General features: G+C 69.1%; 63 protein-coding genes (2 of these 63 only partly in view). 32 read left to right on the top strand and 31 right to left on the bottom strand.

All coding sequences use genetic code 11. The annotated features are described in order from the left end of the window. From ACIBEA_RS14365 to ACIBEA_RS14385, 5 genes are all read left to right on the top strand, one after another. A protein-coding gene (locus ACIBEA_RS14365) for a Helicase associated domain protein (RefSeq protein WP_399260561.1) crosses the window boundary here: on the top strand, positions 1 to 418 show its end. It extends 2,318 nt beyond the left edge of the window; 418 of the gene's 2,736 nt are visible here — the last part of the coding sequence; the start codon falls outside the window, past its left edge; its stop codon occupies positions 416 to 418. A gap of 174 nt (positions 419 to 592) precedes the next feature. Continuing rightward, positions 593 to 1,171 carry a hypothetical protein gene (locus ACIBEA_RS14370; RefSeq protein WP_399260563.1) on the top strand — a complete coding sequence of 193 codons (579 nt, stop codon included), beginning with the start codon at positions 593 to 595 and terminating at the stop codon, positions 1,169 to 1,171. A gap of 573 nt (positions 1,172 to 1,744) precedes the next feature. Next, positions 1,745 to 2,263 carry a hypothetical protein gene (locus tag ACIBEA_RS14375; RefSeq protein WP_399260564.1) on the top strand — a complete coding sequence of 173 codons (519 nt, stop codon included), beginning with the start codon at positions 1,745 to 1,747 and terminating at the stop codon, positions 2,261 to 2,263. A gap of 147 nt (positions 2,264 to 2,410) precedes the next feature. Next, positions 2,411 to 3,646: an MAB_1171c family putative transporter gene (locus ACIBEA_RS14380; protein WP_399260566.1), complete on the top strand. Its 1,236-nt coding sequence runs from the start codon at positions 2,411 to 2,413 to the stop codon at positions 3,644 to 3,646. Positions 3,647 to 3,931: 285 nt separating this feature from the next. Next, entirely contained in the window at positions 3,932 to 4,561 is a 630-nt protein-coding gene (locus ACIBEA_RS14385) for an HAD-IA family hydrolase (RefSeq protein WP_397733583.1), read from the top strand. 466 nt (positions 4,562 to 5,027) lie between these two features. Here the strand turns inward: ACIBEA_RS14385 and ACIBEA_RS14390 are convergent, their stop codons facing one another. After that, positions 5,028 to 5,924: a helix-turn-helix domain-containing protein gene (locus ACIBEA_RS14390; RefSeq protein ID WP_399260568.1), complete on the bottom strand. Its 897-nt coding sequence runs from the start codon at positions 5,922 to 5,924 to the stop codon at positions 5,028 to 5,030. Positions 5,925 to 6,748: 824 nt separating this feature from the next. On the opposite strand from ACIBEA_RS14390, the gene ACIBEA_RS14395 reads away from it, so the two are divergent. The 5 genes from ACIBEA_RS14395 (at position 6,749) to ACIBEA_RS14415 (ending at position 10,756) form a co-directional block, all read left to right on the top strand. After that, on the top strand, positions 6,749 to 7,069 hold the full coding sequence (locus ACIBEA_RS14395; protein WP_399260571.1) for a transcriptional regulator: 321 nt from the start codon (positions 6,749 to 6,751) through the stop codon (positions 7,067 to 7,069). Further along, on the top strand, positions 7,069 to 8,121 hold the full coding sequence (locus ACIBEA_RS14400; protein WP_399260572.1) for a hypothetical protein: 1,053 nt from the start codon (positions 7,069 to 7,071) through the stop codon (positions 8,119 to 8,121). The genes ACIBEA_RS14395 and ACIBEA_RS14400 overlap by 1 nt, the downstream gene beginning before the upstream one ends. Further along, positions 8,118 to 8,855, top strand: coding sequence for an ATP-binding protein (locus tag ACIBEA_RS14405; protein WP_399260574.1), 738 nt, complete (start codon positions 8,118 to 8,120; stop codon positions 8,853 to 8,855). The genes ACIBEA_RS14400 and ACIBEA_RS14405 overlap by 4 nt, the downstream gene beginning before the upstream one ends. Before the next feature lie 144 nt (positions 8,856 to 8,999). Next, complete coding sequence (locus ACIBEA_RS14410; protein ID WP_399260576.1) at positions 9,000 to 9,596, top strand: WhiB family transcriptional regulator; 597 nt, start codon at positions 9,000 to 9,002, stop codon at positions 9,594 to 9,596. Further along, on the top strand, positions 9,593 to 10,756 hold the full coding sequence (locus tag ACIBEA_RS14415; RefSeq protein WP_399260578.1) for a DUF2637 domain-containing protein: 1,164 nt from the start codon (positions 9,593 to 9,595) through the stop codon (positions 10,754 to 10,756). The genes ACIBEA_RS14410 and ACIBEA_RS14415 overlap by 4 nt, the downstream gene beginning before the upstream one ends. Positions 10,757 to 11,240: 484 nt before the next feature. On the opposite strand, the gene ltrA is transcribed toward ACIBEA_RS14415, so the two are convergent. Continuing rightward, a complete protein-coding gene (gene ltrA / locus ACIBEA_RS14420; RefSeq protein WP_399260581.1) occupies positions 11,241 to 13,037 on the bottom strand; it encodes a group II intron reverse transcriptase/maturase in 1,797 nt (598 codons plus the stop codon). Positions 13,038 to 13,775: 738 nt separating this feature from the next. Between ltrA and ACIBEA_RS14425 the strand changes: the two genes are divergently transcribed. From ACIBEA_RS14425 to ACIBEA_RS14440, 4 genes are all read left to right on the top strand, one after another. After that, a complete protein-coding gene (locus tag ACIBEA_RS14425; RefSeq protein ID WP_399260583.1) occupies positions 13,776 to 14,276 on the top strand; it encodes a MobC family plasmid mobilization relaxosome protein in 501 nt (166 codons plus the stop codon). Positions 14,277 to 14,291: 15 nt separating this feature from the next. Continuing rightward, positions 14,292 to 16,013 carry a relaxase/mobilization nuclease domain-containing protein gene (locus tag ACIBEA_RS14430; RefSeq protein WP_399260584.1) on the top strand — a complete coding sequence of 574 codons (1,722 nt, stop codon included), beginning with the start codon at positions 14,292 to 14,294 and terminating at the stop codon, positions 16,011 to 16,013. Positions 16,014 to 16,055: 42 nt separating this feature from the next. Then, complete coding sequence (locus tag ACIBEA_RS14435) at positions 16,056 to 16,550, top strand: hypothetical protein (protein WP_399260586.1); 495 nt, start codon at positions 16,056 to 16,058, stop codon at positions 16,548 to 16,550. Positions 16,551 to 16,636: 86 nt separating this feature from the next. After that, positions 16,637 to 17,335 carry a hypothetical protein gene (locus tag ACIBEA_RS14440; protein WP_399260588.1) on the top strand — a complete coding sequence of 233 codons (699 nt, stop codon included), beginning with the start codon at positions 16,637 to 16,639 and terminating at the stop codon, positions 17,333 to 17,335. A gap of 208 nt (positions 17,336 to 17,543) precedes the next feature. Here the strand turns inward: ACIBEA_RS14440 and ACIBEA_RS14445 are convergent, their stop codons facing one another. The 8 genes from ACIBEA_RS14445 to ACIBEA_RS14480 form a co-directional block, all read right to left on the bottom strand. Next, positions 17,544 to 17,756 carry a transposase gene (locus tag ACIBEA_RS14445; protein ID WP_399260590.1) on the bottom strand — a complete coding sequence of 71 codons (213 nt, stop codon included), beginning with the start codon at positions 17,754 to 17,756 and terminating at the stop codon, positions 17,544 to 17,546. 94 nt (positions 17,757 to 17,850) lie between these two features. Next, positions 17,851 to 18,150 (bottom strand): hypothetical protein, encoded by a 300-nt coding sequence (locus ACIBEA_RS14450; protein WP_397739013.1) that lies wholly within the window; start codon positions 18,148 to 18,150, stop codon positions 17,851 to 17,853. 351 nt (positions 18,151 to 18,501) lie between these two features. Continuing rightward, positions 18,502 to 19,464: a hypothetical protein gene (locus ACIBEA_RS14455; RefSeq protein ID WP_399260592.1), complete on the bottom strand. Its 963-nt coding sequence runs from the start codon at positions 19,462 to 19,464 to the stop codon at positions 18,502 to 18,504. Next, positions 19,461 to 20,237, bottom strand: coding sequence for a phytanoyl-CoA dioxygenase family protein (locus tag ACIBEA_RS14460; RefSeq protein ID WP_399260594.1), 777 nt, complete (start codon positions 20,235 to 20,237; stop codon positions 19,461 to 19,463). Before ACIBEA_RS14460 ends, ACIBEA_RS14455 begins: the two co-directional genes overlap by 4 nt. 1 nt (position 20,238) lies before the next feature. Beyond that, a complete protein-coding gene (locus ACIBEA_RS14465; protein WP_399260596.1) occupies positions 20,239 to 20,814 on the bottom strand; it encodes a hypothetical protein in 576 nt (191 codons plus the stop codon). A 62-nt stretch (positions 20,815 to 20,876) separates the two neighbouring features. Then, entirely contained in the window at positions 20,877 to 21,068 is a 192-nt protein-coding gene (locus ACIBEA_RS14470) for a hypothetical protein (RefSeq protein ID WP_399260598.1), read from the bottom strand. A gap of 195 nt (positions 21,069 to 21,263) precedes the next feature. Then, positions 21,264 to 21,407 (bottom strand): hypothetical protein, encoded by a 144-nt coding sequence (locus ACIBEA_RS14475; RefSeq protein ID WP_399260600.1) that lies wholly within the window; start codon positions 21,405 to 21,407, stop codon positions 21,264 to 21,266. Positions 21,408 to 21,499: 92 nt separating this feature from the next. Next, entirely contained in the window at positions 21,500 to 21,679 is a 180-nt protein-coding gene (locus ACIBEA_RS14480) for a hypothetical protein (protein ID WP_399260602.1), read from the bottom strand. 246 nt (positions 21,680 to 21,925) lie between these two features. On the opposite strand from ACIBEA_RS14480, the gene ACIBEA_RS14485 reads away from it, so the two are divergent. From ACIBEA_RS14485 to ACIBEA_RS14495, 3 genes are all read left to right on the top strand, one after another. After that, on the top strand, positions 21,926 to 23,182 hold the full coding sequence (locus ACIBEA_RS14485) for an XRE family transcriptional regulator (RefSeq protein WP_399260604.1): 1,257 nt from the start codon (positions 21,926 to 21,928) through the stop codon (positions 23,180 to 23,182). Further along, the gene (locus ACIBEA_RS14490; protein WP_399260605.1) at positions 23,179 to 23,706 is read left to right on the top strand and encodes a GNAT family N-acetyltransferase; all 528 of its coding nucleotides are present in this window, start codon (positions 23,179 to 23,181) and stop codon (positions 23,704 to 23,706) included. Before ACIBEA_RS14485 ends, ACIBEA_RS14490 begins: the two co-directional genes overlap by 4 nt. A 53-nt stretch (positions 23,707 to 23,759) precedes the next feature. Next, positions 23,760 to 24,634, top strand: a protein-coding gene (locus ACIBEA_RS14495) for an IS5 family transposase (protein ID WP_399260607.1) whose coding sequence is annotated in 2 segments (ribosomal slippage) — positions 23,760 to 24,117 and positions 24,117 to 24,634 — 876 coding nt in all. Because the reading frame shifts where the segments join, the coding sequence is not laid out codon by codon here. A gap of 152 nt (positions 24,635 to 24,786) precedes the next feature. Here the strand turns inward: ACIBEA_RS14495 and ACIBEA_RS14500 are convergent. The 7 genes from ACIBEA_RS14500 to ACIBEA_RS14530 all read right to left on the bottom strand — a co-directional run bounded on the left by ACIBEA_RS14500 (position 24,787) and on the right by ACIBEA_RS14530 (position 31,136). Further along, positions 24,787 to 25,362, bottom strand: a complete 576-nt coding sequence (locus tag ACIBEA_RS14500) for a DUF317 domain-containing protein (RefSeq protein WP_399260609.1) — start codon at positions 25,360 to 25,362, stop codon at positions 24,787 to 24,789. A gap of 186 nt (positions 25,363 to 25,548) precedes the next feature. Continuing rightward, positions 25,549 to 25,821 carry a hypothetical protein gene (locus tag ACIBEA_RS14505; RefSeq protein WP_399260611.1) on the bottom strand — a complete coding sequence of 91 codons (273 nt, stop codon included), beginning with the start codon at positions 25,819 to 25,821 and terminating at the stop codon, positions 25,549 to 25,551. A 126-nt stretch (positions 25,822 to 25,947) separates the two neighbouring features. Then, positions 25,948 to 26,301 carry a DUF317 domain-containing protein gene (locus ACIBEA_RS14510; protein WP_399260613.1) on the bottom strand — a complete coding sequence of 118 codons (354 nt, stop codon included), beginning with the start codon at positions 26,299 to 26,301 and terminating at the stop codon, positions 25,948 to 25,950. A 227-nt stretch (positions 26,302 to 26,528) separates the two neighbouring features. Further along, complete coding sequence (locus ACIBEA_RS14515; RefSeq protein ID WP_399260615.1) at positions 26,529 to 27,545, bottom strand: SpaA isopeptide-forming pilin-related protein; 1,017 nt, start codon at positions 27,543 to 27,545, stop codon at positions 26,529 to 26,531. A 57-nt stretch (positions 27,546 to 27,602) separates the two neighbouring features. After that, entirely contained in the window at positions 27,603 to 28,934 is a 1,332-nt protein-coding gene (locus tag ACIBEA_RS14520) for a DUF317 domain-containing protein (RefSeq protein ID WP_399260616.1), read from the bottom strand. A gap of 28 nt (positions 28,935 to 28,962) precedes the next feature. Further along, on the bottom strand, positions 28,963 to 29,814 hold the full coding sequence (locus tag ACIBEA_RS14525) for a DUF317 domain-containing protein (RefSeq protein ID WP_399260618.1): 852 nt from the start codon (positions 29,812 to 29,814) through the stop codon (positions 28,963 to 28,965). A gap of 29 nt (positions 29,815 to 29,843) precedes the next feature. Continuing rightward, complete coding sequence (locus ACIBEA_RS14530) at positions 29,844 to 31,136, bottom strand: acetyl-CoA carboxylase biotin carboxylase subunit family protein (protein WP_399260620.1); 1,293 nt, start codon at positions 31,134 to 31,136, stop codon at positions 29,844 to 29,846. Between the two features lie 103 nt (positions 31,137 to 31,239). On the opposite strand from ACIBEA_RS14530, the gene ACIBEA_RS14535 reads away from it, so the two are divergent. Genes ACIBEA_RS14535 through ACIBEA_RS14545 form a run of 3 tightly spaced genes read left to right on the top strand, consistent with a single transcriptional unit; the run spans position 31,240 to position 35,223 of the window. Next, a complete protein-coding gene (locus ACIBEA_RS14535) occupies positions 31,240 to 32,346 on the top strand; it encodes a tyrosine-type recombinase/integrase (RefSeq protein WP_399260621.1) in 1,107 nt (368 codons plus the stop codon). A gap of 12 nt (positions 32,347 to 32,358) precedes the next feature. Next, on the top strand, positions 32,359 to 32,706 hold the full coding sequence (locus tag ACIBEA_RS14540) for a helix-turn-helix domain-containing protein (RefSeq protein WP_399260623.1): 348 nt from the start codon (positions 32,359 to 32,361) through the stop codon (positions 32,704 to 32,706). Between the two features lie 9 nt (positions 32,707 to 32,715). Further along, positions 32,716 to 35,223 carry a hypothetical protein gene (locus tag ACIBEA_RS14545; RefSeq protein WP_399260625.1) on the top strand — a complete coding sequence of 836 codons (2,508 nt, stop codon included), beginning with the start codon at positions 32,716 to 32,718 and terminating at the stop codon, positions 35,221 to 35,223. Positions 35,224 to 35,311: 88 nt separating this feature from the next. Here the strand turns inward: ACIBEA_RS14545 and ACIBEA_RS14550 are convergent, their stop codons facing one another. From ACIBEA_RS14550 to ACIBEA_RS14615, 14 genes are all read right to left on the bottom strand, one after another. Further along, a complete protein-coding gene (locus tag ACIBEA_RS14550) occupies positions 35,312 to 35,644 on the bottom strand; it encodes a hypothetical protein (protein WP_399260627.1) in 333 nt (110 codons plus the stop codon). Positions 35,645 to 35,818: 174 nt separating this feature from the next. Then, positions 35,819 to 37,081: an MFS transporter gene (locus ACIBEA_RS14555; protein WP_399260628.1), complete on the bottom strand. Its 1,263-nt coding sequence runs from the start codon at positions 37,079 to 37,081 to the stop codon at positions 35,819 to 35,821. A 92-nt stretch (positions 37,082 to 37,173) separates the two neighbouring features. Beyond that, positions 37,174 to 37,845: a winged helix-turn-helix transcriptional regulator gene (locus ACIBEA_RS14560; RefSeq protein WP_399260630.1), complete on the bottom strand. Its 672-nt coding sequence runs from the start codon at positions 37,843 to 37,845 to the stop codon at positions 37,174 to 37,176. Beyond that, a complete protein-coding gene (locus tag ACIBEA_RS14565) occupies positions 37,842 to 38,696 on the bottom strand; it encodes a winged helix-turn-helix transcriptional regulator (RefSeq protein WP_399260632.1) in 855 nt (284 codons plus the stop codon). The genes ACIBEA_RS14560 and ACIBEA_RS14565 overlap by 4 nt, the downstream gene beginning before the upstream one ends. 30 nt (positions 38,697 to 38,726) lie before the next feature. Next, a complete protein-coding gene (locus ACIBEA_RS14570) occupies positions 38,727 to 39,050 on the bottom strand; it encodes a hypothetical protein (protein WP_399260634.1) in 324 nt (107 codons plus the stop codon). Between the two features lie 82 nt (positions 39,051 to 39,132). Then, positions 39,133 to 39,540, bottom strand: coding sequence for a hypothetical protein (locus ACIBEA_RS14575; protein ID WP_399260636.1), 408 nt, complete (start codon positions 39,538 to 39,540; stop codon positions 39,133 to 39,135). Beyond that, complete coding sequence (locus tag ACIBEA_RS14580; protein ID WP_399260638.1) at positions 39,537 to 39,983, bottom strand: hypothetical protein; 447 nt, start codon at positions 39,981 to 39,983, stop codon at positions 39,537 to 39,539. Before ACIBEA_RS14580 ends, ACIBEA_RS14575 begins: the two co-directional genes overlap by 4 nt. A gap of 162 nt (positions 39,984 to 40,145) precedes the next feature. Then, positions 40,146 to 40,853 (bottom strand): hypothetical protein, encoded by a 708-nt coding sequence (locus ACIBEA_RS14585; RefSeq protein ID WP_399260640.1) that lies wholly within the window; start codon positions 40,851 to 40,853, stop codon positions 40,146 to 40,148. 24 nt (positions 40,854 to 40,877) lie between these two features. Next, on the bottom strand, positions 40,878 to 41,573 hold the full coding sequence (locus ACIBEA_RS14590) for a hypothetical protein (protein ID WP_399260642.1): 696 nt from the start codon (positions 41,571 to 41,573) through the stop codon (positions 40,878 to 40,880). Continuing rightward, on the bottom strand, positions 41,524 to 41,982 hold the full coding sequence (locus ACIBEA_RS14595) for a GNAT family N-acetyltransferase (RefSeq protein ID WP_399260644.1): 459 nt from the start codon (positions 41,980 to 41,982) through the stop codon (positions 41,524 to 41,526). Before ACIBEA_RS14595 ends, ACIBEA_RS14590 begins: the two co-directional genes overlap by 50 nt. Positions 41,983 to 42,074: 92 nt before the next feature. After that, positions 42,075 to 42,689 (bottom strand): DUF3631 domain-containing protein, encoded by a 615-nt coding sequence (locus tag ACIBEA_RS14600; protein WP_399260646.1) that lies wholly within the window; start codon positions 42,687 to 42,689, stop codon positions 42,075 to 42,077. Continuing rightward, positions 42,686 to 43,162: a hypothetical protein gene (locus ACIBEA_RS14605; protein WP_399260647.1), complete on the bottom strand. Its 477-nt coding sequence runs from the start codon at positions 43,160 to 43,162 to the stop codon at positions 42,686 to 42,688. Before ACIBEA_RS14605 ends, ACIBEA_RS14600 begins: the two co-directional genes overlap by 4 nt. After that, on the bottom strand, positions 43,159 to 43,797 hold the full coding sequence (locus ACIBEA_RS14610) for a DUF4913 domain-containing protein (RefSeq protein ID WP_399260649.1): 639 nt from the start codon (positions 43,795 to 43,797) through the stop codon (positions 43,159 to 43,161). Before ACIBEA_RS14610 ends, ACIBEA_RS14605 begins: the two co-directional genes overlap by 4 nt. Positions 43,798 to 43,942: 145 nt before the next feature. Beyond that, positions 43,943 to 44,695 carry a DNA-methyltransferase gene (locus ACIBEA_RS14615; RefSeq protein WP_399260651.1) on the bottom strand — a complete coding sequence of 251 codons (753 nt, stop codon included), beginning with the start codon at positions 44,693 to 44,695 and terminating at the stop codon, positions 43,943 to 43,945. A 469-nt stretch (positions 44,696 to 45,164) separates the two neighbouring features. Here ACIBEA_RS14615 and ACIBEA_RS14620 point away from each other — a divergent pair, with 469 nt between their 5' ends. The 12 genes from ACIBEA_RS14620 to ACIBEA_RS14675 form a co-directional block, all read left to right on the top strand. Then, positions 45,165 to 46,295: a C40 family peptidase gene (locus tag ACIBEA_RS14620; protein WP_399260653.1), complete on the top strand. Its 1,131-nt coding sequence runs from the start codon at positions 45,165 to 45,167 to the stop codon at positions 46,293 to 46,295. Between the two features lie 147 nt (positions 46,296 to 46,442). Beyond that, positions 46,443 to 46,751 (top strand): hypothetical protein, encoded by a 309-nt coding sequence (locus ACIBEA_RS14625; RefSeq protein WP_399260655.1) that lies wholly within the window; start codon positions 46,443 to 46,445, stop codon positions 46,749 to 46,751. Continuing rightward, a complete protein-coding gene (locus tag ACIBEA_RS14630) occupies positions 46,751 to 47,446 on the top strand; it encodes a hypothetical protein (RefSeq protein WP_399260657.1) in 696 nt (231 codons plus the stop codon). The genes ACIBEA_RS14625 and ACIBEA_RS14630 overlap by 1 nt, the downstream gene beginning before the upstream one ends. Positions 47,447 to 47,475: 29 nt before the next feature. Then, positions 47,476 to 48,828, top strand: a complete 1,353-nt coding sequence (locus ACIBEA_RS14635; RefSeq protein WP_399260658.1) for an ATP-binding protein — start codon at positions 47,476 to 47,478, stop codon at positions 48,826 to 48,828. A gap of 101 nt (positions 48,829 to 48,929) precedes the next feature. Then, positions 48,930 to 50,399, top strand: coding sequence for an SCO6880 family protein (locus tag ACIBEA_RS14640; RefSeq protein WP_399260660.1), 1,470 nt, complete (start codon positions 48,930 to 48,932; stop codon positions 50,397 to 50,399). A gap of 41 nt (positions 50,400 to 50,440) precedes the next feature. Continuing rightward, the gene (locus ACIBEA_RS14645; protein WP_399260662.1) at positions 50,441 to 50,902 is read left to right on the top strand and encodes a DUF6238 family protein; all 462 of its coding nucleotides are present in this window, start codon (positions 50,441 to 50,443) and stop codon (positions 50,900 to 50,902) included. 30 nt (positions 50,903 to 50,932) lie between these two features. Continuing rightward, positions 50,933 to 52,447: an ATP-binding protein gene (locus ACIBEA_RS14650; protein ID WP_399260664.1), complete on the top strand. Its 1,515-nt coding sequence runs from the start codon at positions 50,933 to 50,935 to the stop codon at positions 52,445 to 52,447. A 140-nt stretch (positions 52,448 to 52,587) separates the two neighbouring features. Next, positions 52,588 to 53,094, top strand: a complete 507-nt coding sequence (locus ACIBEA_RS14655; protein ID WP_399260666.1) for a hypothetical protein — start codon at positions 52,588 to 52,590, stop codon at positions 53,092 to 53,094. A 78-nt stretch (positions 53,095 to 53,172) separates the two neighbouring features. Continuing rightward, positions 53,173 to 53,874, top strand: a complete 702-nt coding sequence (locus tag ACIBEA_RS14660) for a hypothetical protein (RefSeq protein WP_399260668.1) — start codon at positions 53,173 to 53,175, stop codon at positions 53,872 to 53,874. Positions 53,875 to 53,906: 32 nt separating this feature from the next. Further along, positions 53,907 to 54,161: a hypothetical protein gene (locus ACIBEA_RS14665; protein WP_399260670.1), complete on the top strand. Its 255-nt coding sequence runs from the start codon at positions 53,907 to 53,909 to the stop codon at positions 54,159 to 54,161. A 50-nt stretch (positions 54,162 to 54,211) separates the two neighbouring features. Further along, positions 54,212 to 54,940 carry a hypothetical protein gene (locus ACIBEA_RS14670; RefSeq protein ID WP_399260672.1) on the top strand — a complete coding sequence of 243 codons (729 nt, stop codon included), beginning with the start codon at positions 54,212 to 54,214 and terminating at the stop codon, positions 54,938 to 54,940. 214 nt (positions 54,941 to 55,154) lie between these two features. Further along, positions 55,155 to 55,412, top strand: the 5' portion of a protein-coding gene (locus tag ACIBEA_RS14675; RefSeq protein ID WP_399260674.1) for a hypothetical protein. Its footprint extends 168 nt past the window's final position; the window shows 258 of its 426 coding nt (coding positions 1–258); its start codon is at positions 55,155 to 55,157; its stop codon lies off the right edge, out of view.

Consider the following 55,412-nt stretch of genomic DNA (forward strand, 5'->3'; position numbering starts at 1 on the left):
CAACCTGCCCCCAGGCCAGTTGCGGTCGTGGCTCTACCAGCAGCGCAAGAAGAGGCGCCAAGGCGCTCTCACCCAGGAAGCAGCCCAGCGCCTGAGCTTCATCGATCCGCTCTGGTACGACGAACAGGCCTCTCTCATCAGCGCAAGGACCCGGGGATTCTTCCGGCTCACGGACGCCTCGTGGAACGCGGTGAAGGAGGCCCTCCCCGTGCGCGGCGGCGAGGTGTGGGAGAACAGCGACCATCGCGCCGTCGTGGAGGCGATCCTCTGGAAGCTCGGCACCGGCGCCCGCTGGGACGATCTCGCTCTGGCCGCCGGCTCCCCCGTCACTGTGGCCAGCTGGTACTACGAATGGGAGAAGAGCGGCCTGTGGCAGGAGATTTCACGGCGGGCTAAGGTCCGGGGACGTCACCTCTGACCGCGCCGTACGCCCTGCCCTCCCTCTAGGCTCTGTCCGGCGGTTGCCAGCGCACACGAGTCACTCGGACGGGTGGCGAGCAGCGGCGCGCGGCCGGGAGGCCCCTGCACGCGGGCCAACGACGGCGTCATACCGGCATGGGAGGCTCTACCAGGAGTGAAGGGGAAGACCACGATGACGCAGGCCCACGACCGCAGGACAGCGGCCGGCCTTCTGGGCGGTGTCGCGGTGTGCACCGTCCTGACTCTCACCACCGGCCACCTCCTGCCCGCGGTCGCGGCCGGTGGGATGCTCGTCGGCGCGCTGATGACCTACCGCCGGACCATCGAGCCACGCCCCTACTGGTACTGGCCCGCGTGGCTGACCGGCGCGGCGGTGGCCCTGCTTCTCGCCGCAGCCTCCGAGGAAGCGGCCCGACTCGTGCTCGTGCCGCTGGCCGCCTCCGAGACCCTCGTCGGTATGGCCCTCTTCGCGCTGTGGCGTCGCCGCCGGCACGGCCGCGGCGACTGGATCGTCTGGCTCCCGGAGACCGGTGTCGTCCTGCGCCGGGAGTGGAGCCGCCGGGCCGCGATCCACTGGGCGCAGACGGAAAGGCGCGACACGCGATGCGCGATCAGCCGCATCGACGAGTTCCCCGCAGCCGCCGACGCCGTTCCGGTCTATCCATACCGCGACCAGCCGGGCATCGCAGCCCCTCGCCCCGTCGACCAGGTCGCCATCGTTGTCCACGCGATCTACCCGGGCCGCCGCTGATCGCCGAAGGTGTTGGGATCGCGGTGGACGAGACGGCGATCAGAGGGCCATGGCAAGGGCAGCGACACAAGCCGGGAACCCCCGGAATAGGACTCACCTCGGTGAGGTCGAAGCCCTTTGCGACCTGACCGGCCGAGCGGTCACCCGCCGGCATAGATCGACGATCTCGGCGTTGAACGCCAGCGTAAACAAGCGACGTGAGCGCGGCTTCTCCTTCCCCTCGCTCTCCATGATGGAGATCATCCTTCCGGGGCCAGAGCCCGTGATCTCCGATGTCCGTCAAATTGGATCAAGCCCGGTCCGAATTTTCGATCTTGCCACCGGGATGGTGCGCCTATTGCGCTTTGGTGACCTTCATAACAGGCTCGGCCTGTGCGGCCCTCGCTTTCCGCCTAGTACGATCAGCGCGTCGGCTGGATGCGCCGCCCGGCCACCGCACACCTCAAGTGCGAGCCCCTGGCCACTAGCGTCCCGCAAGCGGATATCGGGATCGGGGACCGACAGCGGAAACCCCAGTGGTACCTCAAGGGAGCAACTATGCGCTGGCGTCGGGACCCTTCACGGCGCGCTCTCGTGAAGGAGTGCGAGAAGCTGCTCGCCGATCTACCTGTCCCCGTTCCCTTCAGCGTCGAGGCGCTGGTGCGGAATATGGAAAATGCGCTGAGTCGTCAGATTCGCCTGGTGCCAATGGATGATCCTGATGGGGGCTTGGGCACCGCATGTGGCCTTCGGGTCAAAGCGCCGGAGTTCACGATCATCCTCTACCGCCGCCGTTCAAGTCGCTGCCAGACCGAGCACATTATCCTCCATGAGCTCGCGCACGAGTGGCTGGACCACGGAACTAACCTGACGGCTGCCGAGATTGAGCGATACGTACCTGAACACATCCGCGAGGAAGTTCTTCGGCGCTTCCCAACGACTCTGGTCCAAGGGCGCGTGAATTTCGATAGCCCCGAGGAAAAACGGGCCGAGCTTTCGGCATCGCTGATAAAGCGGTTGGCGCGCCGTCAGCCGATCGGGGGAGACGACATGGTCAGCCTCCTTGAATCCTCACTTTCTCATCCCGTTGCTCCACCGCGGCGCCGAGTCTAACCGCGAGTGACCGGCGTTCACCAAGGCGGAGTTTCCGGCTTGGTGATTTAGCCACCACGCAGTCCACCTACCGTCAATCGCGGCTGTGGTCAGCCGGCCTTCCGGGTTGGCGAGGATCCAGCCAGCCCGTAGATATGTACTGGTTACGTGTTCGATTTCTTCAAATACCTGACTGCGGTAGTGATGACCGTCATCGCCGTCTGGCGATTCCCGGCAGTTCGGTACGCCGATGCTCATCGCCGGGCCCTCTGGGGTGGCTACGCCGGATTCGCCGTAGCCCTATGCCTCTACACGCCAGCAGCGATGCGTGCGGTGGATCGAATCCCCGTAGTCGATCTGAGTGCCCTGCTCCGACACTTCGCCAGCACTGCCGCCATCATCGCAGCCTTGACTTACGTCGCAACCAGCTACGGGAAGAGCTCGGAGACCGTCGCACCCCGGCACGTCGCGGTCTCGCGCTGGATCGCCCGCGCATCCTATAAAGCAGGTGCAGTAGGCGTGATCCTGCTCACGATCCTATTCTTCACCGTGCTGGACCGCACCACACCGAGCCATAGCTTCCTAATCGATCATGCTGGGGAGTGGGGAGCTGCGGTCTACATGACCGTTTTCTACTTCTTCCCATTCATCACGACTGCGGTTTGTGGCTACCAATGGACCAGAGCGGCACGACAGGCTGAGAGCACCAGCATGCGCGTTGGGCTGGGCTTGATGGGGGTCTCGATGTGGATGGGCCTGGTCCACACAGTGGCCCGTGTCGCCATCCTCTGGGGAGCGGTGATGTTCCCCCTAAGTTCCTCCATGGTGGAGCTTCTTGTAGACGCCACAGCAGTATGGATGAACCTGCTGTTCCTGATCGTTGCGGTGGGCGCGAGCATTCCCACTACCCGCGCGGCCGCTGCCCGCTGGAAGACGTGGTGCACCCTATACAGGATCTATCCGCTCTGGTTTGACCTGGTGGAAGCCTTTCCGGGGACGAGCCTGTACCCGCCTGGATCGCGTATGGCGGAACTCATCCACATGCGCGTCCCCAGCGACGTTCGCCTGGACCGCTGGACTCAGGACATTGCCGATGCCTGCGAAAAGCTGCGGTATTACGCCCCGAAAGAATTGTTGTTCGCTGCAGAGGACATGACTGCCTCACATGCCGACCCCGAGCCGGCCGCGGAAGCGTACTGGATCAAGGCCGCGCTCCAAGCCGCTGATACCGCACAAGCCAGTCGGTACGCCGTCGGCCCCCTGAAAGCGAAGCCGTTCGTTGATACCGATAGCGAAGCGGCCTGGCTAACGCGTGTGAGTACGGTCTACTCGCACATAAGCACGACTCAGGCCCGGACGCTTCTCGAGCATTCTGAAGAGGCAGAAATCGGACCTACCCAATAGCTCGCGATTGGGATGCAGGCCGAGTTCTCGGTTCAGAGTGCCTTGCCCGGCTCACGGCTCTATGCGGCATAGCGATCTTGAATGGCGGGCCGGTTAGTGACATTAAGCACGAACGACTGTGTGAACACGGCTGGTACCGTGGGTTCCGCGGACTGATAGGTCTTGCTCCGCCCCGTAAGTGCACCCTGGCCTGCGACGCACAGATGCTGCCGTCGCCACACGTAGCCGGGTCGCGACGCTGTCCGGTCTGGAAGGCGTCCAAAGTCTCAGCAATGGAGTTCCCGCATGTCCAACCGCACCGGCCTCATCCTCGATTTCGGAGGCGTGCTCACCACGCCCCTGCTGCCGGTGGTGCTCGCCTTCGAGCAGCGTGAAGGGCTTCCCCAGGGTGCGTGCATCTCCGCGCTGTACCAGGACGAAGAGGGCGTCCGGATCACCAGCGATCTCGAGCGCGGAGCGGTGAGCCAGACCGAGTGGAACGAGATCGCGGGCAAGAAGCTGGGCGTCTCTTCCGACAACCTGATGGGCCGGATCTTCGGTGGCCTGCGTCCTGAGCCGCTGCTGATCAACGCGGCCGCCGCGGCGAGGCGAGCCGGTATCAAGGTGGGCATCCTGTCCAACTCCGTGGGGCTCGCCCCTTGGGACCTGTATGACGGCTATGAGCTCGAGAAGCTGTACGACGCCGTGGTGATCTCCGAGCACTACCAGATGCGTAAGCCTGACGCGGAGCTCTTCGAGGCCGCGCTCAAGCTCATGGACCTGCCCGCCGAGCAGTGCGTCTTTGTCGACGACACCGAAGCGTACGTTCAGGCAGCAGAGCAGCTCGGCCTCGCAGGGGTGCACAACAAGGACCCCAAGCAGACGGTAGCCGACCTCTCGAACCTGCTCGGCGTAGACCTCACCGCAGCGCCGTAGCGAGTCGCCGCGAGTGCAGCCGGCCGGCTGCACTCGGGCGCTGCCAGCGGCCTGCAGATCCGCCAGTGTCGTCAGCTCGCGGCCGTGGGGCAGCAAGCTCGCCCAGGACTTCGATCTCCGACCGCCCCGACGAGCACATGCGGCAGCAGTGCATGCCGAACAGCCGAGAACGACCAGGTGCCCGTCACGGGCGTTGGCATACCGTTTTCACGAACAACAACGGGACTACGACGTTGCACCGACTTATCGGGGCGACCTCGTAGTCCCGTTTTTGCTGTCGGCACCAGCCCGGCTGTGGAATAGCTGCGGGACCTGCCTGGTCTGCGCGCAGCCGGCCCTCGACACCAGGCGCCGAGTCCGCGGAGCGAAGATACCGCGGAGCCCTGCCTTCGAGAGCCGCCTGTTGGTATTGGCGCCGACGCTGAGCTGCTGCACACGAGCCCAGCGAACCTGATGGCAGGCGGCGTTACTCCCCGCCCACGTCTGGCAGCTTGTGCTTCAGCTCCCCAACAACCTCGTTGATCTTGGCCATCATTTCCGCAGACAGGCCCGTTTGATTACCGCGGGCGGCCAAGCCGAGGATCTGCCCTCGGTGAATCGAGCCAAGAAAGCGAATCGCTTCCAAGAAGTCGCGGGCCGCAGGGTTGACCTCGGCGTCGTCCTGGAAGAGGGCGGCGTCGACCTGGAGGGCATGGGCTAGCCCGGCACGCACTACGTCGGAAGCGTCGGTTGTGGCCCCCGTACGGAGCGCGACAATATCGTCGGCTGTGACGGTCGCCACGCCCGCATGCTCGTTGACGGCCCGTGCCATTTCCTCGTCAGACGGGGGCTCCTGGCCCACATACCCGTACTGCAGGAGGTAGTTGATCTTTTCCTCGATCGTGCGGGGTGCGGACGTCCGCTCGTCATCCGAGGACGTATCGCGAAGCCCGAACGAGCGGTCCTGCGCTGCCCGCAGCTCGTCTTCGGTTACCCCGTAGGCCTTCGCGAGTGGCGGCACGTAGGCATCGCTGAGCCTGCGCCGGCCGGATTCGGCGTTGCTCAGTGGCACGCGGCTCGCGTTGATGATCTCGGCGGCCTGTGCCTTGCTGAGGCCGGCGTCGCAGCGTAGGAGCTGCAAATCCGGTGGGCCGTCGTGGGGGAAAAGGACATCGAGTGGCTGGTCGAGCGCTGCGGCAATCCCGGGGAGCTTCTCGCCCTTGGGGAACTCCTGGCCACTCTCCCACCGCGCGACGGCCGGGCCGCTGACACCCACCAGCTCGCCCAGCTGCTTCTGGCTGAGATCCCTGCCCCGTCGGACAGCGCGTACGCGACTGCCATCGAACTGACGTGGGGGCACATGAACTCCTGCGGTGGCGGTCAAGACAATCGGGCGACGTCTAGACCACTGTAATCCAGGCTTGATACATCCGCGCAACTAACGTACGTTCCTGTATCGGGCCTGCTGGTCGGGGCGCCACATCCCTCTATGGTGCCAGCTCTTCTGCCGAGGCATGCCCCTTGGGGCATCGCCCGAAGCATGAAGTGGCCGAATCCTGCCACCACCGAAGTGCCCTGAATACAGCTGGACCCAGCCGACTTTCCCAAGGGGGACCCAATGAGTTTGCGTCGTCACCACCACTTGCGCAACGCACGCCCAGATTCGGTATCCAGTTGTTGCCGGCGGCGGGGCCACGGGGCCGCTTGTGTCCTAGCGAGTGCGAGGCGGCGGCGCTCGGGCAGCTGGTGCGTCGGCGACCACGCCGGAATCTGCTGACCTCGAGGAAGGCCCTAGACGCGGCGGGGCCGACCGCACTCCCCAAAGCCGTGCGCGGGGGCTTTGCCCTGGTCACAGGGGTACTGCGCCGCAGTACGCGGGTTCTAGAGCTATGTCTAGACCTTGCGCGGGGGTCCGCATAGCTTGTTGCCGAACCCGCCGGGCACGAGCCCGAAGGGACGCCAGACCAGGGGGAGGATCCGTGAGGACGCAGCACGAGCCGCACGAAAGCAGCGGCTAGGGATACAGAAACGGCGCCGGAGAGCAGCAACTCCCGACGCCGACTGTGCAGCGCAGGAAAAACAGCAACTCCTAGCGCCGAGCGCAGATCACCTCGGGCTCCAGCAAGAGCCCTTGAGGTCACCTACCTACACCGCACCGGCCCCCTTTCCACGGAACACGGTGCGGATCACTTCACGGGAGAGTCTCGCATGTCCACACCCCTGCGCGAAAGGCCGCCGGTCGAGGCCAGCGCGGAACCGCCGACCGTTCGGTCCCGCATGCTCGCGCAACGCCTGGAGCGGATGCTGCCGCAGGCCGCCCAGGTCCGCGTCAAGCTGATGGACGGCCGGACCGCCTGGCCGCACCTCGACGTCCGGGCCACGAACGCCACCGGGGACGCCGTGCGGATCAGCCGGACCCAGGCACATGTCGCGGCCCGCTGGATCATCCGCTGCCACCCGGGCGCCGACTGGGCCCTCGCGCGGACCTTCGATCTCCGCACCGGCTCCCTGGGCGGGGGTGCTGCCTGATGGCGCGCATCCGGACCATCAAGCCGGAGTGGTTCCAGTCGGAGGCCCTCGCCAAGGTCAGCCTCCACGCCGAGCGCACCTTCCTCGGTCTCATCAGCCACGCCGACGACTCGGGGCGCCACAAGGACCTCGCGTCCCTCATCACCGGACACGTCTGGATGGTGCGTGGGGACCCCGACGTCACCGCCGTGGAGCAGGACCTCGACGCGCTGGCCGGCGTCGGTGTCGTCTGCCGCTACATCGGATGCGACGGCAAGCCGAATCTGCACCTGGTGTCGTGGGAGAAGCACCAGCGTATCGACAAGCGCTCCGCCTCCCGGCTGTCGCGCTGCCCGCTCCACCAGCAGCACCTGCAGTGCGGGGGCTGTGACTCGGACCGCTGCCCGCAGGCCGAGCGGCGCCACCCGGAACCGACTCCGCGAATCCTCCCGGAGGCCTCCGGGAAGCCTCCCGGAGGCCTCGATCCCCGGGTTTCCATCGGATCCGAGGCGGCCCTGTACCCGCGGGACATCGTCGGGGACGCGCTGCTCGCACCCGAGGCGGAGCCGTCCGCGCCGCCCGCCCAGCCGACTCTGGTCAGCTTCAAAACCGCAGGTCAGACGCTTCTCCGGGAGCCCTCCGGGAACACTCCCGGAAGGCTCCGGGAGGGGGCTGCGTCTGGATCTAGGATCTTGGATCCTGGATCTTCCCTTACGGGGCGCGAGGCGCCCGCGCCGGTCACTCCCCCTGGTTCTGTCTCCGCCAAGGAGCTGGTGGCCGAGTACGTGACCGAATGCGGGCAGCGCCCGCCGCAGAAGGTCCTGGGACACCTGGGCCGGGAGATCAAGGCCCTGCTCGACGAGGGCTTCGATCCGGACGCGGTGCGAACCGCTCTCGGGCAGCTGCGGGCCAAGGGGCTGAACCCCTCCACCCTCGCCAGCCTGGTGAACGCGGTCGTCAACAGCTCGTCCTCCGCCTCCGGCGCGGGGCCCTGGGCCAGCGCTTCATCCGCCAGCACGCCCTACTTCAACACCACCGCCCCCGCCCCCACGACCTTCGGAGTGAGCCTGTGACCCGCACCGCCCTCAGGGAGCCCCTGCAGGCCGGCGAGCACCCGCTCGTCGCCCGGTGGCGGGACAAGCTGACCGAACGCGGCATCGACTTCGACGGACCGCAGATGTCTGACGGGCTGGACCTCCGGCCCGCCCTCGATGCCGCGCAGGCCCGGATCCCGTTCGACTACCAGGACGCCGAGGCCGACCACCCGGTCGTCGCGGCCTGGGTGGCGAAGGTCGCCGCGACTGCGGTCGCCGACAACCGCGGTGGCCGAGGCCGCCGGGCCATCAGCCACGGCCCCTCCCTGCTGCTGTGGGGGCCGACAGGAACCGGCAAGACCCGGCAGGCGTACGGGGCCATCCGGGCGCTGACGGCGGCTGGATGCGGTGTGGCCTGGGAAGCGGTCTTCACCGCGAACCTCTACGCGGAGATGCGGCCCCGGCCGGGCGTGGACCCGGAGTGGATGCTGCGCCGCTACATGCGGGCGCCGGTGCTGCTGCTGGACGACCTCGGGCTGCCCAAGCACACGCCCTGGAACGAGGAGTTGACCGGGCGGTTGCTGAACTACCGGGCCGAGCGGCACCTGCCGACGATCGTCACCACGAACCTGCCGCCGGTCAGTACGCCGGGCATGCCCGCTCAGCACGAAGTACTGCGCGACAAGATCGGCGACCGTGTCCTATCGCGGCTGTCCGGCATGTGCGTCCAGGTCGAACTCAACGGGCCGGACCGCCGCTACCTGCGGGCCTGACCCTCTCCTCACCCCGAACACACGGCGCGGCCTCTGCCCCCGCGCCCCTGCCCGCCTCACCGCCTGGACCCGCCACGCCACCCCGCCGCTGCCGCCGGGGACGTGGTGACCGCGCGCCGGCCGTGAGGCACATCGGAGAACCCCATGCACTACAGCACCACCCCCACCACGCTGGCCAACGCCCTGCGCGGCATCGCCGACCACAGCTGGTACGAGCGCGCTCTCTGCTACGGCATGGATATCAAGGAGGCCGACAAGACCTTCTTCCCCGAGGCCAGCGCTACCGATGACATCGAGCGGGCCAAGATGATCTGCGGCCACTGCCCGGTGCGACAGGAGTGCTTCAACGCCGCCATGGACACCAAAAGTCGCTTTGGGATCCGGGCGGGCCTGACTGAATCCGAGCGCAGCGAGTACCACAAGAAGGCCTCCGAGCGCCTGGACTACCAGCGCGTCGAGGCCGTCTTCCAGGGACGCGACGTCGCCCTGTCCACAACCGAGCGCAACCACGTCATCCGGAAGGCCGTCCAGCTCGGGTGGAGCATCGAGAGGGTGGGCAAGCTGCTGCGCACCGAGCACGACTACACCCGCAAGCTGATGAACAAGCAGCGGGAGGCCATCGCCACAGAGCAGAAGAAGGCGGCCAAGGAGCAAGCGGCTGCCCTCACGAACGCCGAAGTGGTCAACAGCCCCAAGGCCGCGGTTCCCTCCCTGGTCGTCGACTTCAGGACGGCTGCGTGACCAACCCCGCAATGAGGGTCGCGCCGGTGAGCGCGTGGGACCGGATGGCGATCGTCGCACTGGGCACCGCTGGCTGCGCCCTGTCGTACGACGCGCTCCAGCAGATGGCGGTCGCCATCCACGTCCGCGGGTTCCTGACCTACCTCTTCCCGCTCGTGGTCGACGGGTTCATCGCGTACGGCGTCCGCGCCCTGCTCGTGCTGGCCTCCGCCCCGCTGCGCGCCCGGCTCTACGTGTGGACGCTTTTCGGCACCGCGACCGCGGCCAGTATCTGGGCCAACGCCCTCCACGCGGTCCGGCTGAACCAGCAGACCGTCCTCGCCAGCGGGCTGCGCCTGGGCGACACAGTCGTCGCGGTGCTGTCCACCCTCGCCCCACTGGCCCTCGCCGGCGCGGTCCACCTGTACATCCTCATCACCCGCCACCAGGTCGGCAGTTCCCCCCGGACCAACGAGGCGGACCAGCGGACCAAGATGGACCCCGATCACGCGGCACCCTCGGAGCGACATGTCTGCTCCGTGCAGGACCACCAGTCCGGTCCGGACCAGCAGCGGCCAAGAGAAGCAGACACCGCGGACCGGACCAACGGGGGTGCCGGACCGGGCTCCAGCCAAGGAGTCGAACCCGGCCTTTCCAACTGCCTGAGCGGCGGTCAGCCAGCGGCCCCCGGACCAGGAGACGACCGGGCACCCAGCGAGCCGCCTCGGACCGACCTCGGGGCAGATTCCGAGCCGCCTTCGAATCGAACCAGCTTCGCCGCAGGTCACGCCGAGGACCAGCGCGGGCCGGACCAGGCCTCGGGACCACACCCCGCCGGACCAACCCCGGACCAGACCCCCGGACCACACCCCGCCGGACCAACCCCGGACCAGACCCCCGGACCACACCCCGCCGGACCAACCCCGGACCAGACCCCCGGACCACCGGCCGATCCCGTGCCGCTGGAGGTGCTGCTCCCCATCGCGCGTGAAGCCGCGCTCGCCGGTGGACGGATGACTCGCCGGGTGATCGGCCCCTACCTGCGCGAGAAGAACCTCCCGATCGGAAACGAGAGGTTCGCCGAGCTCCAGGAAGTGCTGTACCGGGATCCGGCGCTCTCCCACCTCCCCCGCCCGAAGCGGAGCACGACCGTGGCAAAGGAACGCCTCGCACGCGGCTGAGTCTCCAAAGATGCAGGTCAGTGCCCTGCGGACTCGATCTCCACGCGGTGGCCCGCCCTGCTAGGCGGGCCACCGCCCCCACAGACACCGAATGGAGCCGGCCTTGCCCCGCCCACCCGCACCCCACAGCCGCCCGAGTGGCCGACGATGCCGAGGCCTACGCCTGGGCGGAAGTCCTGCTCCGCCACGGACACCTCCACGCCGCAATGCCCACGCCCACCGGGCAGTGGCTCGTCCAGGACCACCCCGACGCACCCGTCCGAGTGCTGTCCGGCCCGAGTGCGTTGGTCGAGGTAGCGGCCGACATTCAGCGCCACATCCGCCGTACGAGGACCCGCAGATCATGACGAACCCGATCAGTCCCCCGCCCAGCTCCACGGGGCAGCCGGTCACCAACCCGACCCAAGGGCGGTCGGGTAGCCGGAGCACATCGCTGTGCCCCGGCCCCCTCAGAACCGGACGTGCGGCTTTCACCGCATCCGGCTCAAGCAAGCCGCGAGGGCTCCGTGGGACGGATACTTACGGTCCGATTTCCGTCGTTTGCATGATGCTGACGATGGCAATCGGCATGCACAAGGCTGAGGTTGGCTCGTTCATCCGTACCGCCGCTCCTCCGGTAAACGAGGTGGTGCTTGTGGAGCACCTTCCTCGACGCCGCGAACCAGTCCATCCACTCGCGCAGATTGTCCGGCTCGTATTCGGCTCCGTCGATCAACGCCTGACGGCAGAGGGGACACACGCCCTTCTGCCGTGCCGCCAGGTACAAGCTGGTCTTGTCCATCGGCGGCGGCGCTTTGATGCGGCGACGCGCCCGCCAGTAGCCGGTCAGGGCCGGATCGTCCGGAGACGACGCCCCTTTGACCGCGTTATGCCGGGCGTAACGGGTCCAGGCGAACTTCTGGAGGTAGGCCCCACTGTGGTGGTCGCCGAATACCCAGTTGTCCCGTCTGGCCTTGTTGAACCGGCCGAAATAGTGGCGTTTGATCCACAGGCCCGAGCAGTTCTCGTGGCCGCGTTTCGCCCACTTGTAGAGCAGCGTGAACATGTAGAAGTCCATCGAGCAGAACACTCGATGCGACGCCCCGCTCCGGTAGTAGGCCGTCCAACCCCGCACAATCGGGTTGAACTTGCCCACGACCGCCCCGGATGGCCCGCCCCGAAGAGCGCGCATTTCGGTCCGAAGCCGCTTACGGAGCTTGTTGCACGCCTCTCTACTCGGCCTGATGACCAGCTTCTCCCCGTGCTTCTTCACGGAGAAGCCCAGGAAGTCGAACCCCTCGCCGAGGTGCACGACCTTGGTCTTCGCCTCGTTGAAGCGAAGACCCCTGGGCGCAAGCCAGTTCACCAAATCCTCTTTGGCCCGGATTGCCTCCTCCTTGCTGTGGCACATGACCACGAAGTCGTCGGCATACCGGATCAACACGGGAGTTCCAGCAACGACACAGAATTCACGCCCTCTGCGCCCGTCACGCCGGGCTCCCGCGGCCTCTTCCATCCCGTGCAGCGCGATGTTCAGCAGCAGCGGACTGATGACGCCGCCCTGAGGAGTCCCCTCCTCGGTCGGCGCCCAGCGTCCGCCCTCCATCACGCCGGCCCGCAGCCATGCCCGGATCAGGTCCCTGGCAGGGAACTGCCCGATCATGGCGGTCAGGTGGTCGTGACTGATGCGGTCGAACGCGCCTTCCAGATCCGCGTCCAGCACCCACAGGCGCTTGGCCAGCCTGCCCCTGCCAAAGGAGCGGATGGCCGCCATCGCGTCCTGGCAGCCGCGTCCGGGCCTGAAACCGTAAGATTTCGGCTCGAACCGCGCCTCCCACTCGGGCTCCAGCGCGTTCTTCACGCGAGCCTGGAGCACCCGGTCACGAATGACCGGAATACCGAGCGGGCGCTGCTTCCCGTTCGCCTTCGGGATGTACACGCGCCGGACCGGCTGGGCTCTCCACGGGACCTGCGACCGATGGCTCTCGGCCGCCAGTCTGGCCCTCCCCGCAGGGGTGAGGACCGTTTCCCCGTCGATTCCAGCAGTCCGGCGACCCTTGCTCTGCTGGGTCACCCGCTTCACGCTCACGAGCGTGTTGCTACGGCTTCTCAGCATGAGCTTTTGCAAGTTGCGGACCCTTTTCAGGTCCCCGTCCTGCGTCGCCTTGAAGATCCGCTGCCTCAGCCGCCGTACGTTCTCCTCGCACTCGGCCCAGTCGATGCTGTGCCATGCGAGTTTCCCGCCCTCCGGTCCGTTCGCCTCGGACGCGCGGGCAGTTCCTCCTGCCACTGTGGTGCTCATACGCGTCTCCGGCATCCAACTTGTCCTTCGGTTCCGGTGTCTTTGCGTTGGGGCTTCAAAGGCTCACCTGATCCACGTGGGCGCCCTTTCGGGCCGGGCCACTCGGGTCCGTATCCGGCGGGTTATGGCGGACGGCGGGTGGAGAATGCCACCGCCCGGTTTTCCCTGGCCTTTCGACCTACCGGCCTTCGCTTCTTGGATCATCCTGTTCCTGCTGGGGAGTTGGGCCTTCCTTGCGGTCGGCTTACCGGACATATCCGGACCCCATCAGGGTTTCCGTGTTCCGCACGCAGAAGATGCGGCTGGGGTGGGCGCCCCCTCTACCCCGTGGCCAGCGGTGTCTCACTACCGGTGTTGCTTGCACCGGAAGCCGCCTGTGCCTTGCAGCACCGGGCCCTACCCTGCCGAAATCCAATCATCGCAGGGGTCCCATATGACGAGGCATTAACCGGGGGTTCACGCGTGTTCGCCCGTCCAGCCTTCCCCTTACCTGTGGCCCCTCGATGACAGAGGCGCCCTTGGGCGTGAACGCTCAGCTCCACACCCCGCCGTTACCAGCGACGCATGTGAGCGCGGGGACGAAAATCGAGACACTAATCCGGAGGAAATCTCTTGTCTGAATCTCTCCACGAGACGGACCTCACTTCTGAGCGTGCGGCCTCACGTCGCACAGCAAGTTATCGGCCAAGACACTCTTCCCCGTCGGGGAAGGTGCCTTGGCCAGAGCCCGCCCCGGGGGTGGCGGGTCCGGACCAGCGCCGGGGGGCACTGGTCCGGGAGGCAGCGACCGAGGGCGGATCGCAGCCGGAGGAGAAGCAACCACCCCGACGCCGACAGCGCGTCGCACCGAACAGATCACGTAAGCGCTCCCCCAAGCCGCCGTCCGACAAGCGAAGTCACGTCTGCAGCGTCCGCCTGAACGACGACGAGAAGACCTTGCTGTCGAGCGCCGCAGCAGCAGCCCGCACGACCCTGCCCGCCTTCCTCGCCCGCAGCGGCATGGCCGCCGCGCACGACCTCGACAACACCGCCGCCGCCATCGCCGGCCACCGCGAGATGGTCTCGGAGCTGTTCGCCGCCCGCCGGCACCTCGGCCGCGTCGGCACCAACCTCAACCAGATCACCCGCGCCATCAACTCCGGTGGCCAGCCCGAAGAACTGGACGCGGTCCTCGCCGCCGTCGGCCGGGCCGTAGACCGCGTCCAGGCCGCCACCGACCACCTGCTCGACCAGACCTAGAAGGACAACACAGGCATGATCCCCAGGATCCACAACCGCGGGAAGCGCACCATCGGCCTGCTCGCCTACCTGTACGGGCCGGGCAAGTACGAGGAGCACACCGACCCGCACCTGGTGGCTTCCTGGGACGACAACGCCCCCGACCCCGGCCGCGACCCGCAGGCCACCTTGAAGCAGCTCCAGCGCCTCCTCGACCAGCCGGTACAAAACGTTGAAGAGGGCAGCCGTCCCGCCCAGCATGTGTGGCACCTGTCCGTCCGCAATGCCCCCACCGACCGGATCCTGTCCGACGAGGAGTGGGCGGACGTCGCCCGGCGCATGGTTGCCGCCGCCGGAATCGATGACCCGGACCAAGGGGCGGGATGCCGCTGGGCGGCGGTCCGGCACGCCGACGACCACATCCACATCATCGCCACCCTCGTCCGCGAGGACGGCTACAAGCCCGACCTCGACAACGACGCCCAGCGCGTCCAGGACGGAGCCCGCCTCCTGGAAGCCGAACTCGGGCTGCGCCGCCTCAACGCCGGCGACCGCACCGCAGCCCAGCGGCCCACCAGCGCTGAGCGCCACAAGGCCGAGCGTGAGCACCGCGAGCGCACCCCGCGCGAGGAACTCCGCGAGACCGTACGCCGCGCGGTGGCCGGCGCCGCCAGCGACACCGAGTTCTTCGGCCGGATCGCAGCCTCCGGCCTCCTCGTCCGGAAGCGAGTCGCACCGTCCGGAGACCTTCTCGGCTACACCGTCGCCCTGCCCGACGACCGGAACAAGGACGGCGACCCGGTGTTCTACTCGGGCTCGAAGCTGGCCCCCGACCTGTCCCTGCCGCGCATCCGCGAGCGCTGGAGCGGCATGCCCAACGGGGCCGAGACCGACGACGGCACGAGGCTGGCGGCAGAGCCGGGGATGTCCAGGCCGGCATCGGCTCGCCGCCGCGCGGCCGGAGCCGTTTGGCAGGCCGTGCTGGTCATCGACCAGGGGGAGGACGGCGCGGTCGCCGCTCACATCGCCGCAGCCGGAGAGGTCTTGGACGCACTCTCCAAGACCTCCGCGGCGCATACACGCCGCGAGCTCCGCGAAGCCGCGGCAGCCTTCGAGCGGGCCTCGCGGTCGCACGTCCGAGCCGTACGCCACCACGACCGGGCGCTGCGGCAGGCTGCCCGCGACCTTTCGCACGGTGGTCCGGCCTTGGGCCGCGGCGAGGACGGCGCCACCACGGCGATGGTGATCGACATGCTGTTCTTCTTGGTCACCGCCGCCGCGTTGTGGCACGCGAGGAAGGGGCACGCCCAGCAGGCCGCCGCTGCTCAACAGGCCGCCGGGTACCTCCGGACCGCTTACTCGAGTGCCGCCGACAGGCCCCTTGGGGTGTTGCGCGAACGCGGTCGGCGCCTTTCGCTTCCGGTCCGTCGCCGGCACGAAGCCGTCGTGCGGCAGGCGCTGCCTGACATGGCCGAGCAGCTTCTGGCCGAGCCCGGATGGCCTGCGCTGGCCGCCACGCTCGCCGAAGCGGAGGCCGCCGGACATCAGCCGGGGCCTCTGCTCGCCGCCGCCGCGTCCCGCCGCGAGCTGGGCACCGCCGATTCCGTCAGCGACGTTCTGGTGTGGCGCCTGCGCCGCATGGCCGACCTGCCCGCCGATCCGGCCAAGGCCACTGCGTCCGCCGGAGGAACTGCACCACGCTCGGCCGCTGTTCGCCCCGCCGCCGAACGGCCCTCCCGCCGCTCGCCGGGCCTGTGAACGTTTGTTGAGTAGAACCAGGTCACGCCCCCGAGAGAGGGTGTGACCGTACACGCGGACCACGACCACCCGGAGGCGCCCATGTTCCGCAGCAGACGAGGCCGACAGGACCGCTCGGTCCGCGAGTTCCAGGCCGAGGCGATGCACATCGCCTCCGCCGCGCAGGAACCGGCCCACAACGGTGCGGTCCGCCCGGCTGGTGCGGCCGAGACCGGCTCGGTGGAGATACCGGTCGATCTGCGCGTGCCGGCGCCGGAGCAGTTCGCCGGGACGATGATGCGCTACTGGGCGCCGCTGTCCGTGGACAACGAGGTGATCGCCTGCACCGAGTGCGGGGCTTACCGGGACTGGCTGGTGCTCAACAGCGGTGACCGTGTGTGGGTTCGCTGCCGCAGCGCCCACGAGACGCTCGTCCCCGGTCTCGACGGCGACTGGTACGGGCGGAACTCGGGGCCGATCGAAGGGGTCTTCGGCAGCCGGGAGGACGGACTGACGTCCTTCGGGTACGACGGCACATTCGCGGGCGCGATCCTCTGACCTCGCTATTCGGCATCACCCCCCTTGGAAGATCAACATCGCCAAGGGGTACCGTCGGCCCGCACGCACGCACGGGGGGATCACACATGCGAAACCACGGCTTCATCCTGCTCGGATTTACCGCAGCGGCCACGCTCACGCTGGCAGCCTGCTCGACCGGCAGCACACCGGAACCCGGCTCCTTCGGACCCCGGCAAGCGAGCAGCCCCAGCACCACGCCGCAGGGCAAGAAGTCCGCGCCGCTCTCGGCCGACCAGCTCGGGCCTCGTCTGCTCGACATCGTGGACATGGGCTCCGACTACCGGGTCCAGCCGCAGCAGGACTCGAAGCACGACGACATCGCCGTCGTGGGCTGCCCGGCCATGGAGAAGCTCGGCGGAGCCGCTGCCGGAGGGGCGCTCGACTTCCCCACCCAGGCCAAAGTCACCTTTGCCTATAACGGGTCCGCCGACTCCGAGGTGGCCGAAGAGATCTACACCGACACCGAGGACAAACTCTCCTCCAGCACCCGCACCATCTTCGACGCGATGGCCGCCTGCCCGAAGTACCAGCTGGCGTCCGGCAGCACGCCCATCGACGTCACCACCCAGAAGGTCACCGCACCGGAGCGCGGCGATGAACGGTGGGCAACGGTGATGACGCTCACCAGCGGCGGCCGGACCACCATGATCAAGCAGGTCGCCGTGCGCTCCGGCACCGTCCTGGTCGTCCTTTCCGGAAGTCCCGGCCTGGTCGACACGCACCTCGGCAAGGCCCTCGACAAGGCCTTGGCTCCGGCCACCTGATCCCGCACCAGTCGGCACCCCGTATCTCCTGACGGGGTGCCGCCCTGTTCATCCGGTCAGACGAGCAGAACACAAGGATGCCCCGGCGGAGACCTGGCGGTTTCTAGGGAGCTTTGTCGTACCCGTTCTTGCTGACACACGAGTCAGCATTGGCCCAGGGGCCTGGACCACCTACCCCGTCCCGAGGGTTCCTGTGCGCCACCGCAGGTCAGGAGCCTGTAGAGGCTGGGACGGAGTAGCTCCCTCGTGCCCTTAGGGCGGGCAGATCACGCCACGGCGCCCCGGTGCGAAACCGCCACGCCGTCGCCTCGACCACCGTGCGTCGGTCTACCGGCGGACGGCCCGTAGCCTTCACAGCGGGAAACAGAGGCCCGAGCACGGCCCACGCCTCATCAGAGATCACGTCACGCGACACAAGCACAAGGCTGCGCCCGACGACTTCGAAGATCCACTAGCAACACGCTCCGAGGCTGACCGAGACTCGTTGCCCGCGCGCACCACGAAGCGTCTACTGGTCAGACGGGATCGGTGAACGAGATCGGCTTGCCGGTTGCGTGGGCATATGCGATCTCCCTGCTCGTGGACTCGCCGATATACCCGCCGGGGTTGACGACCAGAACCCGGTCAGCCAGGTCGATCTTGCGCAGGTGGAGGGCATCCAGCGCGGTCTTCTGCTCGTTGGTGATCAACTCGTCTGCTTCGCCTGGCGCGACGACGATGACACCTGCGAAGGTCAGATCACGGTTCGCCATACGCATCTCGTCCACGAACCGGGTAGAGCCGCAGATGCAGACAATCTCAGGTCGGCCGGGCACGGCTCAGTCCTTCGGTCGAACGGGAAACCGTCAGTGTGCACGTTGACATCACAGACAGGCACACGAGCCAACAGTTTACGCAGCGAGATGGACACCACGCGGCTGCACCGTCGCAGGCGGGAGGCGTGGCCTGTACTGGGAATGGCGCTGCTCGACGGCGAAGTCTGGGGTGCATCCGGCTCACCAGCTTTCTTTAGCAACACGGCCTGGGGGCGCGTGGCGTGGAGACCACCGGGCCTGGCGGAGCAGGATTGCTGATACTGCCTGGCGGGCGCTGCGGGGTGGGGGGTAGAAACGCAAAGCCCCCGTCCTCCGGATGCTGTGGGAGGGCGGGGGGCGTCGTCCGGGGTTTCAGCTCCAGCCGGTCCGGTATCGCAGCCACTCCAGGGCCGCAGCGGCGTGAACTGCCCTGGAGTGGCGCAGGAACGGAGCCCCCGGCGGATCGAGCATGAGAGAACACCACGTCCAGTACCCCGCCAGTCCCACGGCGAACGCGGTCAGCACATCCGGTTCCGGCTGCGGCAGTCCTGCCACAGCCGCTTCAGCCTGTTCGGGTGTGTGTCCGCCTACGATCAGCGCGGGCACCAGAACAGCAGGGTCGATCCAGTCGGCTCCCCGGAAGCGGTACGCCCAGTCGATCAGGACGATGGATCCGTCAGGCCGGCGGATCATGTTGTCCGGCCGGATATCCCAGTGGACGAGGGTGTCTCCCGCGCAGTCCGCGTACCCGCGCTGCTCGGCCTCCACGAGGGCAGCCAAGTGACGCACTGCCCACGGGTCGAGTTCTTCGGCTCCTTCCTCGACTAGGTCGGTCCACCCGGTGAACCATTTAGCGAGAATGTCCGGCAGTTGAACAGAAGGGCTCAGCGGACACGGGGTGAGCATCTTCGCCGCCGACTCCATCGCGCCCACCACGGCTTCCACGTCCCCGCCGGGGCGGAAGACCGGCTGCGTACCAGGAACGTCCTCCAAACAGAGCAGCCACCACCCCATCCCCTCACGCGGGGCCGCCCACCACAGCAGCTCCGGCGCGATACCTGCCGGTAGTGCTGCGGTCGCGGCGACCTCGTCCGCGTAGTGCGGCGCGAAGGGGTGCTCGTCGCCCATTCCCTTCAGGAACATGCGGCGGCCGTCCGTCAGCAGCAGCCGTGAGGCCAGACCCGGTGTGTAGCCACCTCCGCAGGTCTGTGCTTCGGCGACGGGGGAGCCCATCTGATGTTCGACATACGCGCGTACCGCGTCCGGCAGTGACGCCCAGTCGGGACGTACGGAGGTGGCAGTCATGTGCGCCACTGTAGGGAAGACGCGGCTCATCCGTACGGACCTTTTCCGTGAAACCCGAGGAGCCGTGTCAGCCGGCCAGACGCTCCGTCCAGGACGTCGTCGGGCATGCGGTAGTTGACGAAGGGGTAGAAGCGCTGACTGATGAACCGGCGCCCGTACGCGGTGGTCAGCAGGTAACGCGTGGTGTCCGATTCGTTGAGGGCACCACGGTGCCAGGTCTGGCTGTTGACGAGGTAGACGTCTCCCGGCGAGGCGAGCAGCGAGACGTGGTCCGAGCCCTCGGGGAGGTCGGGTTTCCACGGTGGCCTGCTGCCGGAGATGTGGCTTCGGGGCACGACCTGTGTGGGGCCGGACGTGACGGTGCCGATGTCGCTGAGGGCGAGCATGACGTTCAGCGAGAAGCACGGGACGGACGCGGCGCTCTCGGCGGGGCTGCCAGTGAGGAACGGGAAGAACAGCTCATCGTCGATATGCCACTTGGTGATTCCCTGGCCGGGCGGGATGCGGAGTGCGTTCTGGGAGATCATGTGGCAGTCCGGCCCGAGGATCTTGTCCACCAGGTCGGCGATCGGCGCGTAGTCGACCACATCGCGGAACGCCCGGTCGTACTCGAACATGCGCATCAGGCTTACACCGCCCCGCAATAGGTCCTGTTCGGGATCTGCGGAATGCGTGGCGGGGTTCTGGTAGCGCTGTTCGATCAGATCCCGAAGATGCTCTGCCGTGTCGCGCGGGATGAGGGAGGGCAGTATGGCGAACCCGTGCTCGTGAAACGTCGACAGGGCACCTTCGGGATCGTTCACGTCAGCTCCTCGCGGGCATGGTGGCGTAGTCCTCTTCGGGAACCTCAGGCGGCATGTGCTCCGCACCGACCCAGATGCGGTCGCTGAAGTCCTCGTACTGCTCGGTGTTGAGGATGAACGCGTGCCACACCATGTCCACGGGACCTGACGGCGCGTTGCTCTCCTTCGGGTACAGCATGGACAGCGCCACGTACTGGCGGAACTCGGCGATCAGCGGGATGGCGTACTTCTCGAAGAAGTAGTCCCGAAACTCGGTGGCCTTCTCGTCGTCCGCGCCTTCGAAGTCGCCTTCGGAGGGGTTGAACACGAGCCATTGCCGCATGATCTCTGAGGCCCAGAAGCGACAGTGCTTGTCCCACTGCCCGAACCACAGCAACAGCGGAAGTACCTGCTCGTTGTCGAACAGCCGGCCCTCCCGCAGCAGACGACGGGGGCTCAGTCCCAGAAGCAGGAAACCCATGTCGTACTCCTCCAGCAGCGACAGGCGCTTGCGGAGGTCATCGTCCATGTCCGGCTTGGCGGTCAGGCATGCGTCGACGATGGAGCCGTGTTCGGCGGTCAGGATGATCTTTTCCACGCTTATCCTCCGATCGGGAAAGGGCCGGACGCCGAAGCGCCCGACCCCTCGGTGGGACGTGACTAGGCGGTGGTGCGCGCCGTCGTCGTGATGGCCGGCGTCACGCTGTAGCACTTCGAGCAGGTGTCCTCGCCCGAAGGCCACACGCGGGTGTCGCGGGCGCCGAAGACCTGGTCCATGCGGTCCCGGGTCTGGTGGTAGACCGACGCTCCGGTGGACCCGGTGTTCTCGTTGGAGGCGATGTGTCCGCGCATCGTGGTTCCTTCCTTTTCGGTTCCCCCACCCGGGATCGGATGGGAAGTCTTCGAGTAGATCCGCAGTGGCCATCTGATGGAAGGCGGTTTCCGGACAGCGGATCTTCACCTGGCCTACCAGAGCATCAAGTTGACCAGGACGACACAGACGACGACGTCAGCGGCGACGGTTAAGTTCTGGCGCATTGTCGCTACCTAGGCCGGCTCCAGGTCATCAATCTGCGCGGGGCGCTCGTGACCGCCACCTACCGGCCGGAGCCACACGTAGGTCGGATCTGCGTCAAGGCAGGTCACTCCGGAGCCGACCTGGGCGACCTCGCCCGCGGTGCCGGTGTCCATGGCACGGACCTTGATCCATGCGGCTTGGGCATCTCCTGCTCCTCTTCGACGTGGAAGGCAGCGGGCCACATGGAACCAGCCGGGGAGCCTGCTCACTGCTCCGCCTCCTCGTCGGTGGGCCTCTCGAAGAATCTCCCCCGGCCTCCCTCGGCACGGACCTGAAGAGAGGGACGGGGGACGGGGCTGCTGAACGCGCCGTCCCACGGGGCGTATTCGGGCTGGTCCTGGAGCTGGCGGGCGAGCGGCCGGCGAGGGAGCGGCTGGGCGGACACGACATTCTCCTTCGAGGCGGGGAGGCGGCGGCCCTGTCCACGGGGACGAGCAGGACCACCCCTGCACCGGGGGATGCCACCGGGTGGGGAGATCGGCCTGCCCGGCAGCGATGTCAAGTGAACGGCCCCGGCGCCGTAGCGAACAGGAAGGGTTAGAGGGCTAGACCACGCTTGCCACCGGAAGACTTTGCCCGTGATTTGCAGACCGGCTGTTCCCCAAGTGACCCTGCGGCTACGGTCAGTGGCATGGGCGACAACGACGTGTTGCGGCGGCGGCTGGCCGACCTCGGCTTAACCCAGGACGAACTCGCAGGTCAGATGAATGACGCGCTCGAAGCGCTCACTGGCCGGTGCGGAGACTTCTCCGCGAGGACCGTCCGGAACCTGCTGAACGGCACTACTAGGCGCCCCATCGGGCGTACGCGGGCCGCGCTGGAGCGGGTGTTCGCCTGCCCGCTCACGGACTTAGGGTTCGCTCCACCCAGCACAGCAGCACCCCGGGAGGATCCCGTGCTCCGCCGAACCTTCATCGCCGGCATCACCGCAGCCGTAGCCACCCCCACCAACGCCCCCACCACGCCCCGCCGGATCGGCACGAGCGACGTGGAACGGCTCCAACGCAAGTTCGCCGAGATCATCGCCAGCGACCACCGCCACGGCGGCCAGCTCGGCATCGAGCAGCAGGCCGCCGCAATGTCCGGCAGGGCACTGGCCCTCCAGGAGACGGGCAGCGCCAGCCAACGCGTCCGGGGACAGGTGTACGCCTCGGCGGCGGCGTTCCGGTCCTCCGCGATGTGGGCCGCGATCGACGGCCGCCGCTTCGACGACGCGATCGGCCACATGCGCGAAGCCCAAGCCCTCGCCGAAATGTCCGGCGACCCGTTCATCAAATTCCGCATCTGGTCCCACGCGGGCACGATGTACCGGCACATGGGCCGCCCGGCCGACGCCGCAGCCGCCAACACCGTGGCCCGGGGGTTGTCCCTCACCCGCCGGGACCCGATGTTCGCCTCCCTCGGGCTGGCCCGTCACGCAGCCATCCACGGTGCCGCAGGAGACCGCATCGCCGCCCGACGCTGCTTCGGCCAGGCCCAGGACGCCATGAACCGCGCCGACCCCCATGCACAGCGGCCGGTGTGGATGAATGCCTTCTACGACCAGGCGGAACTCGACAGCCTCGCTCTGTCCGCGCACCTCTCCCTCGGCGACTTCGCCCGCGCCGAGTTCCACGGCCACCGCTGCCTCGCTGGCCTGCGCCCCCACATGCACCGCTCCAAGGCCATCGCCACCGCCCGCGTCGCACGGGCCCAGCTCGAACAGGGCGACGTCGAACCGGCCGTGGCCACCGCCATGTCGGTCCCCGCCGACCAAGCCGCACTGCATCCCCGCGTCGTCGGGATGCTACGCACCTTCGGTACGCGCCTGGACGTCATCGCACCGAACACCGCGCCCGCACACACTTGGACCCAGTACGTCCGCGACACCCGGAGGACACCCGCATGACGATCCGACTGCGCCGGTACACCGACCTGGAGCAGGCCGCCGCGCCGTTGATCGCGGTGTACGCGAAGGTCCGCGAACCGCTGCTGCACCTGCCGAACTACGCGGTGCCCACCTTCGCCGACCGCTTGGAGCGGCACGGGCGGGAGCCGGGGTTCGTGGTGGTGATCGCCTTCGACAACGAGGGGAATCCGGTCGGGTACGCGTACGGCAACACCGTCGAGGCTGGCGACCGGTGGTGGACCCGGGCGGAAGGCGTCGACCCGAAGCACACCACCGAGCCGTGCCTGGCCCTCAAGGAGATCGGCGTGACCGTGCCGCACCGGGGGACTGGCCTGGCGCGACGCATCCACGACAGACTGCTCGCCAGGCGGACGGAGCCGGTCGTTGCGCTCATGGTGAACCCGACCGCCGGGGACGGGAAGGTGCAGAGGGTGTACAAGGCGTGGGGCTACGAGACGATCGGCAGTGCCCAGCCCTCACCGGACTCCCCGCCGCTGGTGATGATGCTCCGCTCGACCCGCTGACGCCACTAGGGTCTGTTGCGAAAGTGGATCTTGTTCGTTCATGATCACGTCTTGTGGGACGTGGAGATCTGACGAACGGCCAGTGGGCCCGGCTTGAGCCGTTGCTGCCATTGGGCATCAAGCCGGGTCGGCCGCAGGTGTGGACGCGGCGGCAGTTGATAGACGGCATACGGTGGCGGACCCGGACCGGTGCTCCGTGGCGGGACGTGCCGGAACGGTACGGGCCGTGGGATCGGGTCTACGACCTGTTCCGCCGGTGGCAGCGTGATGGCACGTGGCAGCGGATCTTCCAGGAGCTCCAGGCTGACGCTGACGCGAAGGGCCTGATCACCTGGGACCTCAGCGTCGACTCCACCATCTGCCGTGCCCATCAGCATGCCGCCGGGGCGCGTAAAAAGGGGCCCTCCAGAAAGAGCCTCCCGGCGGCGTGTCCGTCGAGCCCGACGATCACGGGCTGGGACGATCCCGCGGCGGCCTGACCACGAAGATCCACCTCGCCACCGAGCAGGGGCAAAAGCCCATGTCCCTGCTGGTCACTGCCGGGCACCGGCACGACAGCCCGTACTTCCAGCCCGTCCTGGAGAAGGTTCGAGTTGCCCGTCCCGGCCCCGGCCGGCCTCGCACCAGACCCGCAAGGGTCCGGGGCGACAAGGCCTACGGCTCCCGAGCCAACCGCGCCTACCTGCGTAAACGCCGGATCGTGTGCACGATCCCGGAGAAGGCCGACCAGATCCGCAACCGCAAGAAACTCGGATCCCGCGGCGGTCGGCCCCCGGCATTCGACAAGGAAGACTACAAACAACGCCATGCCGTCGAATGCGGCATCAACCGGCTCAAGCGGCACCGGGCGGTGGCTACAAGGTACGACAAACTCGCCGTCCGCTACGAGGCAACGGTGCTGGTCGCAGCCATCAACGAGTGGCTATGACCAGCACTTTCGCAACAGACCCTAGATCCACACGTGGTCGCCGCCGTGGCCCCCGTACCCGGAGCAGGTGGCCGGCTCACCATCGGAGTCCGGCGGACCGGTGACGGCGCAGTTCGGCAGGAGCGCGACGCGGTAGGGCTTCCCTAGACCAGTCAGGGCATGTGGCTGACCGTGAGGCACCGTTCGGAGACTGCCGGGAGGGTCCGGCGAGGCACCGGCGCCGGAGCGACGAGCGCCTCGGCGAAGGCGCCGACGAGATCCTGCGGCGTCGAATGGCTGAACGCCGCACACCACAGGTACGGCCTCGCGAGATCGGGCTGCGACCAGGCCATCCAGCCGGGAAGGTCTGGGCGCGGGTCCTGGTCCTCGATCCCGGCGGGAAGAACCGCCCAGGACCAGCACGAGGTCATCGAGGCATCCCAGAAGGTGAGTTCCGGGTCGTCGGCGTCACCTGCCCAGTCCGCAGATGCAAGAACCTGCGTGACCGCGTCGATCCCGTCGAAGCCCCACGCCGGCTCCTTCCTCGCGTCCAACGCGAGAACGAAGGCTGTGAGCGCTTCGTGGGGGATGCCAGCGGTGAAGTACGCCGTCCATGCCGCGATGCCACGGTCGGGGGCCTCGCGCGCGGAGACTTCCCATGCAATCGGGAGGTCGCCCAAGCGGGTGGTCAGCGGGTCGGCCAGTACCCACTCGGCGCTTCGGAGTTGGTCGGGGCTGGAGTGGAACAACGACTTGCGTGCCGTCGTCCAGCAGGACCAGCCGGCGCCCGTCAGGGCGCCTCCGACGGCTTCGGCCAGGCCTCCGTCATCCCCGGCCAGGTGCCGGGGGCTTGCCCAGAGCCAACCGGTGTTGGGGATGCTCGGCTCGGGCGGGGTGTGGGAGTACAGGGGCGCCTCCAGGGGCTAGGTGGCTGGTCATGCCGACCGTGCGGATCGGCGTACTGCGCGTCGGCTGAGGGAGGCAGTGCCCGTGGGCGGGTGCCAGGTCAGGGCCTGCGCGATGGCGGGCGGAAGGAACTCGCCCTGTCCGGCTTCGCCGAGGAAGACCACCTGGCGGCCGTGTCCGTCACGGGCTTTGACGATCTCTCCGGCGAAGTGGACGTACGGAAACTCCGGGTTGATCGCGAGGAAGAACGGCGCGTCCCGGTCACAGGACGAGAGACGGTCGATGATCTCGCCAACGGTCACGGCTCGATGGGTCGGTGATTGCACTGCTGCTCCTTCTGGACACGCCGTGGCACGGCGTATGAAGCGTGGGACAGGTGGGTGAGGCGTACGGCAGCGACCCGGGCCGGTCCTGGCCGTCGTTGCGCGTCAGATGCGCTGGGAGGTGGCGAGTACGGCCTCGACGGCGGCGGCCACGACGGCAGCGGGGGTCTCGGTGCTGAACGTCGCCTGATAGCCGCGCACGGTGGCCGTGCCGGTGACGGCGATCACCCAGCCGGCGTTGCGGTCGCCGGGACGGCCTTCGGGAAACCAGCCGAGGTAGAAGCGGCCGTCCTTGCTGGCGACGTGTACATCGGCTCGGTCGTCGACGACCAGGCTGAAGTCGTCGGCGGTGAAGCGGTCGATGATCCGGGTGGGGTGTCCGCGGCCGAGGAGCCACGTGCGGATCCGCAGGGCCTCGATCGTGGTGGAGAAGCCGGGCTGGTCGCCGGCGTGGGTCATGGGCGGCTCCGTGCTCGGAAGGGGCCAGGAAGACACCCACTTTGACATGCACCTGCGATGGTGTTCCAGCGTGTGAGGCGCTCTGCTGCTCTGCTGTCAGCGATCTCCCGCAAGAGGAACGCTTCGGTCGGTGCGGACAGCACAAAGCGAGGGCGGCATCCCCCTGGGGGATGCCGCCCTCGCGTGCGTATTCGGTTGTCCCGCCGTTCACGGCGGTGCTGCGTGTATCAGGAGGCGTCGTCCGGCTGGTTGGCCCGTCGGCGCCGAACAGCCCAGATGGCGCCGCCCCCGGCGCTGATCAGGAGGCCTCCTGCCGCGGCGAGCCAGCTGGTGGAGCCGGCGCCCGTACGAGCGAGCTGACCGTCCGAACCGGCGGGGGGCGTGGCCGTGCTGGTCGGGGTGGCGGACGGGGCGGGGGTACTGCTGGTGTTGTCCGGGGTCAGGGTGGCGGGTCGGGAGGTGTCGGGGGTGGGCGTGGGCTTGGTCGTGGGCGGCTTGCTCGGCTGCTGGGTCGGCGGGGTGGTCGCGGTGGGCGTGTTGGTGAACTCCGCGGTCGTACCGGCGGCGGGCTTGGCGGTGACCTGGACCGGGCTCGAGTCGAGCTGGTAGCCGGCGGGTGCCTTGGTCTCGGTGGCGGTGTAGGCGGTGCCGGAGCGGGCGGTGACGGTGAGCTGGGTCTTCGCGGTTCCGTCCTTGCCGGTGGTCAAGGTGACGGCTTCTCCCCCGGTGCCGGAGGGCCGGATGTTGATCACGGCGCCGGCGAGCGGCTTGCCGGTGGTCTTGTCGGTTTTCTTCACCGTCAGTTCCGCGGGCTTGAAGGGGTCGACGACGGAAACGGGGGTGACCTGGCCGGGGGTGACGATGACGTCCCGGTCCTCGGCAAGGTCGTGGATGGCGCTGCCGGAGTCGGTCTCCTTGAGCCGGTAGACGCCGGGGGTGACCTTCTCGAAGCGGAGGATGCCGTCGGTTCCGGTCTTGCCCTGGAGGGCCTTCGTCCCGTTCACGGTGTCGAGGAGACTGAAATGGGCGCCTTCGAGCATGGCGCCGGCGGGGTCCTTCTTGTGGATCTCGACGCCGCCGGGTTCCGGCTCGGGCATGCTGCGCGGCGCGGGGGCCGAGGTGGACGGGGTCGGCTCGGGTGCCTCGGCTGAGGCCGAGGGTGCCCAGGTCAGGGCTCCCGTCGCGGCGGCGGCAACGGCGATGGCAGCGGTGGGTGCCTTGCGGCGGGCGGATCGGCTGGACAACGGGGTTCTGCTCCTTGGTGGGTTGGTTGAACGGGTGCCGGCGTATGGTCGGGCGAGTCAGCGGGTGCGGGCCGCCGTGCTGTTCGGGGGTGCCGGTGGCAGGGCCAGGGTGCCGCCGGGCTTGCGGTCCGGCGCGGGGGACAGTCGGGCGAGATTCCTGGTGGGGAAGGGGACTTCGCCCACAGCGCGGGTGAGCGGCTCCTGGGCAACCAGGGAGGTGGTGAAGGCCGCGACGTAGGTGACGGGAGTGCGGCTGGTGAAGGACGCCCGCCACAGCGGCTTGCCGGGGTCTCCCGCTTCCAGCACCCAGGCAGGCCTATTGCTGTCGGAGGCGGCGTATTGGTGTACAAGAAGGGCGACGCCGTCTGGACTACGGAAGTACTGAGATCCGCTCTTGCCGATCACGTGGGTCCAGCCGGCGTTGAGCAGTGGCAGGTACGCAGCTACGGGCGCGGTGTCGTCGTCTAACAGCATGTCGCTGTCGCTGTAGGAGTCGTCCAGGTAGAAGTGAAGCAGCTCGGTGTGGAAGTCCCAGATCATCTCGACGGGGGTGGAGGCGTCGAACTTGGCGGTCCAGGCTGCCGGTTCAAAGGGCTGCTGGTGTGCGGCGGTGATCCAGATCCCGTCTCCGGCTGTGCCGCTGGGATCGGCGAGGAAGCCGGAACGCAGCCTCAGGCAGGGACTGGCTGCCACTTGGTACCCGCCCTCCGGGCAGTGGAATGACCAGTCGTGTTCGCCGCTGTTGTGAGGAAACGGCCATCCGTCGAAGACCTGGTCCGATCCTTGTCCGGCGAGGTAGCGGGCGTGGACGGACACGAGCTTGTCCGAGGACAGTGGGTTCATGGGGTCGGTCAGTTCCGGTCCCTTCGTCGGTGGGGTGGCTCGGGCCTCGGCTATCGGTGGGCCCGGGGCGGCGGTCTTCTCGGCGAGCGGCAGCGCTGTGGTGCGGGCAAGCGACGTACCGGGGGTGCGAGGAGGGGTGGGGCGGGTGGAGAACCAGAGATCGGCGTAGCGGGTGACGGCGGCCTTCAGACGGGTCCAGTCCCCGCCAGCCCAAGGCGCCGGGCCCGATGCACGGGGGTTGAAGTCCCGGAAGACGGCGTAGCCGTCTGATCGGTCCGTCCGGCCCGCGGCCCTGTCCCGTGTGCTGAAGGTGCCGTGGTCGGCGAAGGAGAGCGTGATCTCGTCGATGGGCCCGCGGTCCGCGTGGACGATGCTCAGCCGCAGACCGCCGTACTCCCCCTGTCGGATGGTGGACTGGAAAGAGATCCGCAGGAGCAGCGGGCTGTCCGGGACGGGGGCTGCGTAGTAGCTGTTGCCGACTACGGCACCGTTATCGAAGGTGAGGGCCAGTTCCTGGGTGAAGAATGCGTTCGGGGACAGCGCCATGGGCGTGGGGCCTCCTGGTTCGGCGGGATCAGCGGCGGGCAGCGGGGCGGGCCGCAGCGGGGAGTCGGGCACCGGGAACCGTGGCGGTCGACCAGCGGTGAACGCTGGCGGGACGCACCGTCGGGGGTGTGCGGAGGCGCGCGAGGTCGAGGGGGGTGGGTGTGGGCGGCTTCGTCGGCACCACGGGTGTGAGCTGGGCGTGCCGCTTGGTCATCTGGGACAGCTCGCCCTCCCACCGCAGTACGGGCTCGGGGTTGACGACGGCCGTGGCGGTGGCGGCTATCAGCTCCACCGGCGTACGGCTGCTGAAGACGGCGTACCAGGAGGAGTAGGAGCGCTCCGGCCCGCCCCACATTCCCCAGCGCGTGTCGTTGGTTACCAGCTCGCGTGCCTCGTCGAGGGGGCCGTGGTCGAACCAGGCTCCGGCGAGTCCGTCCGGCGAGGTCAGCTCCAGGCGGCCAGGCACGATGTGAGTTCGCCAACCCGCTTCCATCAGCGGACCGAAGCCACTGCGGACACCGCCGGGGCTGCGCAGGTCCGAGCCGTCGTCCCTCTGGTAAGCGGCGACGAGCTGGCTGGTGAAGGCGGTGACGAATTCGGTGGGGGCCTTGTCGTTGAAGGCGGCGGCCCACCGTGGTGCACCGAAGTGGTGCTCGTACGCGCTGATCTTCCACAGGGCGTCGTCGTCGCCCTCCGGCATGTAGCCGATCCGCACCCGCTGGTCAGGAGCAGGGAGGAAGACGTTTCCGTGGTCGTCCCAGCTCGGTTTCCACCCCGCGTCGAGGGCGGGCTGGAGACCCGGGTCGCCCTCGACGGTGGATCCGGCCAGGTAGCGGGGGCTGACGTAGTAGTCCCCCGCGGGTTCGTCGGTATGAGTCATGGGGTCCTGGGGCATCGGCGACGGTGCGGCTAGCTGAGCTCGCCGGCCGCGAGCGTGGTGACGGTGATGTGGGCAGCGGTCTGTGCAAGTCGCTGCTCGACCTTGGCGACGTCGTAGCCGGTGACGACGTAGAGCCCGGCCCGCGCGACGTCCACATCGCCTTCGGGCGGCAGGACGATCTCGTCGCCGGGGCTACGGAGCCACTGGAGGCGCTCCAGCCACAGGGCGTTGTCCATGAACTGCTCGTCGACGCCGTGGTGGGTGAGGATGCCGGAGGCTTCCGGGTACAGCAGGGTGATGCCGGCGGCGCGGATGCGGGAGGGGCTCAGGTCAGGAGTGGCGCCGCAGGCGAGATCGGCGGCGGCGCGGGGCAGGTCGATGCCGGTCGCGAGGCGGACCAGGTGGCCGATGAGGTCGCCGCCGATCCTGCCGTTGACCTCGATGATGCGCGGACCGGTTGCGGTCAGACGCATTTCGACGTGCTGGACGCCGTGGTCGATACCGAGGGCCCGGATGGCTGCGGCTGCGATCGGCGCAACCTGGTCCAGGAGCGGATCGGCCCCGTCCACGGTGTGCCCGGTCTCCTCGAAGTACGGGGCGAAGCCGAGCTGCTTGCGGGTGACGGCCACGGCGGTGGTGGAGCCGTTCTGGGTGACGCATTCGACGCTGATCTCCGGGCCGTCGAGGTACTCCTCGACCAGAACGTCCGTGTTCTCGCCTCCGTGCAGGGCCGCGCCGGCGGTGGCGAAGGCCAGGGCGCGCGGGAGTTCCTCGACCGCGTCGACCCGGATGACGCCGACGCTGCCTGCCTGACCGGCGGGCTTGAGAACAACCGGGTAGCCGATCCGTTCGGCTACGAGCGCGGCCTCCAACAGGCTGGCCACCTGGACGGAGCGGGCGGAGGGAACCCCATGCCGGGCCAGGAGCGTGCGCGTGACCTGCTTGTCCCGGCAGTTGTGCATCACCGCAGGCGAGTTGGACTTCACGCCGAGCGCCTCGGCCAGGTGAGCGGTGGCGACCAGTAGGACTTCGTTCCAGGTCAGGACACCGGCGATGGTGTGGCGGCCGGCCAGGGCCTGCCCGGCCGCGAGAAGGGCATCCGGGTTGTACGGGTCGGCGACCTCATGGTCGATGACGTAAGGGTCTTCCCAGGTGATCGGGCTCGGCGTGATGACGACGACGTCGTAGGCCTCGGAGACCTGTTCCAGACAGTAGCCGCGGTAAACGGAATCTCCGGGGGCAACGACGAGGAGGACAGGGGTCCGCGCGGAATTGCGTTCGTTGCACGATTCAGAGGGGTTGAACGTGGTGGTCTGCGACATTGTGCGCGTTCCTTTCAGGGGAGGTTAATGGCATTGACCTGCACCGTTGCAGAGGAGCCTGCATTTGATGCATGATTCGCCCACCTAGTGGATGGGTGGGTCTGTGTCTGGAACGGTCGCGAGCGAGAGTTCAGCCCGGTTGGTTCTGCTATCCGGTGTCTCGCTGCTGCATCCCGAGGAAGCGGTCTTCGAAGCGATGCTGGAGGGGTGGGAACGGCAGCAGCGGGGAGGCCGCCAGCTGCAGCCCGACACCGTCCGGGGGCGACTGAACCTCATCCGCCGCTTCGGGAAGTTCACCAACCGCTACCCGTGGCAGTGGGCGGCGGCCGATGTCGATGAGTGGATGACCCACTTGACGTCCGAACTACACCGGGCGGAGTCGACAATCCGCGGCTACCAGACGGGACTTCGTCTTTTCTGCGACTACATCACTTCGCCCCACTACCAGTGGCCAGCGGAGTGCGAGAGCCGGTTCGGCACCCACCCGGTGCAGGTCTGCCACGAGTGGAACACCGTCGCTCACCTGGTCGACTACGAGGGCGACCCCGACCGGCGGCCGATGACCCGCGAGGAGATCCAGCTCTTCTTCGACTACGCCGACGACCAGGTCGACCGCGCGATCCGCCTCGGCCGCAAGGGAGCCCTCGCCGCCTACCGCGACGCGACGGTCTTCAAGGCCATCTACGGCTGGGGCCTGCGCTGCACCGAGACCTCGAAGCTCGACATCACCGACTTCTACCGCAGCCCCAAAGCGCCCGAGCTCGGCCGGTACGGATCGCTCCACGTCCGGTACGGGAAACGGTCCAAAGGCACGCCGCCCAAACGCCGGATGGTGCTCAGCGTCATGCCCTGGGCCGTCGACGCGGTCGAGGACTACGTGGTCAACATCCGCTCGCGCTACACCTCGGCCTCGAAGAAGCCCGCTCTGTGGCTGACCGAGCGTGGAGGGCGCCTGCGGCCCCGGGAGATCGAGGAGCGATTCGCCGCTTACCGTGACGCGCTCGGGCTGGAAAAGGAGCTGGTCCCGCACTGCCTGAGGCACAGCCACGTCACACACCAGATCGAGGACGGTGCCGATCCCACGTTCGTCCAGAACCAGGTCGGACACCGGTATCCGTCCACCACCGCCCTCTACACCGGCGTGAGCGGGGACTTCATGAACACAATGATGCGCAAGGTTTTGGACCGTGCCCTGAACAACGGGCAGTAGGGAGTCGTCGACGTGACCGCCAAACTGGACTACCGCTGGCACCTGCGGGAGATCATGGCCACCCGCGGCATGTTCTCCACCACGGACCTTCGCCCGCTGCTGGCTGAACGCGGCATCGATCTCTCCCCCAGCCAAACGTACCGCCTGGTCGTCGAGCGGCCCGAGCGACTGAGCCTGAAGACGCTCATGGCACTGCTCGACATCCTCGGCTGCACGATGCCCGAGCTGATCGAGCCCGTGGCCGTCCCCCGGGCGGGCCGCCGCAAGGCTGCTGCGGGCGGCACCATCGAACAGCCCGGCCAAGGCCCTTCCGGCGTAGGCGACTTCAGGCCCAAGCGCGCCAGGATCGTCCCCGAATAGGAGAACCGCGTGGCCTCTGCCCCTCTGCCCCGCGTTGCCGCCGAGCCTGAACGCGTGATCGAGGAGGCCGTCCTGGCGGCCGAACCGGACCTGGCGGCCCCGCTGGTGGAGGCCGTCCTCGTCGCGACGGTCAAACGCAGACCGGCTCGGCGCGAGCTCGCCGAGGCGCTGATGGCCGACCCCGGCCTGCTGACCTCCGGCCGCCCCGAAGGGCCGCGGGCCGTCGAACGGCTGATCCGGGCACTTCTCGACCAGGGTGCCGTGAACCTGAAACTGCCGTGCTGCGCCCGCTGCGGCAACGCACGGCCCCTCAAAGCGTGGGACGGCGACCAGCGGATCTGTGGCTCGTGCCTGGCACGCCGTATCGCGGTCGCCAACCCGTGCGTGATCTGCGGCAGCAGGAACTTCTCCGGCCGCGACCACCTCGGCCGGCCTCGGTGTCGGCGGCACGCGCCGGACGAAGGGCTCGACGTCCTGACCGAGCTGTGCAGGCGCATCTCCGTCCTCGCCCCGGGCCTGTCGCACTTGGACATCGCCAATGCCGTCCGCACCACGGACAGCAGCCGCAACGGGCAGACCCGGCTCCTTCGCGCCCTGGAGGAGGTGCCCGGGCTGCTGAGCGGAGACGGCGCCCACGGACCACCACGAACCATCCGTCTGATCAAGGCCCTCGCCGACCGCGGAGCTTCGGCGCTGGCCATACCGCCATGCCCCTTCTGCCTCCGCGACGTACCGCTCAGCCACACGCGCCAGGACCTGCGCTGCTGCACCATGTGCTGGCGCGCGACCCGCACCCAGCAGTGCTCGCACTGCCACCGGGAGAGATGGATCGCCTCCCGGACAGCCGACGGCGAGCCTCTGTGCGGGCCATGTGGGAAGACCGACATCCTCAACCAACTGCCCTGCACCAGCTGCGGGAACATCGCCCCCATCGTCCAGCGCACCGGGGACCAGGCCCTGTGCCAGCGCTGCTACCAGCGCCCCACCGCGACCTGCTCCAACTGCGGACAGCTCCGGCCGTGCTACTACGCCAGCACCGGAACCCCCAGGTGCGGGCCATGCCACTCCAAGGCGCAACCCCACAAGATCTGTACCAGCTGCGGAACCGAACGTCGCGCCGTCTACCGAACCCCGGCGGGCGACCCTCTCTGCACGCCTTGCGGAGCCCCACGTGTCCCGTGCGTCACCTGCGGACACACGCGCAGGGTCACCGGCCGCACCGCGCAGGGCGAACCCCTTTGTGAGGGCTGCTGGGAGAGACACCCGCGAGCACGCCGCCCCTGCACCACGTGCGGAGCTGTCGAGAGGCTCTACCACCACGGCCTGTGCACCGCCTGCGCCGCCCAGCGCACTCTGCTCAGTCTGCTCACCGGACCCGACGGCGCCGTACGCGAAGACCTGACCCCATCCCTCCACGCCATGCGGCTCCTGCCGCCGGCCGCCGTCCTGCGATGGCTCAGGGGAGTACCGGCCCTGCGCGCGATCCTGAAGGAACTGGCCTCGGCTCAGGGGCCCGTCACCCATCAGACCCTCGACCTCTGCCATCCGCCGAAGGTCGTCAGCGCCCTGCGCGCTGTCCTGATGGCCGGCGGCGCCCTGCCCGACCGGGACGAACATCTCGCCGCCCTCGAACAGTGGCTGCCCCGGACCTACGCCCGCATCGAGAACACCGCAGACCGCAAATCGCTTCGCAGCTACACCACTTGGAACCCCATGCGCCGGCTGCGCCGACTGCCCTCCGGGAAGAAAGTCACCCACGGCCAGGCCGACGCCGTCCGCCACGAAATCCGCAACGCCGTACGACTCCTGGAATGGCTCCGAGCCCAGGACCTCGCCCTGCGCGACTGCACGCAGGATCACCTCGACGTCTGGCTCGCCGACGGCCCCGACGCCCGTGCGCTCGTTCGATCCTTCCTCCTGTGGGCCCACCGCCACGGCCACGCCCGACCACTCGACGCTCCCAGCCTCAACAGCAACGCCGCGGTCAACCTGATCGCCCGGGACCAGCGCTGGAGCATGGTCCGCCACCTCGTCCAGACCACCAGCCTCGACGTCGTAGACCGCGCGGCAGGACTCCTCCTGCTGCTCTTCGGCCAACCGCCGAGCCGCATCATCCAGCTCACCACAGACCACGTCGTCGACCACGGAGACAAGATCACGATCCGCCTCGGACGCACCCCAGCCGAACTGCCCGCTCCCCTCGACGACCTCATCCGCCAACTCGTCGACCGGCGTCAAGGTCACGCTGCCGCGAGGCCCGCCGAGGAGTCCAAGTGGCTCTTCCCCGGTGGACTCGTAGGCCGACCGCTCAGCCCTGCCCATCTGAGTAAGCGCCTCAAGGCCGCAGGGGTCCGGCCCCGCCTCGCCCGCAACACAGCCCTGATGGACATCGCGTCCGAGCTGCCAGCCGCCGTCGTGAGCCGCCTGCTCGGTGTCCACCAGAACACCGCCGACGCCTGGCGCCTCGAAAGCGAGGGCCCTGGAGCCGCATACGCGGCAGACCTCATCCGCCGCTGAGCATCCATTCCGCACGTTCTGACAACGCGGGTTACCAATAGTCTGGTGGGTCAAATACAGCTCCAAGAAAGTGGGGTTCGAGAGCGGTTCAGCGGTGCGCAGCGCGGTGGCTGGCAACTGCTCCAGGAGGAGCGGCCTGTACCGGGAGCGCAGGGGCGACGGCGGGAGCGGTGGCGGGCAGGTGCTCCATCTGTCGCACGAGTGCCGTGGCGAGCTCGATGGGGTCGATGCCCGCTTCTTCGGCCTGCATCCCCAGCAGTGCTTGGACGCGGTCTTCGGGGAGGGCCGGGTGGTTCTGCGTGTACATCACGGTCCACTCCTCGCTGCAGAAGATCGCGAACGAGGCGAGGTGCATGATGGTGGTCCGCTCGGTGCTGGCGTCGGCGGGCGGGACGTACAGCTCGCCGCCGTTGTCTGTCATGGTCTGGAAGCCGAGCCGCTCGAGCACGGCGGCTGCCTGCGGAAGATCGCCGAGCAGGGCAATCCACAGCGGTCGTACGTAGCCGGGGGTGTGGCCGTACAGGATGTCGGGGCTGGTGAGGTCGTCGATGACGTGTCCTTGCGGTAGTGGGTGTGGTGAGGGCGACCGGGGTGGTCAGGCCGCCTGCGTGTACGCGGCCTGAGTGGCCAGTGCGGGGTCGCGCCGCATCTGCCAGAACGCGACGGCGAGGCCTAGGGCCTGCAGTGCGGCGCAGACAGTGAGGACTTGGCCGAGGAGGTTGGCCGGGGTCATAGCGACGAGCAGGCCCGCCACCGGGAAGGGCAGCAGCATGATGAGGATCGTGACGGCGAGGGTGCTGCCGAAGACGGCTGCGGGGATGAGCTTCGAGCGCAGCGTGCGCAGCACCACGGTCATGCCGCCCTCCCCGGCCATGAGGACCGCGACCAGGACGAGCAGCTGGGTGTAGGCGTCGGCCTGCGCGACGGCGATTCCGGCTGCCGCGGCGATGGCCGCGCAGACCGCGCCGACGGGCCAGAGCCCGGCGCGGTCGATGGCGACGCGGCAGACGGCGACGGCGAGGAGGGAGGCTGCCGCGGCGGCGGACCAGATCAGTCCGACCGAGGCGCTGGTGTGGCCCATCTGCTGCACGATCAGGACAGGGGCGGCGGCCTGGAGGGTGCCAGTGCAGATGTTGGAGACGGTCAGTCCGGTGATCAGCCAGGCCAGGGCCGGAAGCGAGCGCAGGGTGGCCCAGCCGACCCTAAGTCCCTGCATGGGCGAGGCGGAGACCTCGGCGGTGCGGTGGAGGCGGTCGCGGGGGGCGAGGGAGGCGGCCAGCAGCGAGAGCCCTGCGATCGTGAGGAGCATGCCGGTGCGCCCCGCGTACTGCAGGAGCAGGCCGCCGGCGGCGGAGCCGGTCAGGTTCGCGGTGTTGTCGATGCCGAGGAGGGCCGACTGGATCTTGTGCTCGCTGTCACCGGCCTTGCGCCCTGCGAGTGCCCCCGCGGTTTCGGCCGCCACGTAGCTGTATTCGGTCAGTACGCCGGTCACTGCGGCCAGGCCCATCACGGCGATGGTGGCGGGCAGTCCGTCGTCGACCAGGGTGAGCGCCGCGACGGCGGCCAGCAGCACCAGGGCCCGCAGGGTGGCGGCCATCCGGAAGACCCGCGTGCATCCCCACCGGTCGACGGCCGCGCCGGCCCAGGAGAACGCGGCGAGTCGGGGCACCCACTCCAGGGTGAAGGCGATCCCGGTCAGCGCGGCGGATCCCGTTGTGGCCAGGACCAGCAGGGGGATGGCGTACGTGGCCATGCTGAAGGACACGGCATCCGCGCAGCGCGGCAGGTAGATACGGCGCGTGATGCCGAAGTTGGGGATACGGGCGTGGCGGCCACCGACGGCTCTGCGACGAGTCATGATCACTTTCAGCGGGAATGCGGCCCGGTCAGCGGCGGCCGGGGGCGGTCAGCGGGCAGGCAGTGGCCCACGATGCGAAGCGGGAACAAGCACTACCGGGGGAAGCGCGGCGCCGGGGTGGAACTGGCATGGGCCGGCGGGAGAGCGGGGCCGGCGACGTGGTGCAGCGCTGTGGTCGGCCTGCCCGGACGGCGGCCCACGGCGTCCATGACCACCTGCGGGTGGGCAGCTGCCCAGTTCGTGAGGACGGCCAGCGCCTGACCGAGTTCCCCTCCGGCCTCGGTGAGCGTGTACCAGCCGTTGGAGCCCGTCCCGATGAGACCGGCGTGAAGCGCCCGCCGTGCCCGGTATCCGTACGGCATGGCCGAAGGGGATTCGAGCAGGCTCACGGTGTGGCGGTCGCGCAGCAGGTAGAGGGTCGCCTCGACCCGGGTGACGAAGTCGCTCTGCGCAGTGGGGTAGTGGTGCCGCCGGGCCCAGCGGGAGAAGGCTTCGTAGACGTCGCCGAGGTTTTGGCCGGCCTGTGTGAGTTCGACGGGGCTGTCGTCGTCGCGGCGCTCGCGCACCTGGAGGAGTCCGCGCTGGCGAAGGGTGCGCAGCCCGTGTTGCAGGCTGTCTGCCGGGATATCGGGGAAGGTGGCCTGAGCGGCTCGGTGCGGGATGGGCCCGTTGTCGTCGATCTCGCTGATGATGCGCGTTGTCCACCGCAGGCTCAGCATCGCGGCGGCGCTGACCGCGTCGGCGGCCGGTCGGGGTGTGCTCATCGGGCCCGGCCCCCCATCGAGGAGCTGGCCGCGGCGGGGCGGGCGGGCTGCGCGTGGGAGAACAGGTTGCCCGGCCGAACGGTTGTGGCCGGCGGGGCTGCAGCGGGGAGGGAACGGTTGGCAGCCCACCGGCCATCGGGGAGCTGCGGGTCGGGGGCGGTCCGCTCGGCCCACAGCGGATGCTCGGCCCGGGTCCGGCGGCCAGCGCCCCACGCGGACAGCGACCGGAAGACCGGGGCGAGTTCCATCCCCTGGGCGGAGAGCTGGTAGTCGCTGTGGCCGAGCCGCTCCACGAGTCCGTCGGCGACGAGCTGGCGCAGCGGCGAGTACAGCAGGGCGGCGTTCCCCCCGGGGAGCACCATGGCGGCCAGGTCCCGGCCGGAGGCGCGTCCCTCGGAGCGCAGCGCCCACAGCAGCGGGGTGGCGTGCTTGGGCGTGATGAGGGTCAGGACGTCTTCGGCGTTCTGTGCCGGGGGTATCCGCTCGACCTCCAGCTCACCGGTCTTCCGGTTCGGCTTCGTCTCCTTGTCCAGGTGGCTGTCGCCGAAGGTCGCGAGGGTGGCGATCACGCTGGTGAGGGCCTGACCACGAGCCGACAGGCGGTAGTTGACGTGGCGTACGTGCTCCTGACGGCGCTCGACGAGGCCGTCGGCGGTCAGACGGGCGAGCCGCGGGGCGAGCTGGCCGTCCTGGAGCATGCCCAGGCGGGGCTTGATCTCGGTGTAGCGCATCGGCTGGTCGCTGAGGGTCATCAGCGTCCACACCGTCCAGCGCGGGCTGAGCATCTCCAGGCTTTCACCGACCCGGGCGAGGTCGGCAGTCAGGGGGCGGGGCAGGCCGGTGGTAGGCAACGGAGGTCTCTCCAGGGGTGCGGGACGGTGTCAGTGAGTGCGCGCGGCCGGTGCGGTGCGCGCGGCGGGGGCGGGCACCGTGGCGGCGGGGGGTTCGTTGCGGCGCAGGCCCTGCAACGCGGCCGTGAGGGCCTTGGTGTGAGCGTCGCGGGCGGTGACGGACTGGCTCAGCCGCTGAGCGCAGTCGAGGATGTGACCGGCGGCGAAGGACCCGATCTCTCGGCCTTCGCCAGTGAACTGGCGCAGACGCTCCAGTTGGAAGCCGATGTTCCGTTCGGCGAAAACGAGGTCGGCGTGGATGCCGAGGAGGGCGCCAAGCAGAGTTGTGGTGGAGGCCCCTTCGGCATGGCGCACAAGGTCGCTCAGGGGACTACCGAAGAGGGATTCGATGCGGTCACGGAGGGCGTCGGATGTGTCGTGGGGCAGTGCTTCTCCTTCACGGGTGACGGGCCGGCGCCGGAGCGGCAACTGGGGCGGGCCGGACCGTCGGGGGCGGTGGCCGGAGGCGCTGCCGATCGGGTCCGGCTGCCGGCATGGAGGTGAGGATGTTGGTGAGCGCGGACAGCAGTCCCTCCCGCGCGTCCACTGCGGCGTCCAGCCACTGGGCGTCCATCCGCAGGTCATCCGGGTTCAGCTCCCCGAGGTCCCGTTGCGGAGCGGTGGACTGGTGCACGCGGTCACGGATCCGAACGAGATGTTCTTCGGCGACGGCGAGGAAGGCCCTGAGTTCCATCACGCGGTGCAAGGCGGGCCCCGCAAGGCCTGATGTGGCGCGCCGGTGCAGGAGGCCGACCGGGTGTCCGAAGGCCGCCTCGATCGCCTGGTCCTGTGTACTCGGCTTCATCGAGCCCGCCCATGAACTCCACTGCCGACAATGGGCGGTTGTGCCGCCGATACGGAGGAAGCCTGAACCCGGCGCAAGGCCACCATGTTCGGCCGGGGGCCACGCTCGGGCGTGTCCGCCATGACAGTGTCGAGCAGCGCCTTCAGGATGACGGCGGGAACGTCGCGTTCCACGACTCCGGTGTTCACGCGGTGGGCGAACTCCCACTGCCGGGGGGTGAGTTCCCCGGGCTCGGCGCCGAGGGCCACGACGAGGTCGTGCTCGGCCTGGCTCAGCCTGTCCTGCGCGGCGGCGAGCCGTCCGTACCAGCGGAGCGCTTCCACAGCTCCCGGACGGGACTGGCCCTGGTCGTGGTCGCGGGCGAGGTCCGGCAGCGTCCGCTGGAACGTCGTTTCGATGCTCTGGGCGAAGAACTCCAGCACATCCTGCTCGCCGTCGGGCACAGAAGACTCCTCTCGTACAAGGTGGGCGGGGTGGCCGCACATCTGGCGCGCACAGCGCGAAGTGCTGGTTCCAGAATCCGCAGAATCCGTGAATTCCGAATTCACGGATCCGCTGGTAAAAGGCCTTGCCCGGGTCCGCCCACTGCGCTGGAAGCCGGAGGGTCAACGGCGGCGGGGAGCTGCTCCGCTGGCAGGTCGCGCGGGAACGGCACGTTGGGGTGCCGGCGTTGTTGGCGGCTTCTGCCGAACACCGTCCGGGTCGTTGAAATACGACTCGGCGGCGTCATAGGTGGGGAATCCAGCTTCGCGCAAGGTGTGGGTGAACTGCGTGAGGTCTGCCTCTTCCACCAGAACCCGGAAGGGGTGGGCGTCCTTGTCGTCGAGGGCTCGAAGCAAAACCGTGATCTGGGGCCGCTTCGAGCCGTCGTTGGTGTAGCTGTCGATAAGGGCGAAGCGATGGCCGTCGCCGACGAGTCGCTCCTGCAGCGCAGTGGTCGCCTCGTTGGCGGGCGCGGTCCCCATGCCCGGCGGCAGGCGGATCCCTTCGCGCGGGCAGCCCCGGGACACGAGCCAGGACTGGGCCATGGCCGACAGAGGCAGCATGGCGTGCTCGAACGTGAAGGTTCTCTCCCCGGGGTCGCGGGCGATGTGCAGGGCGATGATCTGCGGCTCGCCGGGAATCCCCCAGGTGGCGGTCCCATCGTGCAGGACGTGGAAGCTGTGGCGGGCGTCGGCCGAGTGATGTTCGGCCAGCGTCGTCAGCATGTCCTCGTCGGCCTCGATGCGGCCGTAGAAGTGTTCCTCGACCTCGTCGCTGGCCGCTTCGTAGCCGCCGAGCCGAAAGTCTGGGCTGTCCTTGGATGGTGACACTGAATCGGATCTCTCTCGGATTGGCTATCGCAGCTGGCGGTTCCTGCGGACTTCCGCCGCCGCGACGTAGGACGAGCCGGTCGGTGCTGAGCGCGATGGACGGGCTCCCGCGAGTACGGCGCGGCCGGTCTCGGTGAGTAGGACGGGCTGGCCGGCGTGGAGGGAGTGCGAGGTGTCGCGGACGACAAGGTCGGCCCGTTCGAGCCGCTCGAGGACGTACTGCGTGATCCTGGTGCCGGATTCCGTGGCGACGGACAGGCGGCCGGTCAGCAGGTGCTGGTGGAGCTTGGCGCCGCGGGCGATGGCCAGCAGGGCGGCGCAGTCCGGAGCGGACACGTCGGGGAGTCCGTCGGGACGTGCCGTTGGGGCGTTTCGTTCGACCGGCTCCAGGGCTGTGACGGCCTCGGCGTGCAGGGTGTCCCGGACGGCCACGGCCTCCTTGATCTGGCCGACCACCCGGTCGACTCGGGCCAGCAGGGCGGCATCGAGTTCGAACTCGCCGCTGGCCAGGCGCTGAAGGAGGGTCCGGTGGAAGGCAAGGTCGGTGTGCGCCTTGGCCAAGGCGCGGTGCGCCCGCACCAGGTGCGCAATCGGCTCGTCGAGCAGGCCGCGGTCGTGGTGTTCCCACAGTGCGTCGACCGTGGTTCCGGTCGCGGCTTCGATGCGGTCATCAAGACCGGTCAGGGCCTTGCGGACGCCGAGCCGTGTGGCTGGGGTCATGGAAGTCCTCGTCGAAGGGGGGACTGGAGTGGCTGGTGACCTCGGACAGCGACAGCCGGAGTTCGGTGTGGCCGCCGTCGCGCACCGTGGAGGCAGGACCCAGGCGGCGAAGGAGGCCCAGCATGGGGGCGTTGTCCTGCCCGGTGTAGACGCTCAGGGTGTGGGCTCCGCCGGCCAGCGCATGCCGGGCGGCAAAGCGGACCATCCCCATGCCGATACTGCGGCGGTGGAGGTGGTCGGCGACTTGTACGCCGAGGTCGACGACGCCGGGGCTGTGCTGGAGGCGTCCGATGGAGACCAGGGCGATCACCCCGTCGCCGGGCGCGCTGGCGGTCCAGTGGTCCGAGGCGCGCAGCAGGCGCTCGAAGTCCGGTCGGCGGATCCGGAGCCGCCCCCACCTGCGGTGCATCGACTGCTCGCTGCACCGCAGGAGGAAGGCGTTGACCGCGTCCCAGTCTTCGGGGCCAGCCCGGTGGACCGAGCAGGTGGCGAACGCGGCGCTCAGAGCGGCTGGCTGTGCAGAGCCCGTGCGAGGGCACGCCGCGAGTAGGCCTTGCGCCGCCGGCCGTCGGAGAGATCCGTGTTCCGCGGATGGATGTCGTACGGGGCCAGCAGCTTCGCCAGGCGCACGGGAGTGATGTCGGCGTACCTCCAGCCCTTGCCTGCCACGCCCGGTACGCCCGTCAGCTCGGCGACCAGGTCCATGGAGGCCATGGCCTGCGGGTTGCCCCGTCGGCCGAAGGCGTTGAGGCATTCCACGACCAGACGCGAAGAGGTCGTAGCGCCGGCGCTCTCGGCTGCACTACTGGAGCGGCTCACCGTCTGGTCCGAGCAGCACCGGGACGGGGCTGCGGCGCCCGTCGGGGGCTCCGTGGACCGGAACACGTCCAGCAGCTCCAGGAGCGTGGTTCGGCAGGCGCAGCCGGACGGAAGGGGTGCCGCAGTGCCGGAACCGCGGGCGCAGCCGGAGTACAGGCTGCTGCTGGGGGCGGCCTCCGGGCGGTCGGCACAGCAGGCCTCTCGCTCGTATCGCTCCTCGTCGAGGATGTCGAGGAGACCTTCGATGATTCCGTCGATGACGGGGGTCAGGAGGTCGTGCTGGGAGGGGACGGTCAACGGGAGATGCCTCTCGTGGGCGGGACGATCGGGGCGGGTTGAGGGATACCGGGCCGCGTCGCGGGTACGGGCAGCGAGCTCGCGGCGTGCACGGTCGTGTGCGGGGAGCGGGAGCGGGCCGCGTGGGCAAGGGCGCTCAAGGGGCGGCGTTCCCGGCCGAGGCGGGCTGCCACGGTGTCGTACACGTCGTAGCCATCGCGTGGGCGGATGGCCACGACGTAGACCTCGGTGGGGTGCGTGGCACCGGCCGGGGCGGCGCGCAGGGCGTAGACCATCCGCCATTCGGCACGGTGGTCGACGTAGCTCTTCCGGAATCCAGACAGGTCGCCGGTGAGTTTGGCGCCCTGGCGTACGCCGGTGACCGCGTCTTGGAGGTGGGCCAGGGCCAGGTCTCTGATGTCGCCAGGAGCGGCCAGAAGGTCGTTCAGGGCGCGAGGGTCGAACGACAGCCCGTACTGGGGGGCGGTGTTCATTCCGTCTCGCCGGGGAAGGCGCGTCCGTCCACCGAGGTCGGCTGGATCGGTGCGTCGGGGCGCGGCAGAAGCCGGTGGGAGCGCCGTTCAGGGTCGGTGGTGCATGCCGAGAGCGGGCCGCCGGGGGCGCGGACCGCCGCGACGGTGTGGGTGAGGAAGTCCCGGTGCCACACGGCGGGGCCGGAGGGCCCGGCCTCGGGGTCCATGTGCTGGCCCCAGGCCAGCCACAGCGCGTGCAGCCAGCCCACCACGTCCAGGTGTTCCTGCCACTCGTGGCACCAGGGCGTGGCGGTGGTGATCTCCGAGCCGTACACGCCGAGGAAGATGCGCTGCACCCAGTCAGTCAGGCCGTCCAGCTCGGTGTCGAAGTCCTCGCCGTCGAGGGTGAGGATGAACCGGGGCTCCGGCGGCGGGGGCGGCATCATCGGCATGCTGGATCTGGCCGGCATCGCCGGGAACCCGGCGAAGGGCGAGGCCGGCATGGGGTCGGCGGCGAGGCTGTCGAGGAGCCGGGCCTGGTCGGCCGACTGCTCCATCAGCTTGCGAACCGAGGCTTCCAGGTCCTCCAGGTCGCCATCGGCCATTCGGATCGGCTCCAGCTGTCCCTCGTCGTGGGGGTCTATGGATTCGGGCACGGGAAACTCCTTTGAAGTCGCACGGGGCGCGTAGGGAAGGTGCGTTCAACGATGCGGAGAATCCGTGAATTCCGAATTCACGGAAGTGCTGATAGGGAGCCGACGGGCTGGCGGCGGCGCTGATCCGCCACCAGCCCGTCGACTGTCAGGCCGCCAGCGTGCAGTCGCCCTGCGTGAGGGTCTGCGTCAGCGTTTCCGTGAGCCGGTCGGCGGCGATCTTGCTGTACTCGGGGGTCTTCTCGACGCCGATGAAGGAGCGGCCCTCCAGGAGCGCGGCCACGCCGGTGGACCCGGATCCGGTGCAGAAGTCGAGGACCGTGCCCTGCTCCGGGCAGATCTTCACCAGCTCACGCATCACCGAGACGGGCTTCTGCGTGATGTGTTTGCGCTCTGCGCCGGAGGGCTGCGAGGCGCTGTACAGGCCGGGGAGGTAGATGGCCCGGGAGTTGTCCATCGGCCCCTTGGACGCCCACACGATGTATTCGCAGTCCTGGCGGAAGCGGCCCTTCTGGGGCCTGGCCTGCGGCTTGTGCCAGGTCAGGATGCCGCGCCAGAGCCATCCGGCCGCCTGGATCGCATCGGTGGTCACCGGCAGCTGTCGCCAGTCGGTGAACAGCAGCGCGGTACCCGTGGGCTTCGTCAGGCGGTGCGCCTCGGTCATGATCTGCGTCAGCCAGAAGCCGTAGCTCCGTTGGTCCATGTTCTCGCCGGTGAAGTCCGGCAGGGTGTGGCCGGCATCGTTGGACGTGTACTTCTGCCGCGCGGTGCGCGTGGTCCTCTCCTTCGCCGTCCGGCCACCGCTGTTGTACGGCGGGTCGGTGATGACGGAGTCGACGCAGGCATCGGGGAGAGTGGCGAGCACGCTGAGCGCGTCGCCCTCGTGGAGGGAAAAGGGCAAGGGGAACCGTATTTCGGTAGGTGACGGTGTGCCCCGACCGGCATTCAGACAGACCTCGGCCTCACACGGATTCACAGAATCCGCGGGCAGGGAGGGGATGTCGGGGATGGGCAGGAGCCTAGGGCACGATCCGGGAATCGCCTCGGCGCCGATCACTATTTCGGCATTCCCGATTCCGGCCCTAGGGTTTTGGAAGACCCGCCGGGAAGCCCGGTTGGGACATCCCCTCCCCTGCCGGAGATCCCTCATGTCCAGCATCACCTGACAACGGCGCGGACCAGCGTCGAGCAGCAACTCGACCTGCGGTCCCGCGCTGTTGATCACCTACCAGCCGGCCGAAGGCCCTTTCCGTCGCATGCCAGTCCTGCGGCCGGCGCTCACTTCAAGGACCCATCACCGTGGCACACCCATGCCTGAATCCGTCCCGTGTACTGCGCTCCGGCGCTGATACACCGCCGGGCGGGCCGGATTGAAATCGATAGCCGCCATCATCGGCGTCGCCTGTCTCTCCCCCGTCCTGCTCGCCGGGACCGCGGCCGTCGCCGCAGCCGGTTCCGCCGGACGGTCCTCCAGCTGCTCCACAGGCAAAGGCCTCGACACGGCCGCGGTCGCGAAGGCCGTCGAGGCCATCCTCGGTGGCAAGGGCGGCACCAGCCAGGACGTACACGTCGAGGGCCTGGAGCTGCCCGCCGAGCAGATCCCGCACGCCAAGACCATCGTCGCCACCGGCATCTCCCTCCATGTCCCCGAACGCGGACAGGTCGTGGCCCTGGCCACGGCCATCCAGGAGTCCCGACTGCGCAACCTGAACGGCGGCGACCGGGACTCGCTCGGGCTGTTCCAGCAGCGGCCCAGCCAGGGCTGGGGCACCCCCGAGCAGATCCGCGACCCGGTCTACGCCGCCACCAAGTTCTACAACGGGCTGCTGAAGGTGCACGGGTGGGAGCAGGTGACCATCACCCAGGCCGCCCAGGCAGTCCAGCTCAGCGGCTTCCCGGGCGCGTACGCGCAGTGGGAACCGCTCGCCCGTGCCCTGCAGCAGGCCATCGTCAAGACCCTCCCCGGCGGCAACGGCACTCCCACCACCGGCGGCACCCAGCCACCGGCAACCGGCGGATGCGCGGGAGGCGGCGACCTCGGACCGATCCCCGAGGGCGCCGTCCCGGACGGGTACGAGATCCCCAAGGACGCCCCCGAGAAGGTCCGCACCGCGATCCGCTGGTCGATGGGCCAGCTCGGAACGATGTACCAGTGGGGCGGCACCTGCACGAATTCCCGCGGCCCGGACCCGATGGGCCGGTGCGACTGCTCCAGCCTGACCCAGCAGTCCTACAAGGCCGCCGGCATCACCCTCACCCGCACCACGTACACCCAGGTCAAAGAAGGCGACCCGGTACCGGCATCCGCGATCCGGCCCGGTGACCTGCTGTTCACCCGCCCCGGCCCGTCCGGTCCCGAGCACGTGGCCATGGCCATCGGCACCGCCAAGGGCACCCTCCTGGCGATCGAGGCACCCCGGACAGGCAAGCCCGTCCGGATCGTCACCCAGGCCAGCCTGGGCACCATCATCGCCGTCCAGCGGATGGTCCCCGCTTCCTAGCCGCCGCCTGCGGCTTCCCCTCCCGGCCTTCCGGCCGGATCCCCCGCGGCCTCGCGCTGCCCTCGCGCGCCTTCGCCGCGCCCTTCCCCCTTCTCGCGCCACCCGCACCGGCCAACAGCCGTTGCCTGCAAGGAGTCCAGCACACCCATGTCGTCCATCGACCGACTCATCATCCTTGCCTACGACCCGGGCATCACCCCCAACGAAGGCGGCCTCCCGGGCCTTTCGGTCCTCAAGAGCGTCGTCTCCTCGATCAACCTGTACGGGATCATCGCCGTCGTCGGCGCCCTCGCCGTCTCCCTTGCCGTGTGGGCCTGGGGCCACTTCACCGGAGGCCACAACTCCGAGGCGACCGGCAAGAAGGGCGCGGTCGTCAGCGCCGGCGCCGCCCTCGGACTCGGCGCTGCCAACGGCATCGTCATGTTCTTCTCCGCCCTGGGATCGCAGGTCAAGTAGTGGCGAAACGATCCCGCACACGGGCCCGCCCCCGGATGTACCTGCACACCGGGCACTGGTCGTCCAACCGGCGCATCACCGTCCTCGTCATCGGCCTCACCATGCTCGTGGCCCTCGCCGGCCTCGCCGCATGGTGGACCGGCCGCAACGACACCGCGGACCGGCCCAGCACCCCAGCTCCCGGACTCAGCTCTCCCGGCCCGTCCTCCCCCAACCCGGCGACCGGCGGGACCGGCGGCGTGGCCAAGCCCCCGCAGATCGCTGATCCGCTCGTCTACGCAAAGGCCGCGGCCCAGGTGCTGTGGACGTACGACACCCGCACCACCACGCACGCCCAGCAGCTGGAAGGCCTGCACGCCTGGGTCACCCGCGAGACCCAGTACGCCGACTGGACCGGCGTCCAGGCCCAGATCCCCGACCCCGTCCTGTGGTCGCGGATGCACGACAACGGCCAGCACGCCACCGCCCTGATCAGCGAGGCGCACTTCCCCAGCTCCTTCAAACAGGCACTCGCCGACGACCCCGCAGCGCTGACCCAGGCGTACATCTACGTGGTCACGGTCGCCGGCAAGCAGCAGATCACCTGGAACGGCGGCGGGGCCGGAGCCGAGGACCGCACGGCCACCCTCGCCGTGCAGTGCCGACCCAAGACGGACTGCTCCCTGGTCGCCATCGCCCCGAGCGTCCTGCCCTGACCCCCACCCACGAGAGGAGGTAGACCCCTGTGGGCTTCTGCGACCTGCCCCTGGCGAACAAGTTGTGCACGGCTGCCGACGTCATCGACTTCGCGAACAACCCCGGCAAGGCGATCACCGAGGGCATAGGCAACTGGATCGCCAAGAGCATCGGCGAACTCGCTGCCGCAGCCGCCGACCTGGCAGCCGACGCCATCGACACCACCACCAAGGTCGACCTCAACGCCACGTGGTTCCGCGAGAACTACGAGATGTTGCTGCCGATCGGCTTGGTCGTCCTCGTCGCAACGATGTGCGCCCAGCTTGTCCGCGCCGCCTTCCGCCGCGACGGCGAGGCCCTGCGCCAGGCGTTCACCGGCACCGCCTCGGGCGTGATCTTCGCGTTCGGTGCCATCGCCCTGACCACCGTCGCCATCGAGGTCGTCGATGCCCTGAGCGACGGTCTCTTCGCCGCCGCGGGCACGTCGATGAAGGAAGCCGTCCGGCGCAGCATCAAGGTCTCCCAGATCGGCGGTCTTGCCGGACTCGGGTGGATGGTGCCCGGCATCGTCGGCCTCGGAGCCGCCATCGGTGCCTTCATGTTCTGGTGCGTGATGCTCGTACGCAAGGTGGGCATCTTGGTCCTGGTCACCCTGGCCGTGTTCGCCGGTGCCGGCGGCGGCTGGGAGGTCGCTCGCCGGTGGCGGCTCGGCTGGATCGAGGCCACCGCCACCCTGGTCGTCTCCAAACTCCTGATGACCGTGATCTTCCTGCTGGGCATCTCCGCCCTCGGCAGGACCGACGCCAAGGACGGAACCGCCGCGCTCGCCGACGTCATGGCCGGCGTCGTCATCATGTGCCTCGTCCTGTTGTGCCCGTACGCCTGCTTCAAGTTCGTTCACTGGGCTGCTGAGAGCACCGACGCAGAGTCGATCCACCGTGCCGGTGGCGCGGGAGGACAGGTCGCACGGCAGCACGCGGAGAACGCAGCCCGCAAGGGAGCGGCGATGGCCGCGACCGCCGGTACCGGAGGAGCGGCAGCCGGAGCAGGCGCTGCCCCGCAGGGCCCCGACGGCGGAGGCGGATTCCCCGGCGACATCGCCTCGCACTCCACCGGCGGAGGCGACACCAAGGGCCAGGGCGGGCAGGGCGGCGGAATGTCTCCCGCTATGGACGCCCTGAAGAAGGCGGCGCAGCCGCCTCCGACCAGCGTGCAGCAGGACACCAGCGGCCAGGTCGGCGGCACCTCCGGCGCCCCCGCCACCGGTTCCTCCGGTTCAGGCGGCGACCAGTGGGGCGAACGCGGCAGCAGCTCCCCGCCACCGCAGGGGAACTCGCCTTCTTCCGAAGGCACTTCGGCCAGCGGCTCGGCGTCAGCGGCGCCGCCGCCCAGCGGTCCCTGACCGCCGCCCGCTGGCCCCATCCCCGTGGGACGCGCCGCGTCCGCTCCGGCGCGTCCCACGGTTCCACCCGCTGCCCGCCCGCACGTCGAACGGCCCACCCCTTGTCTGATCTGACCCTGACTCCCCCGCTGACGGTGAAGTTTCCTCTTCGCTCCCGTCGCGGCATCCTGCTCGGCCTGTCCTTCCCCCAACTGATCCTCGTTTCCCTGGCCCTGGCGCTGCTGCTGGTCACGGTCGTGACCACCGGCCTGGCCGGAGCCTTCGCCCTCGTCCCGCTGTGGGCGGCCATCGCAGCCCTGGCCTTCGTACGGCACAGCGGTCGCTCGCTCATCGACTGGGCGCCGATCATCACCCGTTACGCCCACCGGCGCCGCACCGGCCAGACCCTGTGGCTGGCCCGCGCCGTCTCCCGGCCCCGCATCGACGGCCTGCTCCACCTGCCCGGCTCGGCGGCGGCGCTGCGCGTGGTCACCCCCGAAGGCTCGCAGGCCTCGGCCATCCACGATCCGCACCAGCAGACCCTCACCGCCGTCGCCCGCGTCAGCAGCAGGGCCTTCGCCCTGCTCGACCCGTCCACGCAGAACGCCAACGTCGCCAACTGGGGCCGGGCCCTGGCCAGCATCGCCCGCAGCGGACACGTCGCCACCGTCCAGGTCCTGGAACGGACCGTGCCCGACTCCGGCGACGGCCTCGCCCGCCACTGGAGCACCCACGGCCGCGCCGACACCCCGGTGGCCGGGCAGGTGTACGCCGACCTGGTCACCTCCGCAGGCCCGGCCGCCGCCCCCCACGAGTCGTACATCGCAATCTCCCTGGACCTCAAGGCCGCCAAGCGGCTGATCTCGCAGGCCGGCGGCGGCCTGCCCGGAGCCTTCACCGTGATGGCGCAGACCACCAGCTCCGTCGCCCAGGCCGCCCGCAACTCCGGGCTGACGGTCACCGGCTGGCTGAACGCACGCGAAATCTCCGCGGTCATACGGACCGCCTACGACCCCAAGGCCCTCTCTGCACTCCAGCAGTGGTCCGAATCCGGCCGCGCCGAGGCCGACCCCGCCGCCGCGGGCCCCGTGGTCCAGATCGAGGAGAGCGACCGCCTCGCCACCGACACCGCCCGCCACGCCACCTACTGGGTCGAAAACTGGCCCAGGACCGAAACCTCGGCCGGCTTCCTCCACGGCCTGCTGTTCAGCGCCGGCGTCCGACGCAGCTTCTCCCTCATCTACGCCCCGCAAGCCCTGTCCGCCGCCCTGCGCGATGTCCAGCGCCGCAAGGCCACGATCATCTCGGACGCCGCCGAGCGGCGCCGCAAGGGCATGGTCGACAGCGAAGAGGACAACGTCGAGTACGCCGACGTGAAGGACCGGGAGCGGCAGCTGATCGCCGGCCACGCAGACGTCGCCCTGACCGGACTGCTCACCGTGACCGCGGAGACCGACGCCCTCCTCGACTCCGCCTGCGCACAGATCGAAACCGCCGCCGTGACCGCCCAGGTCGACCTGCGCCGCCTCATCTGCCAGCAGCCCGACGCCTTCGCCCTGGCCGCACTGCCCCTGGCCCGCACCGCCCTGTAGCCGACAAGGCCGCTGACCCTGCCCCCGGCAGGAAGGATCCCGTGACACCCCACACCCCGACCACCAACGCGCACCCCTACCTGCGCGCCGCCACCGCCGGCATCCGCCACCACACCCGCAGCCTCACACCCCAGGCCGACCGGCCCCGCCCGAAGACGCCCGCGGACCGAGCCCACCTGGACGTCCTCCACGCCCACCTCACCACGCTCCACCAGCTCCTCGACCAGCTCACCGACACCACCCGCAACAGCTGGCCCGCTGCCGGACGCCACCTCGCGACCGCCCACACCCGGCTGTGGCAGGCAAGCGCCGAACTACACGACGCCTTCCACACCCTCCCGCCCGAATCCTCCGGCGACGAAGCCGAGTGCCGGCCGGACCGGCTCCCCGACGGCCCGCCCGTGCTGACCATCTGCCACCGCCACCTCGCAACCGGCCACGCCATCCGCCGCAAGACCACCCCCGCCGACCTGCGCGGCCACACCACCCACTGCGGGCGATGACCTGCCCACACCCGACCTAAGGCCGCCCCGATGAACCACCGGCCCGCCCGCCGAGCCCGCCGCGCCAGCGCGAGCCCCCTGTTCACCCCGCACGGCACCGACCGCGCCACCCGCAAAGCAGCCCGCAAGCAGCTCGCCGAAGCCCAGGCCAAGGCCCGCGAAACCGCCGCCGCCCACCCCTCCGGCCACGAGCCCGCCGAAGCGCACATGCCGCTCCCGGTGTACCCGGCCTACGGCCGCCCCGGCGCCGCCTCCGCACGCGGCACCCGGCTGCGCCTTCCCGCTCACCGCATGACCACCGCCACCGCCAGCGGCGCGTACCCCTTCCTCGCCGAAGGCGGGCTCGGCGCCGAAGGCATCTACATCGGCCGCGACGTCCACGCCGAGGCGAGCTTCACCTTCGACCCCTTCACCCTGTACGGGCGCGTCGAGGGCTTCACCAACCCCAACATCCTCTTGGCCGGCGTGATCGGCCAGGGCAAGAGCGCCCTGGCCAAATCCTTCGCCCTGCGCTCCGTCGCCTTCGGGTACCGGGTGTACGTCCCCTGCGACCCCAAGGGCGAATGGACCCCCGTCGCCGCCGCCCTCGGCGGCACGTCGATCGCACTGGGACCGGGACTGCCCGGCAAGCTGAACCCCCTCGACGCCGCACCCCGGCCCGCCGGCGTCGCCGAGGCCGACTGGGCGGTCGAGGTCCGCAAGCGGCGCCTGCTGCTGCTCGGCTCCCTCGCCCGGACCGTGCTCGGCCGGGACCTGAAGCCGATGGAGCACACCGCGCTCGACGTCGCCCTCGACGCGGTCGTCCAGGCCGCCGCCGCGGTCGGCCGCACACCGCTGCTGGGCGACATCGCCCACACCCTCAACCAGCCCGAGCTCCTCGACCAGGCCGGCGGCACCATGTCCGGCCACCTCGGCGACGCGGCCCGCGACCTCGCCCACGCCCTGCGCCGGCTCGTCAACGGCGACCTGTCCGGCATGTTCGATGCCCAGTCGACCATCCGCTTCGACCCCACCAGCCCGATGCTGACCATCGACCTCTCGCGCCTGGGCGGATCCGGGGACGACACGGCATTGGTGCTGGCCATGACCTGCGCTTCGGCCTGGATGGAGTCCGCGCTGACCGACCCGGCGGGCGGACGGCGCTGGGTGGTCTACGACGAGGCGTGGCGACTGATGAGGCACGCGGGCCTGCTGGAGCGGATGCAGGCTCAGTGGAAGCTGTCCCGCGGGCTCGGCATCGCGAACCTCATGGTCATCCACCGCCTGTCCGACCTGCTGACCGCGGGCGACGCCGGATCACGCGGACGAGCCCTCGCCGAAGGCCTTCTCGCGGACTGCTCCACCCGCATCATCTACCGCCAGGAGAACGACCAACTCCACGCCGCCGCCGGCCTCCTCGGCCTCACCTCCGTCGAAATGCAGGCCATATCCCACCTCAACCGAGGCCGCGGACTGTGGCGCGTCGCCGGACGGTCGTTCATCGTCCAGCACCTCCTCCACCCCGCCGAACAACAGCTGTTCGACACGGACTCCCGAATGCACTGAGAGGTCGACCCGTGGGTTCGCGATTCCTGAAGCACCGACGGCCGCTCGCCTCGTCGCGGCCGAGCCGACCCGACGACTTCTCTCTGTCCCCATACCCCACCCCCTCGCCCCGCCCATGACGCCTACCGGAGCCGTTTGACTTGAACACGCCGCCCACCACCAGGCTCACCCCCGACCTGGCCCCCCTGCCCGATCACCGACACATCCGCGATCCCCAGTGGCTGCGGGCCTGGGCCAGGTTCGAGCAAGTGACGACCCCGCTGCGGGAACGCGGCCTGACCTGCGACGTCGACTTCGGCCTGGATGACTGGATCGTCTACGCCTGGCCTCCCGACCAAGACGCCGTGGTCATCATCGGATCTGACGACGGATGGCTGGTCACCTACGAAACCCCCGCCGTGGACCACTCCTCGATGACGGTCCTCTACGACTCCAGATCGCATCCCGACCCCCAGGCCAGCACCCACGTGGCCCGCTTCATCACTGCGGTCAACGCGCACCTGGCGCACCTGCGCAGGCGCACTCCCCCGAAGCGACCGGACTCGAGGCCGATGGCCACCCAAACGACGCAGTTGAGTCACGGCGCCGCCAGGCCAACGCCGGACCTCATACCGCGCGCCACGTCATCACAGGCCAAGCACCGGTGAACGCCTCCCACCACCACCGAGCCCCAAGGCCGTACGCCAACAGCCGCACGAAATCGCCGCGTTCGAAGGAGCTCTCCTATGCAGCGCCCTCCTGAGCTGACCGAGGAGGAATGGGCCGACTACCGGCAGTGCCAGGCCGAGGAGAACACTGTCCTCGCACAGGTCGTCGACCGCGAGGCCCAGCTGGAGAACGGCCTTATCGACTCCGACGACCCATACGACTTCTCCTGGGACATCAACCCAGCACCAGACGAGCAGACCTGGCCATCCCGGCTTGAGGTCCTGGCGGAGGACTTCCGCCGCGCGAAGAACCAGCTCACGCTGCTGGACGAAGCCCGGCACGTCCCCGAGAACCCGCTCGGCCCCGCCCTTCTCGACCAGGCCCTCCACACCCAGGGGCTTGCCGCCACCGCCCAGCGCGCAGTCTCAGCCCTCCTCGCGGCACCCGGACTTCCCCCAGCCCTGACGACCGCCGTGCTCGTTCCCCTCTCGGCTGCCGCCGCGCACGCCGCTTCCGCTGTGCAGCACTTCGCCGCCGCCACGGCCATCGCGGCCGGATCCAGCGGGCGCCTCGCCGAGCACCTCCAGTGGCGCATCGTCTTCCACCACGCCGACGGTCGGCGCGAACTCGGACAGGCCGCAGAGACGTCGCTGACGGCAGCGACCGAGTTCACCGGGCGCGCCGAACTGCGGCGCCAGCTCCTGCCCCACCCGGTACCCGCCGCGCTACCGCCCACCCAACCCATCACCGCCAGCAGCGCCGCCCCGAAGCGCCGTTGACCGGGAACCTTGCAGAAAGGATTCCTCACTCCGTGTACCACCCCGTGAGCATTCACATCGGCCAGCACACCGCCGGACCCCTGGACCGCCCCCGAACCGACCCGGTCCAGCAGCTCCTTTGGTCCAGGGGGTTCACGTACTGCTCCCGACTCCACGGATATACAGCCGCGCACACACTGCCCGCCGAGCAGCAGGAACACCTCGTTCACGAGGCCGTGCACGCCCTGCACTCCCGTGGACACGCCGTCGCGCACGTGCACCACCCCCAGCCCAAGGCGGACGAGTGAGAAGGGACCGGCCGGGCCGCGGGCTGGGGCCTTGCGACCGGCACGCGCTCGTGACCGGATTCGCTGACCGGCTCGCCACCGGGCTGGGACCAGGCTGGACTGCGGTGGGGCGGTGGACCCCCTCCGGTCGTGACCCGGCCGAAGGCCGGGTCTGGGACATGGCCGGCGGCAGCTTGCACCGAACGCTGGAGTCCTTCCCGCACGTGCACCGGGCCGTCCTTACCCACCCCCATGGCCTGCAGCTCTACGTTCTCCCCCGGACACCGGACCTGGACAGTTTCATCGTCTCCGCCGTGCTCCCCGCCGGTGTCTTCGAGCACGGCGGCGTCCAGCCTCCACCCGCGATCGGCGTAACGGGAGACCCCGTCCGTGCGGCGGCCGACGTCCGACGTCGTCTTCTGCGCCCGTACCGCACGGCCGCGATGGTGGTGGCCCGCACCACCTGGTTCCGGGAGCACGACAAGATCGTGATCGGGCGAGGCGACGACGGACAGCCCTTGCTGAACACGGTCGCGCCGACGGCCGTGCGGGCCTTGCTCCACTCCGACGGCCGGTGGGTGCTGGATCCCGCAACCGGTCTGTGCCGACTCAGGTACGCGGAGCGGCATCCCGAGCCCGTCATCCAGCAGGCCGTCCTGCGCCTGCACGTCCACCGCTTCGACATCGTCGTCGTGACCGGGACCCCGCTCAACACGCCGCCCGGCAGCCGTACTCCCCCGCCGCCCGGCCCTCCCCCGCGGCTTCGCGGTGGGGAGAGCCCCGGCGGCTCGCTTCTCTAGGCATCCGCTCGGCGAGGGCCGGCCCTCGGTCCGTTCGCCGACTGCCTCATCCATCACGTATCAGGAGATTGTTCTGGCCACCCGATCCTGCATCGCCCGACCGACCCCGACCGGCTTCGAGGGCATTTACGTCCACTGGGACGGCTACCCCACCCACCACCTGCCACTTCTCCTCGCCGCCCACCAGTTCCGATTCAAGGGCGACATCGAAGCGATGACCCGCTTCCTCGTGGACTCCCCCGAGGTCAGCTGGGACCACCTCGGCGCGGACCTCCTCACCGACGCGCCGGAACCCGTACAGCAGCGCCTGGGCAACGGGTACGACGCATGCCGCCCGACGACCGGCCTGGTCACGCTGGACGGCAGCCCCGTCCAGCGGATGACCTTCGACGAAGTGTCCGCCCATGAAAGCTGGCTGAGCTGGGCGTACGTGCTGCGTCCGGAGGGAGTCGAGGTCGCCAGCCTCCAGAAC

Source organism: Streptomyces sp. NPDC051555 (assembly GCF_044454405.1).
GTDB lineage: Bacteria > Actinomycetota > Actinomycetes > Streptomycetales > Streptomycetaceae > Streptomyces.

What these genes read in the sequence shown, in the direction of transcription:
- ACIBEA_RS14575 (WP_399260636.1), bottom strand. Translation starts at nt 39,540, where the DNA reads ATGAAGCCGAGTACACAGGACCAGGCGATCGAGGCGGCCTTCGGACAC.
- ACIBEA_RS14550 (WP_399260627.1), bottom strand. Translation starts at nt 35,644, where the DNA reads ATGACAGACAACGGCGGCGAGCTGTACGTCCCGCCCGCCGACGCCAGC.
- ACIBEA_RS14555 (WP_399260628.1), bottom strand. Translation starts at nt 37,081, where the DNA reads ATGACTCGTCGCAGAGCCGTCGGTGGCCGCCACGCCCGTATCCCCAAC.
- ACIBEA_RS14430 (WP_399260584.1), top strand. Translation starts at nt 14,292, where the DNA reads ATGATCCCCAGGATCCACAACCGCGGGAAGCGCACCATCGGCCTGCTC.
- ACIBEA_RS14440 (WP_399260588.1), top strand. Translation starts at nt 16,637, where the DNA reads ATGCGAAACCACGGCTTCATCCTGCTCGGATTTACCGCAGCGGCCACG.
- ACIBEA_RS14650 (WP_399260664.1), top strand. Translation starts at nt 50,933, where the DNA reads ATGAACCACCGGCCCGCCCGCCGAGCCCGCCGCGCCAGCGCGAGCCCC.
- ACIBEA_RS14625 (WP_399260655.1), top strand. Translation starts at nt 46,443, where the DNA reads ATGTCGTCCATCGACCGACTCATCATCCTTGCCTACGACCCGGGCATC.
- ACIBEA_RS14370 (WP_399260563.1), top strand. Translation starts at nt 593, where the DNA reads ATGACGCAGGCCCACGACCGCAGGACAGCGGCCGGCCTTCTGGGCGGT.
- ACIBEA_RS14525 (WP_399260618.1), bottom strand. Translation starts at nt 29,814, where the DNA reads ATGACTCATACCGACGAACCCGCGGGGGACTACTACGTCAGCCCCCGC.
- ACIBEA_RS14660 (WP_399260668.1), top strand. Translation starts at nt 53,173, where the DNA reads ATGCAGCGCCCTCCTGAGCTGACCGAGGAGGAATGGGCCGACTACCGG.
- ACIBEA_RS14490 (WP_399260605.1), top strand. Translation starts at nt 23,179, where the DNA reads ATGACGATCCGACTGCGCCGGTACACCGACCTGGAGCAGGCCGCCGCG.
- ACIBEA_RS14510 (WP_399260613.1), bottom strand. Translation starts at nt 26,301, where the DNA reads ATGACCCACGCCGGCGACCAGCCCGGCTTCTCCACCACGATCGAGGCC.
- ACIBEA_RS14385 (WP_397733583.1), top strand. Translation starts at nt 3,932, where the DNA reads ATGTCCAACCGCACCGGCCTCATCCTCGATTTCGGAGGCGTGCTCACC.
- ACIBEA_RS14520 (WP_399260616.1), bottom strand. Translation starts at nt 28,934, where the DNA reads ATGGCGCTGTCCCCGAACGCATTCTTCACCCAGGAACTGGCCCTCACC.
- ACIBEA_RS14560 (WP_399260630.1), bottom strand. Translation starts at nt 37,845, where the DNA reads ATGAGCACACCCCGACCGGCCGCCGACGCGGTCAGCGCCGCCGCGATG.
- ACIBEA_RS14395 (WP_399260571.1), top strand. Translation starts at nt 6,749, where the DNA reads ATGTCCACACCCCTGCGCGAAAGGCCGCCGGTCGAGGCCAGCGCGGAA.
- ACIBEA_RS14485 (WP_399260604.1), top strand. Translation starts at nt 21,926, where the DNA reads ATGGGCGACAACGACGTGTTGCGGCGGCGGCTGGCCGACCTCGGCTTA.
- ACIBEA_RS14530 (WP_399260620.1), bottom strand. Translation starts at nt 31,136, where the DNA reads ATGTCGCAGACCACCACGTTCAACCCCTCTGAATCGTGCAACGAACGC.
- ACIBEA_RS14410 (WP_399260576.1), top strand. Translation starts at nt 9,000, where the DNA reads ATGCACTACAGCACCACCCCCACCACGCTGGCCAACGCCCTGCGCGGC.
- ACIBEA_RS14400 (WP_399260572.1), top strand. Translation starts at nt 7,069, where the DNA reads ATGGCGCGCATCCGGACCATCAAGCCGGAGTGGTTCCAGTCGGAGGCC.
- ACIBEA_RS14605 (WP_399260647.1), bottom strand. Translation starts at nt 43,162, where the DNA reads ATGAACACCGCCCCCCAGTACGGGCTGTCGTTCGACCCTCGCGCCCTG.
- ACIBEA_RS14590 (WP_399260642.1), bottom strand. Translation starts at nt 41,573, where the DNA reads ATGACCCCAGCCACACGGCTCGGCGTCCGCAAGGCCCTGACCGGTCTT.
- ACIBEA_RS14455 (WP_399260592.1), bottom strand. Translation starts at nt 19,464, where the DNA reads ATGAGCCGCGTCTTCCCTACAGTGGCGCACATGACTGCCACCTCCGTA.
- ltrA (WP_399260581.1), bottom strand. Translation starts at nt 13,037, where the DNA reads ATGAGCACCACAGTGGCAGGAGGAACTGCCCGCGCGTCCGAGGCGAAC.
- ACIBEA_RS14475 (WP_399260600.1), bottom strand. Translation starts at nt 21,407, where the DNA reads ATGGACACCGGCACCGCGGGCGAGGTCGCCCAGGTCGGCTCCGGAGTG.
- ACIBEA_RS14470 (WP_399260598.1), bottom strand. Translation starts at nt 21,068, where the DNA reads ATGCGCGGACACATCGCCTCCAACGAGAACACCGGGTCCACCGGAGCG.
- ACIBEA_RS14595 (WP_399260644.1), bottom strand. Translation starts at nt 41,982, where the DNA reads ATGCACCGCAGGTGGGGGCGGCTCCGGATCCGCCGACCGGACTTCGAG.